General features: G+C 71.0%; 50 protein-coding genes, 2 tRNA genes and 2 pseudogenes (2 of these 54 only partly in view). 16 read left to right on the plus strand and 38 right to left on the minus strand.

Translation table 11 applies throughout. The annotated features are described in order from the left end of the window. Positions 1-197 carry the 3' portion of a VOC family protein gene (locus AB0N03_RS07535; RefSeq protein WP_364366895.1) on the plus strand. The gene continues 193 nt to the left of window position 1, outside the view, so the window shows 197 of its 390 coding nt (coding positions 194-390); the start codon falls outside the window, past its left edge; it ends in the stop codon at positions 195-197. A 57-nt stretch (positions 198-254) separates the two neighbouring features. On the opposite strand, the gene AB0N03_RS07540 is transcribed toward AB0N03_RS07535, so the two are convergent. The 12 genes from AB0N03_RS07540 to AB0N03_RS07595 all read right to left on the minus strand — a co-directional run bounded on the left by AB0N03_RS07540 (position 255) and on the right by AB0N03_RS07595 (position 14359). Next, positions 255-4133, minus strand: a complete 3879-nt coding sequence (locus AB0N03_RS07540) for a carbohydrate-binding protein (protein ID WP_364366897.1) — start codon at positions 4131-4133, stop codon at positions 255-257. Positions 4134-4235: 102 nt separating this feature from the next. Then, positions 4236-5240: a sugar phosphate isomerase/epimerase family protein gene (locus tag AB0N03_RS07545; RefSeq protein WP_364366900.1), complete on the minus strand. Its 1005-nt coding sequence runs from the start codon at positions 5238-5240 to the stop codon at positions 4236-4238. A gap of 21 nt (positions 5241-5261) precedes the next feature. After that, positions 5262-6629, minus strand: coding sequence for a nucleotide pyrophosphatase/phosphodiesterase family protein (locus AB0N03_RS07550; RefSeq protein WP_364366903.1), 1368 nt, complete (start codon positions 6627-6629; stop codon positions 5262-5264). Beyond that, positions 6626-7753: a metabolite traffic protein EboE gene (eboE, locus tag AB0N03_RS07555; RefSeq protein WP_364366905.1), complete on the minus strand. Its 1128-nt coding sequence runs from the start codon at positions 7751-7753 to the stop codon at positions 6626-6628. Before eboE ends, AB0N03_RS07550 begins: the two co-directional genes overlap by 4 nt. Then, on the minus strand, positions 7750-8601 hold the full coding sequence (locus tag AB0N03_RS07560; protein ID WP_364366907.1) for a TatD family hydrolase: 852 nt from the start codon (positions 8599-8601) through the stop codon (positions 7750-7752). The genes eboE and AB0N03_RS07560 overlap by 4 nt, the downstream gene beginning before the upstream one ends. Then, a complete protein-coding gene (locus AB0N03_RS07565; protein ID WP_364366909.1) occupies positions 8601-9146 on the minus strand; it encodes an EboA domain-containing protein in 546 nt (181 codons plus the stop codon). The genes AB0N03_RS07560 and AB0N03_RS07565 overlap by 1 nt, the downstream gene beginning before the upstream one ends. After that, positions 9143-9964 carry a sugar phosphate isomerase/epimerase family protein gene (locus AB0N03_RS07570; protein ID WP_364366912.1) on the minus strand — a complete coding sequence of 274 codons (822 nt, stop codon included), beginning with the start codon at positions 9962-9964 and terminating at the stop codon, positions 9143-9145. Before AB0N03_RS07570 ends, AB0N03_RS07565 begins: the two co-directional genes overlap by 4 nt. Then, positions 9961-10788: an SCO3242 family prenyltransferase gene (locus AB0N03_RS07575; protein ID WP_364367163.1), complete on the minus strand. Its 828-nt coding sequence runs from the start codon at positions 10786-10788 to the stop codon at positions 9961-9963. The genes AB0N03_RS07570 and AB0N03_RS07575 overlap by 4 nt, the downstream gene beginning before the upstream one ends. Beyond that, on the minus strand, positions 10785-11906 hold the full coding sequence (locus AB0N03_RS07580) for an inositol-3-phosphate synthase (RefSeq protein ID WP_364366915.1): 1122 nt from the start codon (positions 11904-11906) through the stop codon (positions 10785-10787). The genes AB0N03_RS07575 and AB0N03_RS07580 overlap by 4 nt, the downstream gene beginning before the upstream one ends. 22 nt (positions 11907-11928) lie before the next feature. Beyond that, on the minus strand, positions 11929-12063 hold the full coding sequence (locus AB0N03_RS07585) for a hypothetical protein (protein ID WP_364366918.1): 135 nt from the start codon (positions 12061-12063) through the stop codon (positions 11929-11931). A gap of 260 nt (positions 12064-12323) precedes the next feature. Continuing rightward, on the minus strand, positions 12324-13595 hold the full coding sequence (locus AB0N03_RS07590) for an ROK family transcriptional regulator (protein ID WP_364366921.1): 1272 nt from the start codon (positions 13593-13595) through the stop codon (positions 12324-12326). A gap of 314 nt (positions 13596-13909) precedes the next feature. Further along, entirely contained in the window at positions 13910-14359 is a 450-nt protein-coding gene (locus AB0N03_RS07595) for a MarR family transcriptional regulator (protein ID WP_364366924.1), read from the minus strand. A 140-nt stretch (positions 14360-14499) separates the two neighbouring features. On the opposite strand from AB0N03_RS07595, the pseudogene AB0N03_RS07600 reads away from it, so the two are divergent. Together AB0N03_RS07600 and AB0N03_RS07605 are read left to right on the plus strand one after the other, a co-directional pair. Continuing rightward, positions 14500-15746: pseudogene (locus AB0N03_RS07600) on the plus strand (MFS transporter). Between the two features lie 23 nt (positions 15747-15769). Beyond that, complete coding sequence (locus tag AB0N03_RS07605; RefSeq protein WP_364366927.1) at positions 15770-16603, plus strand: aldo/keto reductase; 834 nt, start codon at positions 15770-15772, stop codon at positions 16601-16603. 65 nt (positions 16604-16668) lie between these two features. Here AB0N03_RS07605 and AB0N03_RS07610 read toward each other — a convergent pair whose 3' ends face one another. From AB0N03_RS07610 to AB0N03_RS07620, 3 genes are all read right to left on the minus strand, one after another. Then, the gene (locus AB0N03_RS07610; RefSeq protein ID WP_364366930.1) at positions 16669-17508 is read right to left on the minus strand and encodes an SAM-dependent methyltransferase; all 840 of its coding nucleotides are present in this window, start codon (positions 17506-17508) and stop codon (positions 16669-16671) included. Positions 17509-17644: 136 nt separating this feature from the next. After that, positions 17645-18739, minus strand: a complete 1095-nt coding sequence (locus AB0N03_RS07615; RefSeq protein ID WP_364366932.1) for a hypothetical protein — start codon at positions 18737-18739, stop codon at positions 17645-17647. Between the two features lie 149 nt (positions 18740-18888). Next, complete coding sequence (locus AB0N03_RS07620; protein WP_364366935.1) at positions 18889-19317, minus strand: helix-turn-helix domain-containing protein; 429 nt, start codon at positions 19315-19317, stop codon at positions 18889-18891. A 157-nt stretch (positions 19318-19474) separates the two neighbouring features. On the opposite strand from AB0N03_RS07620, the gene AB0N03_RS07625 reads away from it, so the two are divergent. Beyond that, a complete protein-coding gene (locus tag AB0N03_RS07625; RefSeq protein ID WP_364366938.1) occupies positions 19475-19891 on the plus strand; it encodes a hypothetical protein in 417 nt (138 codons plus the stop codon). Positions 19892-19945: 54 nt separating this feature from the next. Here AB0N03_RS07625 and AB0N03_RS07630 read toward each other — a convergent pair whose 3' ends face one another. The 3 genes from AB0N03_RS07630 to AB0N03_RS07640 all read right to left on the minus strand — a co-directional run bounded on the left by AB0N03_RS07630 (position 19946) and on the right by AB0N03_RS07640 (position 22472). Continuing rightward, a complete protein-coding gene (locus AB0N03_RS07630; protein WP_364366941.1) occupies positions 19946-20107 on the minus strand; it encodes a hypothetical protein in 162 nt (53 codons plus the stop codon). 124 nt (positions 20108-20231) lie between these two features. Then, the gene (locus tag AB0N03_RS07635; RefSeq protein WP_364366943.1) at positions 20232-20774 is read right to left on the minus strand and encodes a type 1 glutamine amidotransferase domain-containing protein; all 543 of its coding nucleotides are present in this window, start codon (positions 20772-20774) and stop codon (positions 20232-20234) included. Positions 20775-20855: 81 nt separating this feature from the next. After that, positions 20856-22472 carry a SpoIIE family protein phosphatase gene (locus tag AB0N03_RS07640; protein WP_364366946.1) on the minus strand — a complete coding sequence of 539 codons (1617 nt, stop codon included), beginning with the start codon at positions 22470-22472 and terminating at the stop codon, positions 20856-20858. Between the two features lie 138 nt (positions 22473-22610). Between AB0N03_RS07640 and AB0N03_RS07645 the strand changes: the two genes are divergently transcribed. After that, complete coding sequence (locus tag AB0N03_RS07645) at positions 22611-27272, plus strand: HAMP domain-containing protein (RefSeq protein ID WP_364367165.1); 4662 nt, start codon at positions 22611-22613, stop codon at positions 27270-27272. On the opposite strand, the gene AB0N03_RS07650 is transcribed toward AB0N03_RS07645, so the two are convergent. Further along, a tRNA-Gly gene (locus tag AB0N03_RS07650) sits at positions 27227-27297 on the minus strand. The two genes, AB0N03_RS07645 and AB0N03_RS07650, sit on opposite strands and share 46 nt — an antisense overlap. 78 nt (positions 27298-27375) lie before the next feature. Here AB0N03_RS07650 and AB0N03_RS07655 point away from each other — a divergent pair. Beyond that, positions 27376-27449 (plus strand) — tRNA-Pro (locus AB0N03_RS07655). Positions 27450-27611: 162 nt separating this feature from the next. On the opposite strand, the gene AB0N03_RS07660 is transcribed toward AB0N03_RS07655, so the two are convergent. The 4 genes from AB0N03_RS07660 to AB0N03_RS07675 form a co-directional block, all read right to left on the minus strand. After that, a complete protein-coding gene (locus tag AB0N03_RS07660; RefSeq protein ID WP_364366949.1) occupies positions 27612-28130 on the minus strand; it encodes a hypothetical protein in 519 nt (172 codons plus the stop codon). 122 nt (positions 28131-28252) lie between these two features. After that, positions 28253-28456: an alpha/beta fold hydrolase gene (locus tag AB0N03_RS07665; protein WP_364366952.1), complete on the minus strand. Its 204-nt coding sequence runs from the start codon at positions 28454-28456 to the stop codon at positions 28253-28255. Then, positions 28387-28536 (minus strand): hypothetical protein, encoded by a 150-nt coding sequence (locus tag AB0N03_RS07670; RefSeq protein WP_364367182.1) that lies wholly within the window; start codon positions 28534-28536, stop codon positions 28387-28389. Before AB0N03_RS07670 ends, AB0N03_RS07665 begins: the two co-directional genes overlap by 70 nt. Further along, on the minus strand, positions 28533-29312 hold the full coding sequence (locus AB0N03_RS07675) for an NAD(P)H-binding protein (protein ID WP_364366955.1): 780 nt from the start codon (positions 29310-29312) through the stop codon (positions 28533-28535). Before AB0N03_RS07675 ends, AB0N03_RS07670 begins: the two co-directional genes overlap by 4 nt. A 67-nt stretch (positions 29313-29379) precedes the next feature. On the opposite strand from AB0N03_RS07675, the gene AB0N03_RS07680 reads away from it, so the two are divergent. Next, positions 29380-29751, plus strand: a complete 372-nt coding sequence (locus tag AB0N03_RS07680) for a helix-turn-helix domain-containing protein (protein WP_364366958.1) — start codon at positions 29380-29382, stop codon at positions 29749-29751. A gap of 91 nt (positions 29752-29842) precedes the next feature. Here the strand turns inward: AB0N03_RS07680 and AB0N03_RS07685 are convergent, their stop codons facing one another. From AB0N03_RS07685 to AB0N03_RS07695, 3 genes are all read right to left on the minus strand, one after another. After that, a complete protein-coding gene (locus AB0N03_RS07685) occupies positions 29843-31405 on the minus strand; it encodes a carbohydrate-binding protein (RefSeq protein ID WP_364366961.1) in 1563 nt (520 codons plus the stop codon). Positions 31406-31782: 377 nt separating this feature from the next. After that, positions 31783-32235 (minus strand): nuclear transport factor 2 family protein, encoded by a 453-nt coding sequence (locus AB0N03_RS07690; protein WP_364366964.1) that lies wholly within the window; start codon positions 32233-32235, stop codon positions 31783-31785. Between the two features lie 5 nt (positions 32236-32240). Beyond that, on the minus strand, positions 32241-33116 hold the full coding sequence (locus AB0N03_RS07695) for an LLM class F420-dependent oxidoreductase (RefSeq protein WP_364366966.1): 876 nt from the start codon (positions 33114-33116) through the stop codon (positions 32241-32243). Positions 33117-33263: 147 nt separating this feature from the next. Between AB0N03_RS07695 and AB0N03_RS07700 the strand changes: the two genes are divergently transcribed. Beyond that, entirely contained in the window at positions 33264-34085 is an 822-nt protein-coding gene (locus tag AB0N03_RS07700; protein ID WP_364366969.1) for a hypothetical protein, read from the plus strand. Between the two features lie 87 nt (positions 34086-34172). On the opposite strand, the gene AB0N03_RS07705 is transcribed toward AB0N03_RS07700, so the two are convergent. After that, a complete protein-coding gene (locus AB0N03_RS07705; RefSeq protein WP_364366971.1) occupies positions 34173-34982 on the minus strand; it encodes a DNA-formamidopyrimidine glycosylase family protein in 810 nt (269 codons plus the stop codon). Continuing rightward, entirely contained in the window at positions 34982-35455 is a 474-nt protein-coding gene (locus AB0N03_RS07710; RefSeq protein WP_364366974.1) for a ribose-5-phosphate isomerase, read from the minus strand. Before AB0N03_RS07710 ends, AB0N03_RS07705 begins: the two co-directional genes overlap by 1 nt. Before the next feature lie 51 nt (positions 35456-35506). Here AB0N03_RS07710 and AB0N03_RS07715 point away from each other — a divergent pair, with 51 nt between their 5' ends. Next, positions 35507-36223 carry a 2-phosphosulfolactate phosphatase gene (locus AB0N03_RS07715; protein WP_364367167.1) on the plus strand — a complete coding sequence of 239 codons (717 nt, stop codon included), beginning with the start codon at positions 35507-35509 and terminating at the stop codon, positions 36221-36223. Further along, a complete protein-coding gene (locus AB0N03_RS07720) occupies positions 36220-37029 on the plus strand; it encodes an MBL fold metallo-hydrolase (protein WP_364366977.1) in 810 nt (269 codons plus the stop codon). Before AB0N03_RS07715 ends, AB0N03_RS07720 begins: the two co-directional genes overlap by 4 nt. Here AB0N03_RS07720 and AB0N03_RS07725 read toward each other — a convergent pair. Further along, positions 37026-37646, minus strand: a complete 621-nt coding sequence (locus AB0N03_RS07725; protein WP_364366980.1) for a DsbA family protein — start codon at positions 37644-37646, stop codon at positions 37026-37028. The two genes, AB0N03_RS07720 and AB0N03_RS07725, sit on opposite strands and share 4 nt — an antisense overlap. Before the next feature lie 160 nt (positions 37647-37806). Here AB0N03_RS07725 and pepN point away from each other — a divergent pair, with 160 nt between their 5' ends. Both pepN and AB0N03_RS07735 read left to right on the plus strand, forming a co-directional pair. Then, a complete protein-coding gene (gene pepN / locus AB0N03_RS07730) occupies positions 37807-40374 on the plus strand; it encodes an aminopeptidase N (RefSeq protein ID WP_364367170.1) in 2568 nt (855 codons plus the stop codon). Between the two features lie 459 nt (positions 40375-40833). Continuing rightward, a pseudogene (locus AB0N03_RS07735) lies at positions 40834-41944 on the plus strand (ISAs1 family transposase). Positions 41945-42144: 200 nt separating this feature from the next. Here the strand turns inward: AB0N03_RS07735 and AB0N03_RS07740 are convergent. Together AB0N03_RS07740 and AB0N03_RS07745 are read right to left on the minus strand one after the other, a co-directional pair. After that, complete coding sequence (locus tag AB0N03_RS07740; RefSeq protein WP_364366982.1) at positions 42145-42633, minus strand: DUF5130 family protein; 489 nt, start codon at positions 42631-42633, stop codon at positions 42145-42147. Beyond that, the gene (locus tag AB0N03_RS07745) at positions 42620-42874 is read right to left on the minus strand and encodes a hypothetical protein (RefSeq protein WP_364366985.1); all 255 of its coding nucleotides are present in this window, start codon (positions 42872-42874) and stop codon (positions 42620-42622) included. Before AB0N03_RS07745 ends, AB0N03_RS07740 begins: the two co-directional genes overlap by 14 nt. Before the next feature lie 278 nt (positions 42875-43152). Between AB0N03_RS07745 and AB0N03_RS07750 the strand changes: the two genes are divergently transcribed. Then, positions 43153-43506 carry a hypothetical protein gene (locus AB0N03_RS07750; RefSeq protein WP_364366988.1) on the plus strand — a complete coding sequence of 118 codons (354 nt, stop codon included), beginning with the start codon at positions 43153-43155 and terminating at the stop codon, positions 43504-43506. 118 nt (positions 43507-43624) lie between these two features. Here the strand turns inward: AB0N03_RS07750 and AB0N03_RS07755 are convergent, their stop codons facing one another. After that, the gene (locus AB0N03_RS07755) at positions 43625-44122 is read right to left on the minus strand and encodes an HNH endonuclease (RefSeq protein WP_364366990.1); all 498 of its coding nucleotides are present in this window, start codon (positions 44120-44122) and stop codon (positions 43625-43627) included. A 358-nt stretch (positions 44123-44480) separates the two neighbouring features. On the opposite strand from AB0N03_RS07755, the gene AB0N03_RS07760 reads away from it, so the two are divergent. From AB0N03_RS07760 to AB0N03_RS07770, 3 genes are all read left to right on the plus strand, one after another. Next, positions 44481-45470, plus strand: a complete 990-nt coding sequence (locus AB0N03_RS07760; RefSeq protein WP_364366993.1) for a mechanosensitive ion channel family protein — start codon at positions 44481-44483, stop codon at positions 45468-45470. Positions 45471-45593: 123 nt separating this feature from the next. Continuing rightward, positions 45594-45995: a globin gene (locus tag AB0N03_RS07765; RefSeq protein WP_257920085.1), complete on the plus strand. Its 402-nt coding sequence runs from the start codon at positions 45594-45596 to the stop codon at positions 45993-45995. After that, the gene (locus AB0N03_RS07770) at positions 45995-47545 is read left to right on the plus strand and encodes a glycoside hydrolase family 13 protein (protein WP_364366996.1); all 1551 of its coding nucleotides are present in this window, start codon (positions 45995-45997) and stop codon (positions 47543-47545) included. The genes AB0N03_RS07765 and AB0N03_RS07770 overlap by 1 nt, the downstream gene beginning before the upstream one ends. Here AB0N03_RS07770 and AB0N03_RS07775 read toward each other — a convergent pair. The 6 genes from AB0N03_RS07775 to AB0N03_RS07800 all read right to left on the minus strand — a co-directional run. Beyond that, complete coding sequence (locus AB0N03_RS07775) at positions 47542-47982, minus strand: hypothetical protein (protein ID WP_364366999.1); 441 nt, start codon at positions 47980-47982, stop codon at positions 47542-47544. The genes AB0N03_RS07770 and AB0N03_RS07775 overlap by 4 nt on opposite strands. Positions 47983-48034: 52 nt before the next feature. Beyond that, positions 48035-48283 (minus strand): hypothetical protein, encoded by a 249-nt coding sequence (locus AB0N03_RS07780; protein WP_364367001.1) that lies wholly within the window; start codon positions 48281-48283, stop codon positions 48035-48037. Between the two features lie 52 nt (positions 48284-48335). Continuing rightward, positions 48336-48971 (minus strand): hypothetical protein, encoded by a 636-nt coding sequence (locus AB0N03_RS07785; RefSeq protein ID WP_364367003.1) that lies wholly within the window; start codon positions 48969-48971, stop codon positions 48336-48338. Next, a complete protein-coding gene (locus tag AB0N03_RS07790) occupies positions 48964-49383 on the minus strand; it encodes a thioesterase family protein (RefSeq protein WP_364367005.1) in 420 nt (139 codons plus the stop codon). Before AB0N03_RS07790 ends, AB0N03_RS07785 begins: the two co-directional genes overlap by 8 nt. Then, positions 49380-54365 carry an NAD-glutamate dehydrogenase gene (locus AB0N03_RS07795; protein WP_364367007.1) on the minus strand — a complete coding sequence of 1662 codons (4986 nt, stop codon included), beginning with the start codon at positions 54363-54365 and terminating at the stop codon, positions 49380-49382. Before AB0N03_RS07795 ends, AB0N03_RS07790 begins: the two co-directional genes overlap by 4 nt. A gap of 624 nt (positions 54366-54989) precedes the next feature. Then, positions 54990-56406, minus strand: partial view of a hypothetical protein gene (locus tag AB0N03_RS07800; protein ID WP_364367009.1) — the 3' portion only. 1028 nt of this gene lie beyond the right edge of the window; 1417 of the gene's 2445 nt are visible here — the last part of the coding sequence; its start codon lies beyond the right edge, outside the window — the gene reads right to left on this strand; the stop codon is at positions 54990-54992.

Consider the following 56406-nt stretch of genomic DNA (forward strand, 5'->3'; position numbering starts at 1 on the left):
GCTTCTACGTCGACGATGTCGAAGCCGCGGTCGCCGAGCTGCGAGCGCGCGGAGTCGTCTTCGAGGACTACGCGGGCGCGGTGAACGGGATCATGGACATCCGCGGCAATTACCCGAGCAAGGGCCGCGGCGAACGCGCCGCCTGGTTCCGCGACAGCGAGGGCAACATGCTCGGCCTCGCCGAAGTGACCCCCTGAAACGCCGTGAAGGCCTCCTTACCGGCCATAAGAGCCGGTAAGGAGGCCTTCACGGACTTACGACACCGTCAGCGTGTCGATGTCGAACAGGGAACCCGCGCCGCCCCGGAAGACCAGGTGGAGCGGGCCCGAGCCGGGTGACACGGTCGTCGAGACCGTCTGGAACGTCTCCCAGCTACCGGTGTTCGGCACGGTGACCGTGCCCAGCAGGGCACCGGTCGCCGAGCCGTCGCGGATTTCGATCGTGCCGCCCGCGCCCGCCGAGGACACGACCGCGCTGAACCGCGTGATGCCCGCCGTGCTCACCGACGCGAACCCGGCCCAGTCACCGTTCTCGATGTAGCCCAGGGTGTTGCCTCCGCTCGCCGGGGCGTGCGGCGCGATCTGCACGCCCGACCCCGACGTGAACGACTCACCCTCCACTGTGGACGACGAAGAGACGCCGCAGTCCGCCTCGACGACCCCGGCGGCGTACCGGATCCCGCCGAGCAGCTCGGTCCGGAACGCGGTGTCCGAGTACGACTCGATCGTGTGGCCGAGGCCGGTGTAGAACGCCCGGCCGCTCCCCTGCGGGTGGCACCACGTGATCGGGTGGTCGGCGCCCATCTCGCCGCCGGTGTAGCTGGACTCGTCCAGCGTCTGCAGCACGTGCACCTGCCCCCGCGGGTTCGTCCGGTAGTTGTACAGCTCGTCGGTCCGGGTCCAGACCGCCGGCAGGTGCGCGGTCGCCGGGTGGGTGCCGTCCTCCGTCACGAACCGGGCCGGCTGGATCGCCGGGTGGCTCTTGAACCAGGCACCGACCAGCTGCCCGTACCACGGCCAGTCGTACTCGGTGTCCGCCGCGGCGTGGACGCCGAGGTAGCCGCCACCGCTCTCCACATAGGACTCGAACGCGGCCTGCTGGGTGGCGTCCAGGACGTCACCGGTGGTCGAGAGGAACACGACCGCCCGGTACTTGGCCAGCTCCGAAGGCGTGAACACCGACGCGTCCTCGGTCGCCGTCACCCCGAACCCCTGAGCCGTGCCCAGCTCCCGGATCGCCTGGATCCCGGCCGGGATCGCGTCGTGCCGGAAGCCGGCCGTCTTGGAGAACACCAGCACGTCGTACGCGGGATCGACCTGGGTCGGCATGCCGCTCAGGCTAAACGTGTCGATGTCGAAGAGGGAACCGGAAGCGCCGCGGAACACGAGGAACACCGGCCCGGACCCGCTCGACACCGTCGTCGTGACGGTCTGGAAGACCTCCCAGTCGCCGGTCGAAGGCACCGCCACGCTGCCCAGCAGCGTCCCGGTGGCCGAGCCGGCGCGCACCTCGATCGTGCCGCCCGCACCGGCCGACGACACCCGCGCGGTGAAGGTCCGTGCGCCCGCTGTGCTCACCGACGCGTACCCGGCCCAGTCACCGTTCTCGATGTAGCCCAGGGTGTTGCCTCCGCTCGCCGAGGCGTGCGGCGCGACCTGGACGCCCGAGCCGGACGTGAACGACTCGCCTTCGACCGCGCCCGCCTGGGTGGCGGTGGTGAAGGTGAACGCGTCGAGGTCGAACAGGTTGCCCTGCCCGGTGACGCCCTTGAACACGAGGTACAGCGTCGTCGCGGCGGCCGGCCGGTTCGTCAGGTTCGCTGTGACGTCCTGGAAGTTCTCCCAGTCCCCGGTGCTCGCGACGGCCACGGAACCGAGCAACGTTCCGGTCGGCGACCCCGCGCGCACCTCCAGGGTCCCACCCGGGCCGGCCGACGACACCCGTGCGCTGATCGACGTCGCGTTGCCCAGTGCGTACGGCGTGAACGAGATCCAGTCGCCGTCGTCGGTGTACCCGACCGTCCGGCCGCCCTCGGCCGAGCCGTGGTCGGCGAGCTGGATCCCCGACTGCGCCGAGAAGTGCTCGCCCTGGCGGTGCCGCGGCTGGAGCTTGCGGACGCTGTGCGACGTCAGCCCGCCGTTGTCGGTGTACTGCGCGTCGAAGACGCCGAAGATGTTCGCCGCGGCGTCGTGCTCACCGTCGACCGGGACGGCGATCGAGCCGCTGCACCCGGTCGCCTGGGTGATCTGGTGCTGGTGGCTGTCGTGGCCGAGCAGGTAGGTGACCTTGACCTTCGAGCAGTCCAGCGGCCCGTCCTCGGGATCGCTGCCGGTCACCTGGAACGGCACGGTGTCCCCGAAGGAGAACAGCTGACCGTCGATCGGGGTGCCGAGCGTGACCGAAGGCGCGGTGTTGCCGACCGTGACGACCAAGCTCGCCGTGCCGGTCAGGCCCTCCGGATCGGACACCGTGAGGGTCGGCGAGTAGGTGCCGTTGGTGGTGTAGGTGTGCGCCGGGTTCGCCGCCGTCGACGTCTGCCCGTCGCCGAAGTCCCAGCGGTAGCTCAGCGCCCCGCCTTCGGGATCACTGCTGCCCGCGGACGAGAAGTTCACGGTCAGCGGGTTCGGGCCGGACGTCTTGTCGGACGCGGCTTTCGCGACCGGGTTGCGGTTGGTGCCCGCGAGGTACTCGATCCGGTAGAGCGCCTGGTTGTCGTCGCCGGTGCCGTAGTCGAGGACGTACAGGGCGCCGTCCGGGCCGAACGCCATGTCCATGACCTGCGTGCCCGTCCACGGGAAGTTGTCGATCGTCCCGCGGGTGCCGTCGGCGTTGACGGTCACCGCCTTGATCCACTTGCGCCCGTACTCACCCGCGAAGAACTTGCCGTCGAGGGACTGCGGGAACTTGACCGTGGACGTCGAAGCGGCGTCGTACCGGTAGACCGGCCCGCCCATCGGCGACTCCGAGCCGCTGCCGAACTCCGGCGGCGAACCCTCGTCGCCCGCGTACTTGATCCACGCGGCCTTCGGCACGGGCAGCTTGGCGAGCCCGGTGTTGCGGAACGAGGAGTTCGTCGGCCCGCCCGCGCAGTCGTACTTCGCCCCGGACGGCCCGCTCGGGAACGTGAAGCGGTTGTACGACTCGGTCGTCGTGTTCGAGCCGGTGCAGTACGGCCAGCCGAAGTTGCCGGCGCCGGTGATCCGGTCGAACTCGACCTGGCCCTGCGGCCCGCGGTTCGGGTCCGTGGTGCCGGCGTCCGGGCCGTAGTCGCCGAGGTAGACGACGCCGGTCGGTTTGTCGACACTCATCCGGAACGGGTTGCGGAAGCCCATCGCGTAGATCTCCGGCCGGGTGCTCGCGGTGCCCGGCGCGAAGAGGTTGCCCGACGGGACGGTGTAGGTCCCGTCGGCCTGCGGGTGGATCCGCAGCAGCTTGCCGCGCAGGTCGTTCGTGTTGCCGGACGAGCGCTGCGCGTCGAACTGCGGGTTGCGCGTGGTCCGTTCGTCGATCGGCGAGTAGCTGTCCGAGGAGAACGGGTTGGTGTCGTCGCCGGTGGTCAGGTAGAGGTTGCCGGCGGCGTCGAAGTCGATGTCGCCGCCGACGTGGCAACACTGCCCGCGGTCGTTGGCGACCTTCAGGACGACCTTCTCGCTGGCGAGGTCGAGGGTGTTGTCGGTCTTCAGCACGAACCGCGAGAGGTGCAGCTCGCCCTTGAACGGCGCGAAGTCGGCTTCGGTGCCGTCGGTCGGCGCATCACCGTCCGGTGTGGACAGTCGCGGTGAGAAGTACAGCCAGACGTAGCGGTTGGTGGCGAAGCCGGGGTCGGCGGCGACGCCCTGGAGGCCTTCTTCGTCGTGGGTGTAGACGTTCAGCTTGGCCGCGACGGAGGTCGCGCCGGCCGCGGTGGTGACGCGGACGGTGCCGTCGCGGGAGGTGTGCACGACCGAGCGGTCCGGGAGCACGGCGAGCGACATCGCCTCGCCGAGCTCGGCCGCGCCGGTGGCGAGGGCGACCTGCTGGTAGTCCGCGGGCGGGATGTCCGCGCGGGCCGGGGTGTCGACGGTGAGCAGGAGGCCGGCGCTCAAGAGTGCGGCGCCGAACAGCCTCGCCCACTTCGGTGGGGACGGAGACATGCTGGTTCCTTCCTGGATTTGAGCGTGCTTCGCCCCGGAATGGGCCGAAGCCGTTTCGTTCACCTTCCGACGGGGCTGGCGGTCACCCGTTGAACAGAAGCGTTATTTCTTCGAGGAGAAGGCGGCGTCGAACGCCGCGGTGGGTGGGGTGAAGTTGAGCTTGCGGACGAACTCCAGCGCTTCCGGTGCGCCGATGAGCCGGTCCATGCCCGCGTCCTCCCACTCGATGGAGATCGGGCCGTCGTAACCGATGGCGTTCAGCATGCGGAAGACGTCCTCCCACGGGACGTCGCCGTGGCCGGTGGACACGAAGTCCCAGCCGCGGCGGGGATCCGCCCAGGGCAGGTGGGAGCCGAGCCGGCCGTTGCGGCCGTTGAGCTGCTTGCGGGCCTCCTTGCAGTCGACGTGGTAGATGCGGTCCTTGAAGTCCCACAGGAACCCGGCCGGGTCGAGGTCCTGCCAGACGAAGTGCGACGGGTCGAAGTTCAGCCCGAACGCCTCGCGGTGCCCGATCGCTTCCAGCGTCCGGACCGTGCTCCAGTAGTCGTACGCGATCTCACTCGGGTGCACCTCGTGGGCGAAGCGGACGCCGACCTCGTCGAATACGTCCAGGATCGGGTTCCACCGTGCGGCGAAGTCGGCGTACCCGCGCTCGATCATCGACGGCGGCACCGGCGGGAACATCGCCACCGTGTGCCAGATCGACGAGCCGGTGAAACCGACCACAGTGGACACGCCGAGCTTCGCCGCGGCGCGGGCGGTGGTCTTCATCTCCTCCGCCGCCCGCTGCCGGACGCCCTCGGCCTCGCCGTCGCCCCAGATCCGGGCGGGCAGGATGGCCTCGTGCCGCTCGTCGATCGGGTGGTCGCAGACGGCCTGGCCGAGCAGGTGGTTCGAGATCGCCCACACCTTGAGGTCGTACTTGGCCAGCGTCTCCAGCTTCGCCTGGACATAGCCGTCTTCCGCCAGCGCGCGGTCCACTTCGAAGTGGTCGCCCCAGCAGGCGATCTCGAGGCCTTCGTAGCCCCAGCCGCTCGCCAGCTCGCACACCTCCTCGAACGGCAGATCGGCCCACTGCCCGGTGAACAGGGTCAACGGTCGTGCCATGTCCTGACCTCCTGGTGCGTCCTACTCAGTTCGGATAGCCGCTAGCAACAAGTCCTTGACTTCGGTGGCGTGGACCTTCTCGCGCGCGAGCGAGGGGTCCGAGCACAGCAGCACCGGCCCGTCCTCGGGCGAGTCGGGCAGCCGCCCGTGGCTGCCGCGCACCGGCGCCGGGTCGAGCGGGACGACCTGCATCGAGTACCGCAGGCCGAGCTTCTTGCGGGCCAGCGCGGACGCCGCCTTCAGCTTCACCGCCGGGTCGTTCGGGTCGAAGAACAGCTCGGCCGGGTCGTAGCCGGGCTTGCGGTGGATCTCGACGGTCTTCGCGAAGTCCGGCGCGCGGTCGTCGCTCAGCCAGTAGTAGTAGGTGAACCAGGCGTCCGGCTCGGCGATCGCGACCAGCTCGCCCGCCCGCTCGTGGTTGATCCCCATTCCTTCCTGGGCCGATCGGTCGAGCACGACGTCCACTCCGGACAGTCCGGCGACGATGTCCCGCACCCGCGGGATGTCGGCGGGGTCGGCGACGTAGACGTGCGCGGCCTGGTGGTCGGCGACCGCGAACGCCCTCGACGTCCACGGGTCCAGGTACTCCATGCCCGCCTGGACGTACACGTTGAGCAGGCCCTCACGGCGCAGCGCCCGGTTGACGTCGACCGGGCGGCTCGCGTTCGTGATGCCGTACTCCGAGAGCGCGACGACGGTGTGCCCGCCCGCGGCCGCGAAGTCCAGCAACGGCTGCAAAGCCGCGTCGATCTCGCGCGCGGAGGCCGCGGCCTGGGGCGCGTCCGGGCCGAAGCGCTGGAGGTCGTAGTCCAGGTGCGGGATGTAGACGAGCGTGGTGTCCGGCTTGTCCTCCGTCATGATCTTCTGGGCGGCGGCGATGATCCACTTCGACGACGTGATCGCGGCCGTCGGTCCCCAGTAGGTGAAGAGCGGGAACTCGCCCAGCGCGCCGACCAGCCGGTCGTGCAGTTGGGGCGGGTGGGTGTAGGCGTCCGGGGACTTCTTGCCGTCGGCGTGGTAGATCGGCCGCGGGGTCACCGTCAGGTCGACGTCCATGCCCATCGCATACCACCAGCAGACGTTGGCGACCTTGTGCCCGGCCTGCGCGCGGCGGGCGGCGTCCCAGAACTTGTCGCCCTGCACCAGCTTGTTGTGCTGGCGCCAGAGGAAGATCTCGCCGAGGTCGCGGAAGTACCAGCCGTTGCCGACGATCCCGTGCTCGGCCGGCTGCAACCCGGTGAGGAACGTCGACTGCACCGAGCACGTCACGGCCGGGAACACCGTGTCGAGCTGCGCGGTGAAGCCGGGTTCGGCCATCTTGCGCAGGTTCGGCATGTGCGGGAGCAGCCGCGGCGTCAGGCCGACGACGTCGATGACCAGCAAACTCATTCCGAAACCTCTTTCAAGCCCAGTTCGACAAGGGAACGCCGGGTCCAGTCCAGCTCGGCCGCGATGCCCGCGACCAGCCCGGCGTCGTCGGCGGGTGCGTCCGGGAGCACCTGCCAGGTGTAGGTCTCGACCTCGACGTGGTCGGTGCGCGCCGTCGCGCCGCCGAACAGCTCGGCCAGGGTTCCGGACAGCACCGGCCGGGTCGACGTCAGCGGCGGGGCCGGGTCGGCGTGCAGCGGCACGTGGAAGTGCACGCGCCACGGCGCCTCGCCCGGGAGGCCACCGGCCAGTGCCTCGTCGAGGTCGTCGGCGCCCGGTGGGGCGCCTTCGTTGCTCTGGTGCAGGAACCGGGGTTCCACAAAGGATTCCAGCGCCTTCCGCGTCTCCGGATCGGCCGGGTTCGCGGCCTCCAGCGCGGCCGACGCCTGGAGCTTGACGACGTCGAGCCCGGCGGCCGCCAATCGCCCCAGCGCGGCCGCCGGGTCCTCGAACCCGACCGCGAGGTGGCACGTGTCGAGGCAGACGCCCAGCCAGTCCTTGTCCACTTCGGACAGCAGCGACGCGGCCTGCGCAGTCGTCTCGATGACGCAGCCGGGCTCCGGCTCGAACGCCACGCGCACCGGACGCTCCTGCTTCGCCAGCCCCTCGGCGAGCAGCTCGAGCCGGCCACGGTCGTCCTGCCACTCCGTGCGCCAGCCGAGCGGCAACGTCGAGACGCTGCCGCGCACGGCGTCCTCCGGCATCAGCTCGGCGAGCAGCCGGGCGAGGTCCAGGGTGTACCGCGTCCGTTCCGGCGTGGACCAGTCCGGCCGGTACACCTTGTGCTTCACAACCGGGTCGTGGAAGCCCTGGTACGGGAACCCGTTGAGGGTGACGACTTCCAGGCCGCGCGCGGCCAGTTCGCCGCGAAGCCGGGAGACCGCCCCCGGGTCGGCGGTCAGCTCGGTCGCCACCGGCCGGGCCAGCCACAGGCCGAGCCCGAGGCGGCCGGTTCCCAGGCGTTCCCGGATCGGCTCGCCGAAGCGGGCCAGCTGGGCGAGCACGCCGTCGAGGTCCTCGGCCTGGTGCACGTTGGTGCAGTAGGCGAGGTGGACGAGCGTGCCGTCGCGATGCCGGAACCTCACTTGCGCGCACCCCGCAGGATCGAGTTGCCCGCGAACTCGGCTTCCGCCGCTTCGCCTTCCAGGTCCAGCCGCCCGCTCTGGCCGTAAAACTCGACGGGGTTGCGCCACAGCACCTGGTCGACGTCGTCCTCGGTGAACCCGGCGGCGAGCATCGCGTCGCCGGTCTTGCGGGTCTTGAGCGGGTCGCTCTTGCCCCAGTCCGCGGCGGAGTTCACGAGGACGCGATCGGTGCCGTACTCGCGCAGGATCGCGACCATCCGCTCTTCGTCCATCTTCGTGTCCGGGTAGATCGAGAAGCCCATCCAGGAGCCCGACTCCTTGACCATCGCGACGGTCACCTCGTTGAGGTGGTCGAGCACGACCCGCTCGGGCGCGATCCCCGACTCCCGGACGACGGCGATGCTGCGCTCGGTCCCGGCCGCCTTGTCGCGGTGCGGGGTGTGCACCATCGCCGGGAGGTCGTGGTCGATCGCCAGGGCGAGCTGCGCGGCGAACGCCTTGTCCTCCTCGGCGGTCATCGAGTCGTAGCCGATCTCGCCGACCGCGACGACGCCGTCCTTCTCCAGGTAGCGCGGCAGCAGGTCGAGCACCGGCGCGCACCGGGGATCGTTGGCCTCCTTCGGGTTCAGCGCGATCGTGCAGTGGTGGGCGATGCCGAACTGGCTCGCGCGGAACGGTTCCCAGCCGACCAGCGCGTCGAAGTAGTCGGTGAAGCTGCCGACGTTCGTGCGGGGCTGGCCCAGCCAGAACGCCGGCTCGACGAGCGCGCGGACCCCGGCGGCGTGCATGGCCGCGTAGTCGTCGGTGGTGCGGGAGCTCATGTGGATGTGCGGGTCGAAGATGCGCATCAGGCGTCCTGTTCGGTCAGCAGCGGGAGGAGGTCGGCGGGCACGTCGCGGCCCGCGGCGGTGCGCTCGGCGGCGAACGACCGCATCATGCGCAGCAGCTCCTCGTCGGTCCGGCGGTCCAGCCCGGCGACTTCGGCCAGCGGGATGCCCATGAAGACGCACTTGAGGACGCCGTGGCGGTAGGCCGAGTCGTCCAGGTGTTCCGCGGCGTACTCCCCCATCGCCGCGGTGACGAGCCGGGTGTCATTCGTGCGCAGGGCGTCCGCGACCAGGTCGAGCCCGGCGTCCCCGATGTCCACGACGGACAGTCCACGAAGGACGGCCCGCTTCTCGGCGGCGTCGCCGTAGCGGTAGAGGTCCGGCAGCTCGGCGGCCGCACCGGGCGCGGCTTCGAGGAGCCGGACCCGGGCGACGTCGTCGACCGTCCAGCCCGGCTTGTCCGACGGGCCCCGGCCGACCCGGCGGCCGACAGCGGGGAACAGCGTGCGCAACGCCGTCGCGTCGTCGGCGACCTTGGTCAGAGCTTCATCGAGCCACGCATTCATGCGGTCACCGCCTTGCGCAGGAACTCCAGCGACTCGCGGGCGATCCGCGGGGCCGCGTGGCTGTCCCGCGGCAGTTCCACCGCGACCAGCCCGGGGTAGGGCGACAACGCGTCCAGCACCGGCGGGAAGTCGATCTCGCCGCGGCCGAACTCGAGGTGCTCGTGGGTGCCGCGGCGCATGTCGTCGATCTGGACGTTGACCAGCCGCGGCAGGGCTCGCCGGACGCAGTCGGGCACGGACGCGGGCTCGTTGCACCGGCAGTGCCCGATGTCCAGCGTCAGCCCGAACCGCTCCGGGTCGCCGAGCCGGCGGGCCAGCTCGAAGTAGCCGTCGAGGTCCTCGACGAGCATCCCGGGTTCCGGCTCGAACCCGAGCTTCACGTCGTGCTCGTCGGCCGCCTTGAGCACGTCGGTGCAGCCGGCGACCAGGTGGTCCCAGGCGTCCTCTGCGGACAGATCGGCCGGCTTGTTCCCGCTCCAGAAGGACACCGCCTCCGCGCCAAGGTCCGCGGCGATCTCCACGGCCCGGGCCAGGAACTCGATCCGGGCCGCGCGGCCGGGATCGAGGAACGTCGGCGAGTGCTTGCGCCACGGGTCCAGCAGGAACCGGGCCCCGGTCTCGACGACGACGGCCAGCCCGAGCCGGTCCAGCTCGGCGGCCAGCGAGGCGACGCGGCGGGCGAGGTCCGGCCCGAACGGGTCGAGGTGCTGGTGGTCGAGCGTCAGTGCGACGCCGTCGTAGCCCAGGTCCGAAAGGACGCGCAGGGCGTCGCCGAGGCGGTGGTTGGCGAAGCCGTTGGTGCCGTACCCGAACCTCATGTCGGCGACACCTTCCGGCTCAGCGCCCGCGCGATCGGGAACGCGGCGGCGACGGCCAGCGCCGAGCGCCACGCCCCGGTCCGGGCGATCAGCCCGGCCTGCAGCGGGATCATCCCGTGGATGCCCGCGCCGACCGCGCGCCGGATCTTCGGGGCGGCCGGATCGCGGACGGCGTCGTACTGTGCCCGCCCGGTCGTCGCCACGTACGTCCCGAGCAGCGCCGAGGCGAGCGGACCGACGCGGCCGGCGGCGACGCGCACCCCGGCCGTCGCGGCCAGGGTCGCCGCCGGCAGGGCGGGCTTGGCCCCGGTCACCTCCGACCTTGACAACGTCGTCACGGCGAAGGTGTGCGCCCCGACCGTCAGCGCGGCCGGCACCGCCGCCCGGGCACCGCCCCCGCCGAGCAGCACGTCCAGGGCCCGGGCCGCGGCCATCGCGGCCGGCCCGAACACGGTCTCCTTGAGCACGAAGTCGTACGCCCAGACCGTCGCGGCCAGCGGCAGGGCGACGCGCAGCGCCCGCTTCCCGCCGGCCGCCGCGGCGATGCCCAGCCCGCCCGCGGTCAGCCCGGTCGCCACGCCGAGCGCGGTACCCGGCTTGATCCGGCCCGACGGGATCGGCCGCTCGGGGCGTTCCATCGCGTCGAGGTGGCGGTCGGCGTAGTCGTTGAGCGCCATGCCCGCCCAGTAGATGCAGACGGACGCGCCGGTCAGGGCCAGCGTGCGGCGGCCGAACGGCCAGCCCGAGGCGGCGGCCCCGGCCACGGCGTCGCCGGGCACGGTCAGCGCCGCGGGTGCGCGGACGAGTTCGACGAACGCCTTCACCGGTTCGCCCACTCGCGCAGGGCCGCGTACTGCGACGCGAGGTCGTGCGGCCCGTCGCCGACGGGATCCTTGAAGAAGAACCCGAACTCGGCCACCGGGCCGGCGACGCCGTCGCGGCACGCCTTGCCGGTCAGCCGGGCCAGGTCGAGCACCAGCGGCGCGGCGAGCGCGGAGTCGCAGCCCTGCCAGGTGAGCTGCAGCGTCATGCGCGTGCCGAGGAAGCCCTCGAAGAGCACGTGGTCCCAGGCGGTCTTCCAGTCGCCGAGCGCCGGGACGTAGTCGATGTGCACCTCGCCGTCGACGTCCCGGCCGAGGTTCTGCGAAAGCACCTGCTGCTTCGACGCGTTCTTGCTCGACGCCGCGCCGGGGTCGGCGAGCGTGGCGCCGTCGCCGCCGCCGAGCAGGTTCGTGCCCGACCACGAGAGGACGTTCAGCGCGCGCTGGGCGAACATCGGCGCGAGCACCGACCGCAGCAGCGTCTCGCCGGTCTTGCCGTCGCGGCCCGCGTACGGCACCCCCGCCGTGCGGGCGAGTTCGTCGAGCGCGGGCAGCCGCGCGCCGGTGGACGGGGTGAAGTCGACAAAGCCACACCCCGCGCGGAACGCGGCGTAGGCGTAGACCGCGCTCGCCGGGAGGACGTCCTCCCCCGCGTCCAGCGCGGCTTCGAGAGCGGCCAGGGAAGCGTGCGCCGGGTGCGGGGCGCACGGCGGCTCGGTGGAAGAGACGTTGAGGACGACGACGTGGTCCAGACCCTCGCGGAACGCCGTCAGGTCGGCGACGATCCGGTCGATCGCCGCGCGCCCGCCACCGTCCGGCGCCGGCCGCAGCCGGGCTTCGGCCGCTTCCAGCTCGGCGCTGACCGGGCCGGGCAGGGTCGGCGGCAGCACGCCCGCCGCGACCAGGTGCTCGGCCCGCTTGAGCAGCGGCGTGTCGACGACGTCGTGGCCCCCGAAGACGAGGTCGCCCAGCCCGGGCAACCGCGGTCCGGCGAAGTCCGGCAGTTCGGTCACGCACCCCGTGCGCGCGGCCAGACCCGCCCGCATCGCGGCGGCGCCGGCGATGGCCGTCGTGGCCACCGATCCGCGGGCACCGATCAGCCAGACACCGATCTTCCCCATGATTTCCTCCAGTTCGGCAAATTCAGCCCGCGCCGGTCGCCCCCGACGGGACGCGGGTCAGGACGCTGCTCGCCGCGGCGCGCTCGCCGACCGCGGCGAGCGCGGTCCCCCCGGGCGCACAGAGGTCCACCCGGACTACATCGCCGTAGTCGATCAAGTGTTTCCGCGCTCCTTCGTGACGACGGCGGAGCGCCGGGTCGCCGTGGCCGGAGTTTCCCGGCCCGCCGGGTCTTCGAGCCCCTCCACCTGCGGCGGCTCGGCCGTCCGGGCCAGACCAGTCTGCCCCGCGAATCCGGTGGCGGCACGTCCCATCTTGCGGATTCCGGGACGGCCGGCGGGCGCTTCGCCGGATCCCGGCGACCGACGACGGGCAGGCTCCGGGACGCTCCTGGCCGGTACCGGTCAACTCCACGCGTGTCATCCGCTGTCCCTTTCCGGCCGCACCGGCACCAGCGCCGGGTCGTCGAACACCGCTTGCAGCGCGACGTGCGCGCCGCCGCGCGAAGCCGCGGAAAACCCGAGCCAGGACAGCTCGACGCGGCAGCCCCCGATGTGCGGGGCGATCACCCGGGCTTCCAGCTCGGCCAGCATCGGGCCCAGCAGGTACGGGCCCAGCTGGGCGAAGTAACCCCCGAGCAGCACCACCCGCGGGTTGAAGACGTTGACCAGCACGGCCGCCCCGACGCCGAGGCCGGTGCCGACCTGGGCGAGCGCGTCGAGCGTGCGCTTGTCCTTCAGCTCGGCGCGGCGGCGGATCATGTCGAGCCGCTGTTCGAGGTCGAGTGCCGGGTCGTGCACCGGGTCGCTCGGCGACGCGGCGAGCCGCAGCATCCCGGCCAGCCCGACGAGGGTCTCCCAGCAGCCGCGGCGCCCGCAGCCGCAGACGCGGCCCGCCGGGTCGAGCTGGATGTGCCCGACCTCGCCGGAAAAGCCCTCCGCGCCGCCGAGCAGCCGTCCCCCGGAGATCACGCCGCCGCCGACGCCGATTTCGCCGGTCAGGTACACGAGGTCGGCGGTCCCGGCGACGCTGCCCATGGCGTACTCGCCGAGCGCGCCCAAGTTCGCGTCGTTGGCCGTGCGGATGGGGAACGACGGCGGCCCGAGGCGCCGGGTCAGCCGTTCGGTGATGCCGCGGACCACCGCGACGTCGGTCCAGTGCAGGTTCGGCGCGAAGGCGACCGTGCCGCTCGCGACGTCGACGAGCGCCGGGATGCCGACGGTCACGCCGGCCGGCACGACCCCGAGGCGCCGGCACTCCCGCAGCGCCCGTGCGGTCAGCTCCGCGCCGGCGTCGAGGACCTTCGCCACGGGAAGCGCCTGGACGTCGAGGGCCACGCGCTGTTCGAAGAGCACCGTGCCGGTGAGGTCGAGGGCGAGCGCGGTCAGGTAGTCGACGTTGATCTCGACGCCGATACCGCCGACGTCACGGCCGTCCAGCTCGACGATCGTGCCCGGGCGCCCGACCGCGCCGGCGCGTTCCCGCTCGCCTTCGCGCGCGAGCCCGCGCTCGACCAGTTCCGAGACGAGGCTCGAAACGGTTCCCTTGTTCAGCCCGGTGTCCGCGGCGATCGCCGCCCGCGAACGGGGTCCCGCGTCCCGCAGGTGCCGCAGCACCAGCGCGAGGTTGCTCCGGCGGACGGCGGCCTGGTCGGCCGGGCGCACCGGTCTGAGCGAGAAGGAGGAGTCCACGCCGACACCACCCCGGTTCGTCTGGTGGTTCAACAAATTAGGTGCGGCGAAACGATCGGGTCAACGAGGGACCGTGGCGCCTTTCGTGGACAAAAGCCACAGAAATCGGTCTGACCAGCGAAACTATCGCACGACGGCAGCAAAAGGGTCCCACGGATGGAGCAGGGGTTAGGATGCGCGGCCGCCGCAATCCCCCCGCCGAACGGGACCGCCGTTGGTCGTGTACCGCTGATCGGGACGGTGCCGTGTTTTGGTCCGGACGGCTCGAAAGTGTCGCGGCCGCACCGAAACTTTCCGCAAGCGAGCTGGGTCGGTCAGCGGGTGAAGGTGAGCGTGCCGAGCGCGGCGACCAGCGGCGCCAGCTCCGGCAGCGCTCCCGCTTCGGCGAGCGCCTCGGCCAACGCCGTGTCGTGGGTCGGGCGAGCCTCCGTCAGCAGGGCCCGGCCCGCCGGCGTCACCTCCGTGTAGATGCCGCGGCGGTCGTCGGCGCAGAGGTAGCGGGCCAGCAGCCCGCGGCTCTCCAGCCGCGTGACCAGCCGGGTGGTCGCCGACTGGCTGAGCACCACGGCGTTCGCGAGCTGGTTCATCCGGAGGTGGAAGCCGTCCTGGCGGCCCAGCGCGTCGAGCACGCTGTACTCGCTCACCGACAGCTCGTGGTCGCGCTCGAGCGCGCGCTGCAGCCTGTCCTCGATCCGCGCGTGCAGCGCGGCCAGCGTGCGCCAGCCCTGAGCGCGGGCTTCGACGGCGTCGTCGTCCAGTGACACGGTTCACCTCTCCCCGGCTTGCGCGTACTCCCTTGCACGCCGCATCATCAAGCCTGTGCAATATACGGCGTGTGCAACTATCTCGGACGCTCGTAGTTGCTCACGCTCATAACCACTCTACCTCCGGAAGAAGGAAGTCCATGCCCGCCGCTCTGCTCGCCCTCGCGATCAGCGCTTTCGGGATCGGCACCACCGAGTTCGTGATCATGGGCCTGCTGCCCGACGTCGCGGCCGATTTCGGCGTCTCGATCCCGTCCGCAGGCCTGCTCATCTCCGGCTACGCGCTCGGCGTCGTCGTCGGTGCCCCCGTGCTCACCGCGCTCGCTTCGCGGGTCCCACGCAAGACCGTGCTGGTCGCCCTGATGGGCCTGTTCATCGCCGGCAACGTCCTTTCGGCGCTGGCCCCGAGCTACGGCCTGCTGATGACCGGCCGGGTCGTCGCGGCCCTGTCGCACGGCGCGTTCTTCGGCGTCGGCTCGGTCGTCGCCGCCTCGCTGGTCGCCCCGGCCAACCAGGCCAGTGCGATCGCGCTGATGTTCACCGGGCTGACCGTGGCCAACGTGCTCGGCGTGCCGGCCGGCACCGCGCTCGGCCAGGCCTTCGGCTGGCGCTCGACGTTCTGGGTGGTCAGCGTGCTGGGCGTCGCCGGCGCGATCGGCATTCTCGCGCTCGTGCCGCACCAGCCGAAGAGGGACGACGTCGGCCTGCGCGGCGAACTGGCCGTGTTCCGCCGTCCGCAGGTCTGGCTCGCGCTGGCCATGACGGCGCTCGGTTTCGCCGGCGTCTTCGCGTCGTTCACCTACATCGCGCCGATGATGACCGAGGTCGCCGGCTTCTCCAGCGGTGCCGTCACCTGGCTGCTCGTGCTCTTCGGCGCCGGGCTGCTCGCCGGCAACCTGCTCGGCGGCAAGGCCGCGGACCGCAAGCTGATGCCCAGCCTGTACGTCATCCTCGCCGCGCTGGCGATCGTGCTGGTGGCGTTCGGCTTCACCGCGCACGCGAAGGTGCCGGCCGCGATCACGATCGCGTTGTTCGGCGCGGCCGGGTTCGCGCGAGTCTTTCCGGGCCTTCGTCCCGGGCCGGGGGCTCCGCCACCCGGAGCCCCCACAAGAAGGTGGTCCCGCCGCTGCAGGCCCGCGTGATGGCCAAGGCCGAGGGCGCCCCGGCGCTGGCCTCGGCGGCGAACATCGCCGCGTTCAACCTCGGCAACGCCGGCGGCGCGTGGCTGGGTGGCCAGGCCATCGAAGCCGGCCTCGGCTACACCGCCCCCAACTGGATCGGCGCCGTGCTCGCCGCGGCGGGCCTCGCCGTGGCGCTCGTCTCCGGCCTGCTCGACCGCAAGGCCCCGGCTCGTTTCGCAGCCGCGGAACGGGTACCCGCCCGATGAACCACCCACCGAAAGGAACCCTTGTGACCAGCGTGCCCGTGATCGAACTCAACAACGGCGTGCGGATGCCCCAACTGGGCTACGGCGTGTTCCAGGTCCCGGACAACGAGACCGCCACCGCCGTGAAGGCCGCGCTCGAAGCGGGCTACCGCAGCATCGACACCGCCACCGTCTACGGCAACGAAAAGGGCGTCGGCCAGGCCATCGCCGAGTCCGGCATCGCCCGCGACGAGCTCTTCGTCACCACGAAGCTGTGGAACTCCGCCCAGGGCTACGACTCGACGCTCAGGGCGTTCGACTCGAGCATGGAGAAGCTCGGCCTGGAGCAGCTCGACCTGTACCTGATCCACTGGCCCACGCCCGAGCGCGACAAGTACCTCGACACGTGGAAGGCGTTCGAGAAGCTGCACGCCGACGGCCGGGTCCGCGCGATCGGCGTGTCCAACTTCCAGCCCGCGCACCTCGAGCGCCTGCTCGACGCCGCTGACGTCGCCCCGGCGGTCAACCAGGTCGAGCTCCACCCCTACCTGCAGCAGCAGGAGCTCCGCGAGTTCGACGCGAAGCACGGGATCGCGACCGAGGCGTGGAGCCCGCTGGCCAAGGGCGGCTCGCTGCTGGGCGACCCGATCATCGCGGAGCTGGCGGTGAAGCACGGCCGCACGCCGGCGCAGATCGTGCTGCGCTGGCACCTGCAGCTGGGCAACGTGGTGATCCCGAAGTCCGTGACGCCGTCGCGGATCGAGGAGAACTTCGACCTGTTCGGGTTCACCCTCGCGGAGGAGGAACTGGAGTCGCTGACGCCGCTGGACCGCGGCGAGCGCACCGGCCCGGACCCGGACACCTTCAACGCCGCCTGACCCCGTCGTGAGTGGTTAGGGCGGTTAGAACCGCCCTAACCACTCACGACGAGCCGCGGCAGCCCTCACTGCTTGCGGGCGACTCCGCCCAGGGTGAGGAAGTTCAGCTCGCTCAGCGGGTGGATCCGGGGGCCGTCCGGCCACCATTCGTGCAGGTAGACCAGCCCCGGCCGGAGCAGCTCCGTGCCGTCGAAGAACGACGTGATCTGCTCCCGGGTGCGGTGCACGCTGCCCAGCCCGGTGCCCTGGAAGCTCGTCTCGAGCAGCCGCGCCAGCTCCTGGCGGGGCGAGTCCTCTTCCGGGTCGAAGTTGTGCGTGAGCAGCAGGTACGAGCCGGGCGCGAGCGCCGCCACGTACTCGGCGACGATCGACTTCGCGCGCTCGTAGTCGTCGATGTGGTGGACGATCGACGTCAGGATCAGCGCCACCGGCCGGGTGAAGTCGAGGTAGTCCTTGACGACGTCGTCGGCCAGCGTCTCGGCCGGGCGGGTCAGGTCGGCGCCCGTCACGTGGGTCAGGTAGTTCTCTTCGAGCAGCGCCCGGCCGTGCACCTGCACGACCGGGTCGTTGTCGACGTACACGACCTGCGCGTCCGGGTTGTACCGCTGGGCCACCTGGTGGGTGTTCTCCGCCGTCGGCATGCCCGAGCCCAGGTCCAGGAACTGGTCGATGCCGCGCTTCCCGGCGAGGAACCGGACCGCGCGCACCAGCCAGTCGCGGTGCTCCTTCGCCATCGTGCGCGCGCCGGGTGCGATCGCCAGCAGGCGCCGCATCGCTTCGCGGTCGACCTCGTAGTGGTCGTGGCCGCCCAGCAGTGCGTCCGACAGCCGGGCCAGGCTCGCCTTGGAGAAATCGAGGGAAGCGGAGCCGCCCTCGGTTCCGGACCGCAGGTCGCCAGGCGTCATCGACTGTTCTCCCTCGTCTGTGGCGCCGGCCCCTGCCCGGGCCCGGCCACCTGTGTCCGGCAACGGACAGTGCTCAGACTACGACATGCCGTTCACCAAGTGAACCGGGCCGAAGGGCCTTGCCTGCCAGGGACAACTACCCGATCGTCCATTCGCGCCAGATGTGCCCGCCGTCCGTGGTCCGATACACCGCGGAGCCGCCGTCGGCGTCCGGCTGGCCGTCGACGACCACCCCGATGCCGCGGCCCGGGAAGTCCAGATCGGTGAGGCTGAGCCCGCGGTCGGACAGCACGCTCGTCGTCCAGGTGCGGCCGCCGTCGGCCGTGCTGTGCAGGAACCCGGTGCCGCCGCCCTCCGCCGCGACCGTCGCGGACGACGGCGACGCGGCGGCGAAGCCCTGCGTGATCCCGGCGAACGGCGCCGCGTCCGCACCGCTGAACGTCCCCCCGAGCTTCGGCGCGTGCCGCAGCTGCCGTTCGGTCGAACCGGGCTGCGGCGAGCCCGGGCTGCTGCCGCACAACGCCACGACCTGCCGGTCGCGCACCCCGGCGAGCGAGGCGACCGACCCGGCCGGGCACGGCGGTTCGGCCGGCGTGAAGCGGACGCCGTCGCGCGAGGTCCAGTACTTCTCCGTGCCGTAGTCCGCGCCGAGCGCGACCTGCAGGCCGCCGCCGACGGCCAGGTCGCCGTAGGTGATCCCGCCACCGGCCGCGAAGCCGGGCGCCGGGACCAGCACCGCCGAGCCGGCGGCGCCCGAGTACAGCCGCGTCGAGCCGTGCCCCTCGCCGAAGCTGGTGAGGACGGCGAAGACCCGGCCGGCGGTTTCGGTGATCTTCGAGAGGTAGTACGGCTCCCGCGCGCCGGCCAGGCCAAGCGGGTGCCAGCTCGCGCCGCCATCGCGCGTCGTGCGCACGTGGACGCCGTCGCTGACGTAGGCGACGCGGTCGTCGACGAACGTCAGCGCGACGTGGTTGTGGTTGTCCGGCAACGACATCGGCGGCGCGCCGAGGCGCCGCCAGTGCGTCCCGCCGTCGGACGTGCCGAGCAGCGCCGGGCACCACGACTTCGCGCACGGCGAGTACCCCAGGACGTATCCGGTGTCCGGCCCGGTCCAGCTCGTCGAAGCGGGCTGGAACCCCTTCGGGACCACGGTTTCCGCCGTCGCGGGCGAGCCGGACACGGCCAGGAGGGTGAGGACGGACGCGAGCAGCGCCGGGATTCTCATGATCACACGGACGTGCCGCGCGGGCCGGGGTTGCCCGGCCGCGCGAGGTTCGCACCGCACGGCTCAGTGGACGACGCGAACAGCACCAGCCGGAAGTCGACCTGGGCGATCAGGCCGGTGACCCGAGCGGCGGCCGGCCGAGCGGTAGCCGGTGCTCACGTCAGGCCCTCGGTGAACGAGGCCACGAAGCGCAGCAGATCCGCACCGGCGGCGAGGTCGCCGAGCACGATGATCTTCACGGTGGCGCGCTCCTCGTCGTAGATGGTCTCGACGCGCAGGGGCCGCTCGCCCCCGTCCCGCGGCCCGTTCACCGAGGCGACGACCACGGTGGCGATCCGGTCGGCCGTCGCCCGGTCGACCCCGCCGATCTCGGCGACGCCCGAAAGTTCGGCCACAGGCCGGTCCGGCCGGGGTTCCGTCACCGACAGGCCGGTGAATGCCTCGAGATCGTCGGCGGCGATCCGGTACTGCTTGCCGATCCGGACCGCCTTCAGCCGCCCGTCCCGCACGTAGTTCCGGACCGTCCGGACGTGCAGCCCGAGCTTCGCGGCGACCTGTTCGACGGAGAAGACTTCCCGCGCCATAACCCTCCTCGCGTTCCGCAAATTACCCTATCACGCCCATTATGAGGGAAGTTTGAGGAACTCGCGGTTCACCCACCCGGGTCGCGGGTATTCCCCGGTGCTGGTCCCGCACGCCCAGATACGTCCACATCGGACAGTCGAAAGGACGGCGACGTCGATGCCGTATCCCCCGCCCCCGGAGCCCTACGAACCGCCGTACGAACCGGCCCCGGCCGAAGAAGTCGTGGAGCGCACCCACCCGCGCATCCGGATCGTGCGCACGGTCAACGCCCTCATCCACCTCGTGTGCGGGGTCTTCGCCCTGGTGCTCGCCGCGCACATCCTGCTGGTGTTCGGTGAGGCGAACGCGGCGAACGGCTTCGCGCACCTCATCTCCGAGTGGTCGTCCGGCGTCTCCCTCGGCCTGCGCAACCTCTTCACCCCGGACTCCGAGAAGTTCCGGGTGTTCTGCAACGACGGCCTGGCCGCGGTCATCTGGCTGGTCATCGGCGCCGTGCTGACCGATGTCATCACGCGCATCGGCGCGCCCGGCCCGAGGCGGGTCTGGTACCGCCGCCGCAGCTACTACGGCTGATACACCGGAGAAGCCGCCCCGGTCACGACCGGGGCGGCTTCTCCGTGCGCTGGGTCAGCTCTGCGGCTGTTCGGCGACCGGTTTGACGGGCTCCGGCGCCGGCTGCGCCGGGACTTCGGCGGCGTCGGCCGGCCGGGGAGCGGGAACGCCCTGGGCGGCGACCACGTCGAAGTGCTCCCGGCACCAGCGGCCGTAGCGGCGTGCCTGCACTGTCATTGCGTCCACCTCCTCTCCACGGGCGATCCTGGTCACACCCTCAGCGTCCTCCGCCGGGGCGCCGAAAGCCAACAGATTTAAGCGGGACTTAAGGACACGGCCGGGTGAACGTCCACAAAGGACTTCAGCCCGCGAACTCCCGCACGACCGCCCGGCAGAACGCCGGCAGGTCGTCCGGATTGCGGCTCGAGACCAAGCCGTTGTCGACTACTACTTCTTCGTCGACGACGGTGGCGCCGGCGTTACGCAGGTCGGTCCGGATGCTCGGGTACGAAGTCAGCGTGCGGCCACGTACGACATCCGCTTCGACGAGCGTCCACGGACCGTGGCAGATCACCCCGACCGGCTTGCCGGCGCGGACGAAATCGCCGACGAACTTGACCGCTTCGCCGTTCGTCCGCAGGTTGTCGGGGTTCATCGTGCCGCCCGGCAGCAGCAGCGCGTCGAAGTCGCCGACCTCGACGTCGGCCACCTTGCGGTCGACCGCGAACCGGTCGCCCTTGTCGATGTCGCCGTTCATCGCCTGGATCTCGCCGGTGTCCAGGGACACCAGCTCCACCGTCGCGCCCTCGTCGAGGACGGCCTGGCGCGGCTTCTCCAGCTCGACCTGTTCGACGCCGTCCGCGGCCAGGATCGCGACGCGGCGGCCTTGCAGTGCGTTCGCCATGGGATTCCTCCGTCGGGATCAATGCACGAAGGAATTACCCGCTGCTGAACTGGCCAAACGCGGTCCACACAGGACAGACAATCAGTCCGAGCACTCGATGGCCAGTACGGCGATGTCGTCGTGGGCGGAGCTGCCGAGCCAGTCGCGCACGGCCTGCCGCAGCCGCCGCACGACCTCGCGGGCGGGCTGGCCCGCCGCGGTCGCCAGCACCGCGCGCAGCCGGTCGTCGCCGAACAGCTCCGTCTGGTCGTGCCGGTTGCGGGCCTCGGTGATGCCGTCGGTGTAGAGCAGGCAGACGTCGCCGCGCTCCAGCCGCACCTCCGCCTCGGCGAACCGGGCCTGCGGCGAGATCCCGACCAGCGTCCCCGGAACGGTGACCTCCTCGACCACGCCACCCCGGCGGACGATCAGCGGTGCCGGGTGCCCGCCGGAGGCCAGCGTCAGGCCGACGCCGCCGTCCGACGGCCGGGCCGTGCCGAGCACCAGCGTGGCGAACCGGCTGCTGCCGCCGGCGATGAGCAGCTCGTTGAGCAGCCGCAGCAGCGTCCGGCCGTCGCGCTCGACCATGGCGAGCGCGGTCAACGCGTGCCGGACCCGCCCGGTCAGCGCCGCGGCCTCGGCGCCCTTGCCGCAGATGTCGCCGAGCACCAGGAACGCGCTGCCGTCGTCGTGGGCGAGGACGTCGAAGAAGTCGCCGCCGACCGCGAGGACCCCGGCGGCCGGCTCGTACCAGGTCTCGAACCGGGCGCCGTCCAGCTCGGGCGGGTCGACCGGGCGCAGCGTGGTCTCCAGGCCGCGCGTGGCCTCTTCCTGGCGGGCGTAGCGCTGCGCGTTGGCCAGCGCCGTCCCGGCCGCCTTGGCGAACTCGACGACCGCGCGGACCTGCTCGGCGCCGAACTCCGGGTCCGCCTTGCGGCCCAGGAGCAGGACGCCGGTGACGCCGGCGCCGCTGTTCGGGCCCAGCGACACCACCGCCACCTCGGCGTGCCCGGCGAACCGGTCGGCGACGATCGACGGGAGGGTGGCGACCTCGGGCGCGGGCACCGGGGCCGGCCGCGGCTTGCCGGTGGCCGCGAACGTCGCCGCCAGCACCGGCGCGACCTGCGCCGGGACGCGGCGGATCCGGCCGTGGCCGTGCGCCGACGGACGCTCGCAGCTCCACCACTCCCACCGGCCGCGGGTGGTGGGCAGCAGGACGAAGACGGTCTCGGCCAGCGCGGAGGAGGCCAGCTCGGCGATCACCCGCGCGGTGCCGTGCCGCCCGCGCGCGGCGGCCAGCCGCGGCCCGGCTTCGGCGAGGAAGTCGCCGACGTGCCGCTGCGGGACGTCTTCCGCGGGCACCGTCCAGGCGTGCCAGCCGCCGGGCAGGGCTCGGACCCGGGCCGGACGACGATTACCCGCCACTTCGACGTGCCCGACCAGAGTTTTTCCGGGGGTCCGGGTGGCGGAGCCCCCGGCTTGGGGCGAAGCCCCGGATGTCGCAGTCTCGGCGATCGCGTGCAGCCGCGGCTCGGCGCCGCCGGTCAGCGTCCGCGCGGCCGGGTTCGCCCAGCGCAGCACCCCGTCGGCGTCCTGGAGGAACACCGCGTCGCGCACGTCTTCGAGGACGGCCCGTCCGAAGGCGTCGAAGCCCGGCGGCGCGTCCTCAGCGGTCATCGGCGGCAGGGCCGTCGAGGCCGGAGCCGGACGTGACACCATGCACGGACCTCCTGCCTCCGGACTGCTATCGCACGGTTACCGCGTGAGCGGGCGGACTGGCTCGAAGTGTAGGGCGAATCATGACACGCTGGGTCGAGGACCATGGCTGGCGCATGCGTGGTGGAGAGGTCGGCACACATGACAACGGAATCCCAGAGCGAGGCGGCGGCGCTGGAGCGGCTGCTCGTGGCGGTGCGGGATCTCGGGGACGGCAACTTCCGCCGGCGGCTCGTACCGCACGGCGACGGCATCTCGGCGCAGCTCGCGGTCGCGTTCAACGACATCGCCGAACGCAACCAGCGACTGGTCAGCGAGCTGCTGCGGGTACGCGCGGCCGTCGGCCAGGACGGCAGGCTGAGCGAGCGGCTGGAGGCCGAAGTCGGGCCCGGCGGCTGGAGCACCGCCGTCGACAGCGTCAACGGCCTGGTCGAGGACCTCACGCGGCCGACGATCGAGCTGGACCGGGTGCTCGGCGCGGTCGCCGAGGGCGACCTCTCCCAGCCGATGACCTTGACCCTGGCCGGCCGGCCGCTGCAGGGCGCGTACGCGACGCTGGCCAAGACGGTCAACGGCCTCATCGCGCAGCTGTCCCGCTTCGCCGCCGAGGTGACGAGGCTCTCGGGCGAGATCGCGGGTGAGGGACGTCTCGGCGGCCAGGCGGTCGTCCCGGGCGTGTCCGGCACCTGGCGCGACGTGACCGACTCCGTCAACTTCATGGCCGACAACCTCACCGAGCAAGTCCGCAACATCGCCCAGGTCACCACGGCCGTCGCGCGCGGCGACCTGACCCAGAAGATCAACGTCGACGCCCGCGGCGAGATCCTCGAGCTCAAGAACACCATCAACACCATGGTCGACCAGCTCTCGTCGTTCGCCGACGAGGTCACCCGCGTCTCCCGCGAGGTCGGCAGCGACGGCAAGCTCGGCGGCCAGGCCCAGGTGGCCGGCGTCGCCGGGACGTGGCGCGACCTCACCGACTCCGTCAACCAGATGGCGGACAACCTCACCGACCAGGTCCGCGGGATCTCGCTGGTGGCGACCGCGGTGGCCAACGGCGACCTGACGAAGAAGATCGACGTCGACGCCCGCGGCGAGATCCTGCAGCTGAAGAACACGCTCAACACGATGGTCGACCAGCTCTCGGCGTTCGCCGGCGAGGTCACCCGCGTGGCGCGGGAGGTCGGCAGCGAGGGCAAGCTCGGCGGCCAGGCCGAGGTGGCCGGCGCGGCCGGGACGTGGCGCAGCCTCACCGACTCGGTCAACGGCATGGCCGACAACCTCACCGACCAGGTCCGCAACATCTCCCACGTGACCACGGCCGTGGCGAAGGGCGACCTGACCCAGAAGATCACCGTCGACGCCCGGGGCGAGATCCTCGAGCTCAAGACGACCATGAACACGATGGTGGACCAGCTGTCCGCCTTCGCCGACGAAGTCACCCGCGTCGCCCGCGAGGTCGGCACCGAGGGTCAGCTGGGCGGGCAGGCGCAGGTCCCGGGCGTCGCCGGCACCTGGCGCGACCTCACCGGGTCGGTGAACTTCATGGCGAACAACCTGACCACCCAGGTCCGCAACATCGCCCAGGTCGCCACGGCCGTCGCGCGCGGCGACCTGACCCAGAAGATCGCGGTGGACGCCCGGGGCGAGATCCTCGAACTCAAGACGACGCTCAACACGATGGTCGACCAGCTCTCGGCGTTCGCGGACGAAGTCACCCGCGTCGCCCGCGAGGTCGGTACCGAAGGCAAGCTCGGCGGCCAGGCCACCGTGCCCGGCGTCGCCGGGACCTGGAAGGACCTCACCGACAACGTCAACTTCATGGCGAACAACCTGACCGACCAGGTCCGGAACATCGCCACGGTGACCTCGGCGGTCGCGAAGGGCGACCTGACCCAGAAGATCTCGGTCGACGCGCGGGGCGAGATCCTCGAACTCAAGACGACGCTGAACACGATGGTGGACCAGCTGTCCGCGTTCGCGGACGAAGTCACCCGGGTGGCGCGCGAAGTCGGCACCGAGGGCAAGCTCGGCGGCCAGGCCACCGTCCGCGGCGTCGCGGGCACGTGGAAGGACCTGACCGACAACGTCAACGTCATGGCCACCAACCTGACCGACCAGGTGCGCAGCATCGCCACCGTGGCGGCCGGCGTGGCCAACGGCGACCTGTCGAAGAAGATCTCCATCGACGCCCAGGGCGAGGTCGCGGCGCTGGCCGAGACGCTCAACGGCATGGTCGAGACCCTGCGCGCGTTCGCCGACGAGGTCACCCGCGTCTCCCGCGAGGTCGGCACCGAAGGCATCCTCGGCGGCCAGGCGCGCGTGCCCGGCGTGGCCGGGACCTGGAAGGACCTGACCGAGAACGTCAACTTCATGGCGCACAACCTGACCAGCCAGGTGCGCAACATCTCCCAGGTGACCACCGCGGTCGCGAAGGGCGACCTGACGAAGAAGATCGACGTCGACGCTCGCGGCGAGATCCTGGAACTCAAGACCACGATGAACACGATGGTCGACCAGCTCTCGGCGTTCGCCTCCGAGGTCACGCGCGTGGCGCGCGAGGTCGGCACCGAAGGCAAGCTGGGCGGCCAGGCCGAGGTCGACGGCGTGTCCGGTACCTGGCAGCGGCTCACCGAGAGCGTGAACCAGCTGGCCGGGAACCTGACCACGCAGGTCCGCGCGATCGCCCAGGTGGCGACGGCGGTGACCGCGGGCGACCTGACCCGGCACATCGCGGTCGACGCGTCCGGCGAGGTCGCGGACCTCAAGGACAACATCAACCAGATGATCGCGAACCTCAAGGAGACGACGAGGACCAACCGCGAGCAGGACTGGCTGAAGACGAACCTCGCGCAGCTGTCGGGCCGGATGCAGGGGCACCGCGACCTGGCGTCGGTCGCGGCGCTGATCCTCTCCGAGCTGGCCCCGCTGGTGCGGGCGCAGCAGGGCGCGTTCTTCCTGGCCCGCGACGACGACCGCGACGGCACGGTGCTGGAGTGCATCGCCGCTTACGGCCTCGCCCAGTCGCGCGCCGGCCTGCGGTTCGCGATCGGCGAGTCGCTGATCGGGCAGGCCGCCATCGACCACCGCACGATCCTCGTCCAGGACGCGCCGCCGGAGTACGCGCTGGTGTCGTCCGGGCTCGGCTCGGCGTCGCCGGTCAACCTGATCGTGCTGCCGGTGCTGTTCCAGGGCGAGGTGCTCGGGGTGCTGGAGCTGGCCTCGGTCAACGAGTTCAGCACGGTCCACCAGGACCTGCTGGAGCAGCTGCGGCACACGATCGGCGTCAACGTCAACACGATCCTGTCGAACTCGCGGACTGAAGCGCTGCTCACCGAGTCGCAGCGGCTGGCCCAGGAGCTGCGGGCGCGGTCGGAGCAGCTGCAGGCCCAGCAGGGCGAGCTGCGGCGGTCCAACACCGAGCTGGCCGAGAAGGCGGCGCTGCTGGCCCAGCAGAACCGCGACATCGAGGTCAAGAACAGCGAGATCGAGCAGGCGCGCCAGGAGCTGGAGGAGCGCGCCGGGCAGCTGACGGTGGCGTCGCAGTACAAGACCGAGTTCATGGCGAACATGTCGCACGAGCTGCGGACGCCGTTGAACAGCGCGTTGATCCTGGCGAAGCTGCTGTCGGAGAACCCCGAGGGCAACCTGACGGAGAAGCAGATCCAGTTCGCCAGGACGATCTACGCGGCGGGCTCCGACCTGCAACAGCTGATCAACGACATATTGGATCTGGCCAAGGTCGAAGCGGGCCGGCTCGACATGCAGATGACCGACATCACGCTGCCGGAGCTGGTGGACTACGTCGAGTCCCTGTGCCGGCCGCTGACGGCGGACAAGGGCCTGGAGTTCGCGGTCCACATCGACCCGCCGGTCCCGGGCAGCGTCCACACCGACGAGCACCGGCTCCAGCAGATCCTCCGGAACCTGCTGTCGAACGCGGCGAAGTTCACCGACGAGGGCGGCGTCCGCCTCCACATCCGGGCGGCGGACCCGGCGGAGGTGGAGCAGGAGGCGCTCCGGAACGCGCCGGGCATCATCGCGTTCGCCGTCGAGGACACGGGGATAGGGATCCCGGAGGAGAAGCTGGCGGTGATCTTCGAGGCGTTCCGCCAGGCAGACGGCACGACGAGCCGCAAGTACGGCGGAACGGGCCTCGGGCTGAACATCAGCCAGCAGCTGACGGAGCTGCTGGGCGGCGAGCTGCGCGTGATCAGCGAACCGGGTGCCGGTTCGACCTTCACGCTGTACCTCCCGGTGGCGGCGGCCAACCTGGTCGACCCGGCGGTGACGGCGCTGTCCTCACCCCGCCTGCCGGCGGTCCCGAGCACGGTCCTGGTGGCGGCCCCGGACATCACCCCGAAGCGCTTCCACGGCGAGAAGGTCCTGATCGTCGACGACGACTTGCGGAACGTGTTCGCTCTGGCCGCGGTCCTGGAGCAGGCCGGCCTGGATGTGGTCTACGCGGAGACGGGCGTGGACGGGATCCGGGCCCTGGAGCGCCACGAGGACACAGCGCTGGTGCTGATGGACGTGATGATGCCGGAGCTGGACGGCAACGCGACGATCGCGGCGATCCGGGCGGAGGCGGCCAACGCGGACCTGCCGGTGATCGCGGTGACGGCCAAGGCGACGGCGGAGGACCGCGCCAGGACCCTGGCCAGCGGCGCCGACGACTACATCACGAAGCCGGTGGACACGGACAAGCTGCTGGACGTGATCGCGGCATCCCTGGAAGCGGACGCCGCATCATTCGGAGCGGGTGACGGGAATCGAACCCGCGTAGCTAGTTTGGAAGACTAGGGCTCTACCATTGAGCTACACCCGCGTGCCCCCGAGGTACCCGGGTGCGAGGCCAGCTTAGCGTGACCCGCTAGGCTGACCTCACACCCCCCTGGGGGTGTCACGGGATGTGGCGCAGCTTGGTAGCGCATCCGCTTTGGGAGCGGAGGGTCGCAGGTTCAAATCCTGTCATCCCGACGAGACGGTCGAGGCTACGCTTCGCGTACGCCTCTCACCTCTCGTTGTGTTACCCGGGGGCCGAGCCCCCGGACCCCCACGGTGCCTTCTGCCGCCGGTTTTGGGGTCTTCCGTTCCTCTGCCCTGCCGCCGGTTTGGTGCTCGCCTGTTGCGCTTGCTTGGTTATGTGATGGCGAGCGAATGCACCTTGGTGTTCCAGCTTCCGCCGGCGAAGCAGGTCCTCATGTCGGGACAGTTGCTCGCCTTGGTGGCGTGGTTGCCGTGGAATCCGGGCTGGTCGAAGACCGTGACCACGCAGTAGGAGTACGCCCTGATGACGAACGAGGTGATGTCGCCGTCCACCTTGGCGCCGGTGGAGAAGAAGTCCTTGGTCAGGTCGCCGGAGGAAGCCTCATTGGGTGTGAGGTTGTCGTCGCAGTAGTCCCGGCCGTAGGCGCTGTAGTAGTTCTTGTACCCGCCCGTGTAGTTGACGTCGTCGAACACGGTGAGCAGCGGGGCGACGGCCGCGGCCGTCTGGTAGGACTCCAGCGCCTGCTCGGACGCGAAGCACGTCGCCGGGCCGCCCTCCAATGCCTGGACGCAGTAGTCCCCGTGCGACTCCGCGCTCGCTGATGCCGGTTGCCCGCCGAAAACCACGGCGAGCAGTACCGCGAATACCGCGACAACCCCATGTCTGCGCATGATGTCCCCTTCCATTCGGTGTGCTGATGTCGACCGATGGTGTTCCACGGCTCGTTGAGAAAACTGGACGGAACCTTGAACGCGCTGGTCGGAGGCATGGTGTCCAGGTCGACGTCGGCCGGCTACGACGAAGCCGCCGGTACCTGCGCCAGCCACGTCATCGGCTTCAGGACCGCCTCCGTGAACGCCAGCCTCTGGACTCGCGAAGGGTGCCGCGACGCCCAGTCCGCCGCCAGCGCTCCTCCCCAGTCGTGACCTACCAGGACGACGTCGTCCAGGTCCGGGGCCAGCCGGCGGCCGGCACCGATGGCAGCACGTTGCGCCAAAGGTACGACGACGTCGGGTTGCCGTGCAGGAACACCACCGGCACGCCGGTTCCGGACTCCACATAGGACAAAGTCTTCACTTGAACGCCACCGAGTTCCGCGCTGCCCAGTCAGCGAAGAAAACCGGTGGTCGGCCCAATACCCGTGACGCGTCCTGGCTCACCCGCTGCTCCGCCGGCGACGGCGAGCCCAGGATGTCCAAGGTCGCATTCGCCACCCCGGGGGGCATGAAGCCCGTCATGGCGGAGAAAGCTTCCTCCCGCGTCTGCGGGACGAACCGCACCGGCTCCCCCAATGCCTCTCCGATCGCCGCCGCTTGGTCGCGAGGAGAAATCAAGGCAGGTCCGGTCAGCTCGTACGTCCGGCCCGCGTGCGAGGAGTCCACGAGAGCAGCCGCTGCTACCGCGGCGATGTCCGCCGGGTCGATCACCGGCAGTGCCACCTCGCCGAACGGCGCGGCCAGCGTCCGCGTAGAACGCACGCTTTCCGCCCACTGGAAGGCGTTGGACGCGAAACCGCCCGGGCGCAGCACCGTCCACTCCAGACCCGAGCCGCGCACGGCTTCTTCGAAGACGGCCGGATGACGGCCGGTTCCGACCCCCTGCGACGACAACAACACGACCCGTGCCCCGGCGGCCTGCGCCAGCACCGGTTCCAACGGACCCCGGAAGTCCGGCGGCAGCAACAGAAACACCGCCGACGCGCCCTCGAACGCCGGACGCAAGGACGCCGCGTCCGACAAGTCACCCGGCGCCGGGCCCCGGCGGGACACGGCCCGCACTTCTTCACCCGCCGCCGTCAAAGCCTCTACCAACGGTCGTCCGACGTTTCCCGTCGCTCCAGTCACTACGATCATGCGAGCGACGCTACATTCAGATGTATAGTAGGTACCTAGAGGAAAGTAATGGAGGGAGGCGCCGAAAGTGACCGAGACCACACCCGAACTCGCCTGCCCGATCGCCCCCGTCGTCGACATCGTCTTCAGCCGCTGGACGACGCCGATCCTGTGGGCGCTCAACGAATACGGCCGCCAGCGGTTCGTCGAACTGCAGCGCCGCATCAGCACCATCACCCCGAAGGTGCTCACGCAGCGGCTGCGGCAGCTGGAACGCGACGGCCTGATCACCAGGACCTACCACGCCGAAGTCCCGCCGCGGGTGGAGTACGAGATCAGCGAGCTGGGCCGCAGCCTCGGCCCGATGTTCGCCACGCTCGCCGACTGGTCGGGCAACCTCGCCAAGGTCGACGAAGCCCGGCAGGCCTACGACAAGCGTTCCCGCAGTTCGGCGAGGTAGGCCTCCGCTTCCGCCCGCTCCTCGGGCGAGCCGCCCTCGCGAGCCAGGGCCCCGGAGAGGATCTTCAACGCCTGCATGCCATACGAGAAGACTAGGGCGAAACGTCCAGATAGTCCAGATTCGCTGGGCCGTCGACGGTCGTCGCGGTCAGGCGAACCGTGTGCGGGCCCGCGGTCAGAGCCACCGGCCGCGACACCGTGCTCCACGTCGTCCAGGCGCCGGTCGCCGGGAACGGCACGCCCGTGGCCATCACCGTGCCGTCGACCGCGATGTCCACCGGACGCGCCGCCGCCGTGCCGTTCGCGTAGCCGAACGTCAGCGCCGACGCCGGCCCGTTCACCTGCCACTCGACGTAGCTGCCGGCCGCGTTGGCGCCGTTCGCGAAGCCGGTCCCCGAGAAGCCCGCGTGGTTCGAGTCGATCGTGCCGCCCGCCGACAGCGAAGCCGACTCGGCTTCATGACGAGAGGCCCCGGAAGACAGGCGGTACAGCACCGTCGCGTGCGAGGGCACCGACGCGCTGATCGTCCCCGAAGTGCTCCGGACCGCCTTGCTCCACAGATCTTTCAGCGTGTACGACGGCGCGCCGCCGATGCCGGTCGCGGACGCGGTCGTGCCGATCGTCGCCGTGGACGCCGTTTCGTTGGACAGCGCCACCGCGCGATCACCGTTGGCCAGGACCTTGCTGTAGACGACCAGGCCGCCGGTCGAACCGAGCACGGTCGCCTGCTTGCCCAGCGGGTCCTGATCGAGCGCGATCACGTCGGCGTTCTTCAGGATGGAGAAGCTGTCGTCGGACACCTTCCGCAGGTCGCTGCCGATGAGCAGCGGCGCCGCCATCATGGCCCAGAGGCTGAAGTGCGTGCGGTACTCGGTGGCGGTCATGCCGCCGTTGCCGACCTCCAGCATGTCCGGGTCGTTCCAGTGGCCGGGCCCGGCGTACTGCGCGAGGCCGCGGTTGGCCTGCGCCTTGCCGATCATGCTCGACCACTTGTCGGAGATGTCGCCGGTGGTGCGCCACAGGTTCCCGACCGGCGCGGCCCAGGTCCACGGCTTGTTCTGGCCCCACTCGCAGATCGAGTACGCGATCGGGCGGCCGGACTTCGCGAGCGCGTCCCGCATCGCCTTGTAGCGCTGCTGCGCGTCGACGCCCTGGTTGTTGCAGTTGTCGTACTTCAGGTAGTCGACGCCCCAGCTCGCGAAGAGGTTCGCGTCGGCCTGCTCGTGGCCGAGGCCGCCGGGGAAGCCCGCGGTGTTGCAGGTTTTCGTGCCGGCGCTGGTGTAGATGCCGAACTTCAGGCCCTTCGAATGCACGTAGTCTGCGAGCGCTTTGATGCCACCGGGGAAACGCGCGGGATCCGGCACCAAGTTGCCCGCCGAGTTCCGCGAAGGCAGCGCCCAGCAGTCGTCGATGTTGACGTAGGTGTAGCCGACGTCTTTGAGTCCCTTGCTGACGAAGAGGTCGGCGATACCTCTGATCATTGTTTCGTTGAAGTCGGCCTTACACTGCGTGGAGTTCCAGTTGTTGAACCCCATCGGCGGCGTGCGCAGGAGCCCGTTCTCCAGGGCCGAAGCCGGAGTCTGACTCAGGACGGTGCCGCTGGCCGCGAGCGCGAACGCGGCGGCCGCGGCCGCCGTGCGCCGGAGGAAGGACATGCTTGCTCCCTGGTGGAGACATCGGAGGTCTACCCCAGTTAGTAAAGGATCCTGCCTAACCGAGCGTCAAGAGATCATGTATCAGATATGAAATTAGGTTGCCGCTGGCCGGGACGCTCTCCATCACCCTGGCTCGCTCCACCACGATCGTTCACGGCGTCGGGCGACAGGGCCCCGGCAAAGTCGCGTTTGCCGGGCGGGACGTCATGAAAGGGTCGTTCATAACGTCCGGCGACAGGAAAGGGTCGTTCATGACGTCGCGGCGGCTCCGGCCGGCCGCCCAGACCCGACTTGCCGAAGCCGGGCGACAGTGTTCTCGGCCGGATCTGCCCGCAATGCCGGTGGTCAGCGCATTGCCGGACCACCGGCGGCAAGCACTACTCCTCCGTCGTCACCTGCCGGGCCGTCGCCATCGCGCGTTCGGTCTCCCAGAACGCCCGCATCGACGTGATCAGCCCGTCCTCGCCGACGCGGTAGACGAACACGCCGTCGGTGTCGACGCGGTAGCCGCCCGGCAGGTACGTCGTGATCGTGCCGACGTTGGCACACTCGTCGCCCGCCGCGTGCGAATCGCGGATGGTGAACTCGAAGCGCTCCACGTTGCCGATCGTCTTGTCCCAGAACGCGCTGATCCCCTCGCGGCCATGGTGCCCCTTGCCCTCCTCGTCGAAGAACGACGGCCCGACCGGGTCCTCCACCACCCCGTCCGGCGCGAACAGGTCCAGCCACGCCTCCTTGTCCCCCGCCGTGACCGCGGTCATCGACGCGAACGCCGCGCGCCGCGCCGGCGGCTGTTCCGCCGACGTGTCCCAGCTGACCTGCACGCCCATGGCAGTCACTCCTCGAACTTCGCGATGATCTCGGCCCCGAACTTGTGGATCGCTTCGAGCTTCGGCCCGACCGGCGCGTCGAACCCGACGCCGTCGAACACCCACGGCATGGTGATGATGTCGGTGACGCCGGCCTCGGCCTGCTCGCGGTAGCCGTCGAGACCGAACTTGTCGATGCAGACCGCCTGGTACTCGAACGGGTCGTCGGCGCGGCCGCGTTCGGCCAGCAGCTCCTTCAGCCGGGCGATGGTCTCGCGCAGCTCTTCGAGCTTCATCATCGCCGACGACCAGCCGTCGGCGACCCGGGCCGCGCGCCGCAGCGCGACGTCGGTGTGGCCGCCGATGTAGAACGGCACCCGCGACGGCGGCGCCGGGCTCATCTGGATCTTGTCGAAGTCGTAGAACTCGCCGTGGTACTCGACCATCCCGCCGTCGAGGATCAGCCGGAGGACGTCGATGGCCTCGTCGACGCGCTTGCCGCGCCGCTCGAACGGCACGCCGCAGTACTCGAACTCCTGCGGCAGCCAGCCGACGCCGAGCCCGAGGCCGAACCGGCCGCCGGTGAGCACCGACGCCGAGCCGACCTGGCGCGCCAGCAGCACCGGGTTGCGCGAGCCGAGCTTCAGCACCGACGTGTAGAACTCGATGCGGCTGGTGACCGCGCCCATGGCCGCGGTCGCGACCAGCGGGTCCACCCACGGGGTGTCGGCGGTCCAGAACCGGCTGCCGTCGGGCGTGTACGGATAGTCTGTGGACACCGTCTCGGCGTAGAAGAGCGAGTCCGGCAGGGCGATGGAGGCGAAGCCCGCCTCCTCGGCGGCCTGGGCGAGTTCGCCCAGCTGATCAAGCGGGTTCATCGCGATCGACAGGGTGAACTTCATACCGCGGAACTATAACGTGTTCTATTTTCTTCGGCCAGTCCGCGCGGTGTGCCGGATCACGTCCCGGGAACCCTCCGCGTAGCGTCCGCGTTGTCCGGATCAAAGGTGACTTCCGGTCACCGGGCACCGAGCTTCTGGGAGTGGTCCATGGGCACCGCGATCTTCCTGATCGTGCTCGTCGTCGTGATCGTCGGTGGCGGCCTCTATTTCTCGCGGCAGCGCGCCGCGGCCCGGCAGCGGGAGCTCGACGACGCCAAGGCCGACGCCCGGCGCCTCGTCGAGCGGCTCGGCGGCCAGGTCCTCAACCTCAACGGCAACGACACCGCATCGATGCAGGCGATGGCGGACGCCGCCGAGCGCTACAACGCGGCCGGCTCGCAGATGGAGCAGGCCCGCACGATCGAACAGGCCCGGCTGGTCAAGGACACCGCCGTCGAGGGCCTCTACTACGTCCGCGCCGCGCGCGTCGCGATGGGCATGGACCCCGGCCCGCAGCTGCCGGAGGAGACCGAGCGCGAGCGCGCCGGCAAGGTCACCGAGCGCCGCGACGTCGACGTCGAGGGCCAGCACTACGCGGCCTCGCCCGACGCGGGCCAGGACACGCCGTACTACTACCCCGGCGGCCGCGTGGCCGGGCGGCCGGTGCCGCAGGGCTGGTACAGCGAGCCGTGGTGGAAGCCCGCGCTCGTCGCCGGCGCCTGGGGCCTCGGGTCGATGTTCCTGTTCAGCGCGATGTTCTCCGGCATGGGCGGCATCGCCAGCGCCGGGGCGTGGGAGTCCGGCTACGACGCGGGCCAGCAGGACGCGCTCGAGTCCGGTGACGCGGGCGGCGGCGACGGTGGTGACGGCGGCGGCGACATGGGCGGCGACGGTGGCGGCGACATGGGCGGCGGCGACTGGGGCGGCGGCGGCTTCGATGGTGGTGGCTTCGACGGTGGTGGCTTCGACGGCGGCGGCTTCGACTTCTAGCGTCCCAAGGCGGCCTTGGTTGCGTCTGACGCACCGAAGGCCGCCTTGGGTGCGTTGAACGCACCGAAGGCCACATTGGGGCGCTGGTCAGGCCGGCTGGCAGGTGGGGCACCAGTAGAGGTTGCGGCCCACCAGGTCCGAGTTCGCCACCGGCGTCCCGCACACCAGGCACGGTTCGCCGGCCCGCCGGTAGACGTACACCTCGCCGCCGTGGCGGTCCACCCGGGCCGCGCGGCCCATCGCCTCCGGCAGGTGCTCGGGACGGACCGTGTCGATCCGGCCGGCGCGGACGCCGTCGCGCATCAACGCCACCAGGTCGGCCCACAGCGCGTCCCACAACGTCCGGTCCACCGAACGGCCCGGGGTCAGCGGCGCGACGCCGTGGCGGAACAGCACCTCGGCGCGGTAGACGTTCCCGACGCCCGCCAGCACCGCCTGGTCCATCAGCAGCGCCGCGATCGACGTCTTCGACCGCGAGACGCGCGCCCAGGCCTGCTCGGGTTTCGCGTCGCGGCGCAACGGGTCCGGGCCGAGGCGCGCCTTGATCGCGTCCACCTGGTCCGGGGAAAGCAGCTCGCACCGGGTCGGCCCGCGCAGGTCCGTCCAGTGGGTCTGCCCGGCCAGCCGCAGCCGGACCTGCCCGACAGGCTCCGGCGCGGGCAGCGGGGACTCGCCGAACGTGCCGTAGAGCCCCAGGTGGATGTGCACGATCCCGGGTGGACCGTAGTCGTGGAAGAGGTGCTTGCCGTACGCCTGCGCGCCGACGAACACCTGACCGTCCAAACGGGACGCCTCGGTGGCGAACCGGCCCTGCGGGCTGCTCACCTCGACCGGGGCGCCGGCGTACCGGCGCTTGTGCAGCCGCGCGAGCCGGTGGAGCGTGTGCCCCTCGGGCATCAGGCCCCCGGCAGGGCCGGCGGGGTGCCGGTGCGCTCGTAGTCCAGCAGCTGCTGCACGCGGCGCGCGTGCCGCTCCTCCGGCGAGACCTCCGTCGCCAGGAAGGCTTCGACGATCTCGATGGCCTGCTCGGCGGTGTGCATCCGGGCGCCGACGCCGATCAGCTGGGCGTGGTTGTGCTCCCGGCAGAGCTGGGCCGTCTCGACGCTCCACGCGAGGCCGGCCCGCGCGCCGGGGACCTTGTTCGCCGCGATCTGCTCGCCGTTGCCGGAGCCGCCGACGACGATGCCGCGGCTGCCCTCGTCGGCCACCACGCGCAACGCCGTCTCGACGCAGAACGCCGGGTAGTCGTCGGCCGCGTCGTAGACCCGCGGACCGATGTCGGTGACCTCGTGGCCCTGCTTCTCCAAGTGAGCCACCAGGTGGTTCTTCAGCTCGAAGCCGGCATGGTCGGATCCCAAGTAGACACGCACGGCTGGAAGTCTGCCATCACGGCCGCTTTCGGGCATGCTCCGGGGGTGGGGATCTGGGAGCAGACAGGGTACGACGTCCGGCTCGACTGGGGCGCCGAAGGCGTGGCCGCCCTCGGCCGGGAATGCGCCGTGCTGGTCGTCGTCGACGTCCTTTCCTTCAGCACCACCACGGATCTCGTGGTCGGCCGCGGCGGCCGCGTGCTGCCGGTCCGCTGGCGCGACGAACGAGGCATGACGCGGGCGCGGGCCGCCGGCGCCGTCATCGCGGGCGAAGGCGCGTTCACCCTCAGGCCGTCTTCTGTGACGGAAATCCCGCCGGGGACGCTGCTCGCGCTCCCCTCGCCCAACGGCGCGACGCTGTGCGACGCGGCCGCGGCGACCGGCGCGCGGGTGCTGGCCGGCTGCCTGCGCAACGCCTCCGCCGTCGCCGCGAAGGCCCTGGGGCTGGGCGGGCCGGTTGGGCTGATCGCCGCCGGGGAACGCTGGGGCGTGGACATCTTCGGTGCAGGCGAGACGTTCGGCCCGCTGCGGCCGTGCGTCGAAGACCAGCTGGGCGCCGGCGCGATCGCCGCTGCGCTGGCCGGGCACGGTCTGTCGCTGTCCCCCGAAGCCGCGCTCGCCGCCCGATCGGTCGACGTCGCGGCACTGGCGAGCTGCGTGTCCGGCCGCGAGCTGACCGAGGCCGGCCACGGCGGCGACGTCGCGCTGGCCGCGCAGCTCGACGTGAGCGATGCTGCTCCCGTACTGAGCGAAGGAGTACTGGCATGAGCGGGCGCTGGATCGAGGTCGCCGACGGCGTGCACGCGCGGCGCTACGAGGAGCTGGACCTGACCGTCGGGCTGGTCGCAGGCGCCGAGCGCTGCCTGGTCGTCGACACCCGCGGCGACCTGGAGCAGGGCGCCGAGCTGGCGGCGGCGGTCCGCGAGCTGACCCCGCTGCCGTGGTCGGTCGTGTTCACGCACGCGCACTTCGACCACACCTGGGGCACCGAGCGGTTCACGCCCTGCGCCGTCTGGGCGCACGAAGGCTGCCGCGCCGAGCTGACCGAGTACGCGGAAGACGCCCGGGCCAAGTGGATCGCCTACTACCGCGAACAGGGCAAAGCGGAGACCGCCGACGCCATCGCGCGCACCACGTTCGTGGTGCCCGACCACCTGTTCACCGACCGCACCGAGCTCGACTTGGGCGGCCGGACGGCCGTCCTGCTGCACCCGGGCCGCGCCCACACCGACCACGACGTCGTCGTGCACGTGCCGGACGCGGACGTGCTCTTCGCGGGCGACATCGTCGAGAACGCCGAACACGGCTTCAGCGCGTTCTCCTTCGGCACCGAATCGGACCTGACCGCCTGGCCGGACACCCTCGACGCGCTCCTCGCGCTGAAGCCGCGGGTGATCGTGCCCGGGCACGGCGACCCCGTCGACGCCGACTTCGTCCGCTACCACCGCCACGGCCTGCACGAGCTGATCGCGCTCAAGGCGGGGGTCGGGCGCGGCGAAACGACCGAGGTGGCCGCCGTGGCAGCCTCCCGCTACCCCAGCGACGTCACCTTGGCCGCTCTGGCCACGCCTTAGTCGAAGTTCAGCTCACCGGACCGGGTGCGCTTGAGCTCGAAGAAGTCCGGGTAGCTCGACAGCGCGACGGCGCCGTCGAACACCTTCAGCGCGTCTTCGCCGCGCGGGATCGAGCTGAGCACCGGGCCGAAGAACGCGACGCCGTCGATGTGGATCGTCGGGGTGCCGACGTCCATGCCGACCGGGTCCATGCCCTCGTGGTGGCTCTTCTTCAGCGCCTCGTCGTACTCGGTGGAGTCCGCGGCGTCGTACAGCTCGGGCGGCGCGCCGATCGCGGCCAGGGCTTCCTTGATGACCGCGTCGCGGTCCTTGTTGCCCTGGTTGTGGTAGCGGGTGCCGAACTCCGTGTAGTAGTCGCGCAGCACCTCGTCGCCCTTGAGCTGCGCGAGCGCGACGGCCACGCGCACCGGGCCCCAGCCCTTCGCCAGCAGCTCCTTGTACTGCTCCGGCAGCTCGTCGCGGCCCTCGTTGAGCACCGACAGGCTCATGATCCGGAAGTTCAGGTCCAGGTTGCGGTGCTTCTCCACCTCGAGGATCCAGCGCGAGGTGATCCAGGCGAACGGGCAGATCGGGTCGAAGTAGAAGTCGACCTTCGTGGGCTGCTCGGCAGCGGTCATCAGTACTCCTGTGCGAAGTTCAGTCCGGTCCGGGGGCGGGCACACCCCCACACAGCGGGCCAACACCCGGGGACCCGGGCTTGTTCCCCATCGCCCGCCACCCCGTCCCCATGATTGGATGCGGGGAGTTGAAAACCGATACCAACGACCAGAGGTGCCTGTGCCCGCCCCCAACCTGACCCGCGACCAAGCCAAGCTGCGCGCGGACCTGCTCGACGTCACCGGTTACGACATCGAGCTGGATCTCACCGACGGCCACGGCGGCCCCGGCGAGAAGACCTTCGCGTCGAAGACGACCGTGCGGTTCTCCAGCGCGCGGGCCGGCGAACGGACGTGGGTCGACATCGTCGCCGACCGCGTGCACGCGGCCACCTTGAACGGCACGGACGTCGACATCAGCGCGTACGTCGAGGACAAGGGCATCGCGCTGGCCGGCCTGGCCGAGACGAACGAGCTCACCGTGACCGCCGACTGCCGGTACATGAACACCGGCGAGGGCCTGCACCGGTTCGTCGACCCGGTCGACGACACCGTCTACCTGTACACGCAGTTCGAGACGGCGGACGCCAAGCGGATGTTCGCCTGCTTCGACCAGCCGGACCTCAAGTCGGTCTACCGGCTCACGGTGATCACGCCGAAGGACTGGAAGGTCATCTCGAACACCGCGGCGGAGTCCGCGGAGGAGACGCCCGAAGGCGCCGTCCGCACGGTGTTCAAGGAGTCCGAGCGGCTCTCGACCTACCTGGTCGCGCTGATCGCCGGGCCGTACGCCGAGTGGCGCGACGAGTACACCGACGAGCACAAGACGATCCCGCTGGGCGTCTACTGCCGCGCGTCGCTGGCCGAGCACATGGACGCCGAGCGGCTCTTCACCGAGACCAAGCAGGGCTTCGGCTTCTACCACCGGAAGTTCGGTACGCCGTACCCGTTCTCCAAGTACGACCAGCTGTTCGTGCCGGAGTTCAACGCGGGCGCGATGGAGAACGCCGGCGCGGTGACGTTCCTCGAGGACTACGTCTTCCGCAGCCGCGTCACCCGCTACGCCTACGAGCGGCGCGCCGAGACGCTGCTGCACGAGATGGCGCACATGTGGTTCGGCGACCTGGTGACCATGCGCTGGTGGGACGACCTGTGGCTGAACGAGTCGTTCGCGACCTTCGCGAGCGTCCTCGCCCAGGCCGAGGCCACCGAGTACAAGAACGCGTGGACCAGCTTCGCGAACATCGAGAAGTCGTGGGCCTACCGCCAGGACCAGCTGCCCTCGACGCACCCGATCGCCGCCGACATCTTCGACCTGCACGCGGTCGAGGTGAACTTCGACGGCATCACCTACGCCAAGGGCGCGAGCGTGCTCAAGCAGCTCGTCGCCTACGTCGGGCTGGACCACTTCCTCGACGGCCTGAAGGTGTACTTCGGCAAGCACGCCTGGGGTAACGCGACGCTGGCCGACCTGCTGGGCGCGCTGGAAGAGGCGTCCGGGCGCGACCTGTCGTGGTGGAGCGCGCAGTGGCTGGAGACCACCGGGCTGAACTCGCTGAGCCCGCGCTACGAGGTCTGCGCGGACGGCACGTTCACCTCGTTCGCCGTCGTGCAGTCCGGCGCGAAGCCGGGCGCCGGTGAGCTGCGCACGCACCGCGTCGCCGTCGGGATCTACGACGAGGACGGCTCCGGCAAGATCGTCCGGACGCAGCGGGTGGAGCTGGACGTCGACGGCGCGCGCACCGAGGTGCCCGCCCTCGTCGGCCGGCCCGCGGGCCGGCTGGTGCTGGTCAACGACGACGACCTGACGTACTGCACGATGCGGCTCGACCCGGCGTCGCTGACGACGCTGATCGACCGGGTCGCCGACATCACCGAGCCGCTGCCGCGGACGCTGTGCTGGTCGGCGGCGTGGGAGATGACCCGCGAGGCCGAGCTGAAGGCCCGCGACTTCGTCACGCTGGTGCAGCGCGGCATCCACACCGAGACCGAGGTCGGCGTCGTCCAGCGGCTGCTGCTGCAGGCCCAGACCGCGCTGAACTCCTACGCGGAGCAGCAGTGGGCGGCTTCGACCGGCTGGCCGGCGTTCACGAAGCGGCTGCTGGAGCTGGCCCGCGGCGCGGACGGGGGCTCGGACCACCAGCTGGCGTTCGTCAACTCGCTGACGGGGTCGGTGCTGGACGCCTCGGCGTTGACGGTGCTGGCCGGCTGGCTGGACGGGTCGGCGCCGCTCGACGGCCTGTCGGTGGACACGGACCTGCGCTGGCGGCTGCTGCACGCGCTGGTGGCGCACGGCAAGGCGGACACGGCGGAGATCGACGCCGAGCTGGCCCGCGACAACACGGCGACGGGCCGCCGCCAGGCGGAGCGCGCGCGGGCGTTGCGCCCGACGGCGGAGGCCAAGGCCGACGCGTGGCAGCGCGCGGTGTACGACGACGAGCTGCCGAACGCGGTCAGCGACTCGCTCATCTCGGGCTTCTCCCACCCGGGCCAGAAGGCGCTGCTGGGTTCGTACGTCGCGCGGTACTTCGAGGTGATCGACGAGGTGTGGCAGCGGCGCTCGAGCGAGCGCGCGCAGCCGATCGCGATCGGGCTGTACCCGTCGTGGGCGGTGGCGCCGGAGACGGTGACGGCGTCGGACGGGTGGCTGGCCGGCGAGCACTCGCAGGCCTTGCGGCGGCTGGTTTCGGAGGGGCGCGCGGGGATCGTGCGGGCTTTGGCCGCGCGGGACTTCGACGCCCAGGCCTGAGCCGCACGGCCCCGGAAAGCGGCCCCCGCCCTCCCTGGGCAGGGTTTCGGCAAAGTCAGGGCCGCGCGGAGTCGGGTGTCGCGAATGAGTCATTGGGGGCGCCGGAGGTCCCGAATGAGTCATTCGCGACGTCGGGCGGGGTTCGCGACGTCATGAACGACTCTTTCCTGTCGCCGGACGTCATGAACGACCCTTTCATGACGTCCGCCCGGCGAACGCGACTTTGCCGAAGCCCCCGCCCTCCCAGGGCAGGGTTCCGGCAAAGTCTTTTGGCCTGGTTGCAGGGCGGGCACGACCCTCGTTGATCATGTGATTGTCTAGGTCCCATGATCGTGTGAGAGAGCCGTGCCCGCTGCGCAATCGTGCCTGATCCCTGTCGTACGTGATCGCCTGACCCCGGTCATCGATTCCCACACCAATCCATCCTGGGCCGCTGACCTGCGCACCCAGCTCGCCGACATACCCGACCCACGAGATCGCCGGGGCGTACGACATTCGATCGGGTCGATTCTGGCGCTCGCCGCCGCAGCCGTAGTAGCAGGAGCCCAGTCGTTCACCGCCATCGGCGAATGGGCCGCCGACGCACCACAGTCGGTGCTGGCCGCACTAGGCACCCGATTCGATCCCCGCCAAGCCCGGTATGCAGCACCCGATGAGGCCACCGTGCGACGGATGGCCGGCCGGGTCGACGGCGACATCCTCGACGACGTGATCAGCAGGTGGCTCGCCGAACACGACACCAGCACCACCGACCCGGCCCAGACCGCACCGGTAGCGATCGCGGTGGACGGCAAATCTTTGCGCGGCACCTTCGCCCGCACCGGAGGCGCCGGAGTGCACCTGCTCGCCGCGAACACCCACGAGACGGCAACAGTGCTCGGTCAACGCCAAGTCCCGGTCGGCAGCAGCGAAATCACCTGGTTCCAACCACTGCTGGACACGATCGACCTGGCCGGACGGGTAGTCACCGCCGACGCCCTGCACACCACCGCCGAACATGCCCGCTACCTGCACCAACGCGCGGACTACGTATTCACTCACCGTCAAAGAGAACCAGCACCGCCTCCACGGCCTGCTCGACACCCTGCCCTGGCACGAGATCCCCACCCACCACACCAGCGGCAGCGGGCACGGCCGCAGCGAACGCCGCACCGTCCAGCTCGCACCCCTGGGCGAGTTCCTCGGCTACCCGGCCATCGACTTCCCTCATGCCACGCACGCGTTCCTCATCGAGCGCTACATCACCCACCACACCAGCCAGAAACGCTCCGCCCACGCCGCGCTCGGCCTCACCAGCCTCACTGGCCGCTACGCTCATCCCGCCCATATCGGAGGCTACGTCCGCAGTCACTGGCACATCGAAAACAAACTCCACTGGGTCCGCGACGTCACCTATAAAGAAGACCAATCCCGGGCCCGCACCGGCACCGCACCCCGAGTCATGGCCAGCCTGCGCAACCTCGCCACCAGCGCACACCGACAAGCCGGGCACACCAACATCGCCCAAGCGCTCCGCCACACCGCCCGCAACGCCACCCGAGCTCTCACCCTGCTCGGAATACCCGCCTAAGCAGCACAAAGACTTTGCCGGAACCCCCGCCCTCCCTGGGGGCGTGCCCTTGTCCAGCGTATCGGGGGCGCCCGACGAAAGCCGGGTAGCGGCCACTTCGGCGGCTCGGTTGTCCACATCACGGCGATGGTGTGGACAACCGGCGCCGGACGTAAAGAGCCCGCACCTCGGCGAGGTGCGGGGCTCTTCGCGTGTCTGGGTCAGCGGGGCACGGGGCCCGCCTGGTCGGACAGCATGCGCAGCGCGTTCACCAGGCCGCTGACCAGCCCGCGCACGAGGTCGCCCTCCTTGAAGGACGCCACCATGCTCGCCACCGCCAGCTTGGCGCCGCGGTCCGGAAGGCGCACGTACGCCGCCTTGCCCGTCACGATCTCGATCAGCTTCTCGCCCGGGGAGACCGCGATCAGGACCGAGTTCGCCGGGTTCGACGTCGTCGCGTGCAGCTTCTCCGCCGCCGAACGGCTGTCGTGGCCCAGCTCGCCGAGGTACAAGCTGAAGTCGAGACCCGTCTCGCGGCTCGCGAACGTCAGCGCCTCGTCGAGGCGGGCCAGCTGGCGCGTGTTGAACGGGCTCGTCGGCGCGGCCGGCTCGTACATCTTCGCGGCCGACACGCGGCCGCTCGACGTGAGAGCCTCGCCGTAGCCCAGTTCGGACTCGTCGACGCGCTTCGTCAGCTCACCAGTTGCCACGAGCGCCTCCTGCCGCGGTCGGGGCGCCCTCGGGCGCGCTGTTCTCGGCGCCGGCGTGCCGGTGCCCGGCACCGACCCCTTCGGGGTTGGCGCTCCACCACATGGCCGGATAGTCCCAGGCCTGGCCGGACCGGTGCCGCGGGGCACCGCCGGACCTGCGCCGGAGCGTCAGCAGCCCGGCGAGGCCGTAGATGGCCAGCGGGATCACGGCGAAGACCACGATCGTCTCGACAACGTTCACGGCGCTGAGCGTATCGGATGACCTCCACGGCCACCGCGCGCGCCGCACTCGACCGTTCGTCGTAAGCCGAATGCCGTCCGCCGCTTGGCTCGCGGGCACTGGAACGTTGGGGCGAAGACCGTCGGGCCGAAAGGTTGCAACTCAACGTACAGGCGGCCGCACCCGCCGCTGTCGTCTTGTCGCGGCCTTGAAATCCTCGTAGCTTTTTCACCTGTACGGGCCTTGCGCCCCGCTCTCCAGCTTCAGCAGGTAACGCACCGGTCTCAGGAGGCCTTGCCATGAACAGCGTCCACACCCCCGCACAGGCGATCACCGAGACCATCTCGTCACTGAGCGAAATCGAATTCGTGCCCGGAACGCGTGTGACGGCGGGCACAAGGGTTACGCGGGGTACACGCGTCACTCGCGGTACACGTGTGACGGCGGGAACGCGCGTCACCATGGGCACCCGGGTGACGGCGGGGACGCGGGTCACGCGAGGCACCCGGGTCACCAGGGGCACCCGGGTCACGATGGGCACGCGCGTGACGGCCGGCACGCGCGTCACCTGCGGCACCCGCGTCACGCGGGGAACGCGGGTCACCATGGGGACCCGCGTCACCTGCCAGAGCGACTACGCGCTCGCTGCCTGACCCCGCCACTCCAGGGCCGCACGCACTACCTGTACACGCGCAAGCACCCGGCTCGCCCCGGCCGCCGCAAGGCAGCCGGGGCGCCGGCATGTCCGGGCTCCGTCAGCCCCGAAAACAGCTAGGCCGCGGAGCCGAGATACGGACGCCAAAGCGGGTCGGCCTCCTTGGAGTGCGCGAGCAGCCGCCAGTGCGGGCCGTGCGGGGCGCGCGGGACGACCCGCAGCCGCCAGCCGATCTCCGAGAGCAGCCGGTCCGCCTTGCGGTGGTTGCACTTGGCGCAGCAGGCGACGCAGTTCGTCCAGGCGTGGGGCCCGCCCCGGCTGCGCGGGATGACGTGGTCGATCGTCTCGGCCCGCCCCCCGCAGTAGGCGCAGCGGTACCGGTCGCGGTGCATCAGCCCGGCGCGGGTGAGCGGCACCTTCGCCCGGTAGGGCACGCGCACGTACGTGCTGAGCCGGATCACCGACGGCACGGGCAGCGACACCTTGGCCGAATGCAGCTCGGTGCCGCCCGGGTCGCCGTGCACCACCTCGGCCTTGCCGCACATCACGAGCACGACCGCGCGCCGTAGCGGCAACGCGGTCAGCGGCTCGAACGTGGCGTTGAGCAGGAGCACCCGGCGCCGGCCCCAGGCCGGAGCGGCCGGATCCCGGCCTCTACTACGCTGTCCGGGCGGGCGGGTAACTCCCCCTGGGCGGTTCCCCGGCCCGGCCGGGACGGGACCGCCGGATGCGGTACCCCCCGGATAGGCGCGCAGGACCACCTCTGGCGTCTCGGCGGCCATGGCTTGGCCGGAGACGCCGCGGGGGCTGGGTTGTCGGTCTGGCACTCGACCACCTCCAGGGGCGTAGGCATAGTCGACCACAGAACAGGCCCCCAGCGCACGTGTGTTACCTGACGTGTCACATCCGCGCGACCCGACATCCACTTACAGTTGGGCTCACCGACCTGATCGGAAGGATGATCGAACCCCCGTGTCCCCCCTGCTCACCGCCGGCCAGACGCCGTGCATCACCGACGCGTCCACCTTGTGCTTCCAAGTGTTCAAGGCCACCGGCAACGAGTGGCTGGCCGGCTCGACGAACTGGCTGCTGACCAAGCCGCTGAAGATCCTGATGATCATCGTGATCGCCTTCGTGGTGCGCCTGCTGATCAAGCGGATGATCAACCGGGTCACGACGCTTCCCCGCGGCAACGGGAAGCTCCCCGCCCTGCTGCGCCCCCTGCGCGAGCGCGCCCCCGAAGTGCTCGGGTCCGCCGTGATCGAACGGCGCCGCCAGCGCGCGCAGACCATCGGCTCGGTGCTGAAGTCGATGTCGACGTTCCTGGTCTACGGCCTCGCCTTCATCCTCGTGCTGGGCGAACTGGGCATCAACCTCGGCCCGATCATCGCCTCGGCCGGCATCATCGGCGTCGCGATCGGGTTCGGCGCGCAGAACCTGGTGAAGGACTTCCTCTCCGGCATCTTCATGATGGTCGAGGACCAGTACGGCGTGGGCGACGTCGTCGACGTCGGCGAGGCGACCGGCACAGTCGAGGCCGTCGGCCTGCGGATCACCACGCTGCGCGACCTCAAGGGCACCGTCTGGTACGTCCGCAACGGCGAGGTGCTGCGCGTCGGCAACTCGAGCCAGGGCTTCGCGGTCGCGGTCGTCGACGTCCCGCTCGGCTACACCGCCGACGTCGCGCGCGCGGCCACGGTGCTCGGCGATGCGGCCTCGACCGCGACGGAAAGCGACGCGCTGAAGGACAACATCCTCGAGCCCCCGGAGATGCTGGGTGTGGAGAGCGTCACCGCGGAAGGTCTCCAGCTGCGCCTGACCGTGAAGGTCCGGCCGGGCAAGCAGTGGGCGGTCCAGCGGGCCCTGCGGGCCCAGCTGCTGGCGGCCCTGGAAGAAGCCGGCTTCGACCCCCCGCTCGGCCGGCTGTACTCGAACGCCGCCGCCGCGATCGAGAAGAAGTAGCGCCCGCGGGCCGGGCCGTGGGGTACCTCACGACCCGGCCCGCGTGGTTACGCTGGGAAACGGGTTCGCGACCTTCCGGCGAGGGCGGGACCGGGCGTCGGGAACCCGCACCCGGAGGGCAAAATGGAAGGCGTGTCTGCAGTGAGCGAACCGGCGAACCTCTACGAAGCGGTGGGCGGCGAACCCACGTTCCGCCGCATCGTCGGGCGGTTCTACGAAGAAGTCGCGCGGGACGAGATCCTGCGCCCGCTCTACCCCGAGGAGGACCTCGGCCCGGCCGAGGAGCGCTTCCGGCTGTTCCTCATGCAGTACTGGGGCGGCCCGCACACCTATTCCGACCAGCGCGGGCACCCGCGGCTGCGGATGCGGCACGCGCCGTTCAAGATCGGGCCGATCGAGCGCGACGCCTGGCTGCGCTGCATCCGGATCGCGGTCGACGAGGAGAACCTCGAGGAGCCCTACCGGGGCCAGCTCTGGGCCTACCTGGAGATGGCGGCGCACAGCATGATGAACAGCTTCGTCTGATGAGACCCGACGCCTGGTGGCAGGACGCCGTCTTCTACCAGGTCTACGTGCGCTCGTTCGCCGATTCGGACGGCGACGGCGTCGGAGACCTGGAAGGCATCCACTCCCGGCTCGGTTACCTGGAGCTGCTGGGCGTCGACGCGCTGTGGCTGACCCCGTTCTACCGTTCGCCGATGGCCGACCACGGCTACGACATCGCCGACCCGCGTGACGTCGATCCGATGTTCGGCACCCTCGGCGACTTCGACGTCCTGCTGACCGAGGCGCACAAGCGCAACATCAAGGTCACCGTCGATGTCGTGCCCAACCACACCAGCAACCAGCACGCCTGGTTCAAGTCCGCGATGGCGGCCAAGCCGGGCAGCCCGGAGCGCGACCGCTACGTCTTCCGCGACGGCGTCGGGCCGACGGGCGAGGACCCGCCGAACAACTGGGTCAGCGCGTTCGGCGGCCCGGCGTGGACGCGGGTGCCGGACGGGCAGTGGTACCTGCACCTGTTCGCGCCGCAGCAGCCGGACCTCAACTGGACCAACCCCGAGGTCGCCGCCGACCTGGAACGCACCCTGCGCTTCTGGCTCGAACGCGGCGTCGACGGCTTCCGCATCGACGTCGCGCACGGCATGGCCAAGCCGCCCGGCCTGCCGGACATGGACCCGCGCGCCGACGCGCTCGGGCCGAGCCACTACTACGACCCGCGCTGGGACTACGACGGCGTCCACGAGATCCACCAGATGATCCGCAAGGTGCTCGACGAGTTCCCGGACGCGATGGCCGTCGGCGAGATCTGGGTGACCGACGAGGAGCGGCTGTCCCGGTACCTGCGGCCCGACGAGCTGCACCTGGCGTTCAACTTCCGCCTGGTCATGACCCACTTCGACGCGGACGCGATGCGCACGGCCATCCAACGTTCCCTGACGGTGCCGGCGAAGGTCGGCGCGCCCGCGACCTGGACGCTGGGCAACCACGACGTCTGGCGGCAGGTCAGCCGCTACGGCGGGGGCGCCGCGGGCGTCCGCCGCGCGCGGGCGATGGCGCTGGTCGAGCTGGCGCTGCCCGGCGCGGTCTACCTGTACAACGGCGAAGAGCTGGGCCTGGCCAACGTGGACATCCCGGTTTCGGAGATGGCCGACCCTCGTGCGAAGACCAGCGGGGCCGAGTTCGGGCGGGACGTCTCCCGGGTGCCGCTGCCGTGGGAAGGCGACCTGCCGCCGTTCGGGTTCTCCCGCAACCCGCGGACTTGGCTGCCGATGCCGGGCGAGTGGGCCGGGTTGACGGTCGAGAAGCAGATCGAGGACGCCGACTCGACGCTTTCGCTCTACCGGCAGGCGATCGAGCTGCGGAAGACCCATCCGGCGTTCGCCGGCGACGAGCTGGAGTGGTACGGCGCTCCGGCCGGCTGCTTCGCGTTCCGCCGCAAGAGCGGCGGGCTGGTGTGCGCGCTGAACACGTCCGCGAGCCCGATCGCGCTGCCGCCCGGTGAGCTGCTGCTGAGCAGCAGCCCGCTGGTGGACGGGAAGCTGCCGGCGGACGCGGCCGCTTGGCTGGTCTAGCGGGGAACCCAGCGGCCGGGCTCGACGACTTCGGCCGCCGTGGGCACGGAGGCGCGCGCGATCTGGTTGACGCGCTGGTGCGACAGCCCGAGCAGGTCGGCGATCGCGCGTTGCGGGATCTGCCCGTTGAGCGTGGCGACCAGGCGGGCGCGGACGCCCTCCCGCCACTCGGTCACCTCTTCGGCGATCCGGGCCGCCTCCTGGTACTGCCGGACGAGGTCGGTCGCGTCCGCGTCGTCGAACTCGTAGCGCCACCGGAGGTAGAACCGCTCGGGCGGGAGGCCGGTCTGGTTCGCGACGATCTTCCGCATGCCGGGATCGACGTCGCCGAACTCCTTGAACGCACCGGTGACGCCGTCGAGGTCGTCGGTCACCTTCGCGGTCCAGACGCCGGCTTCGCGGGTCACGGTCACGGTGAACGCCGGGAACTTGATCAACTGGCTCACCTTCCGGGAAGGCGCGGACTGTAACCAATCGGTCACGGGGCTGTCAACCGTTCTGGTCGCCCGAGCCGTCGTCGAAGGCGCCGCTCGCCAGCCACGCGACGAGGGCCGCGGCCTGGAGGTAGGGCGCCGCGTGGGCGGCCGCCCGGCCCGCCGCTCGCGTGCGGCCCCACCTCTCAGGACGCTCGGCGCGCTCCAGCGCCTGCTCCCCCGGCTGACGCTCGCGGCGCCAGGGAGTTTCCGAAGCGCGGACCTCCGCGAGGAAGTCCGCGGTCGGGTCCTCGTCCGGGGTCATGCCTCCAGCGTGCCACCGCTCGGCTCGAACGGGGGCAGCCGTAAGGAATCCGTCAGAACAGCAGCGGCAGCAACGCGTGCCGGCGCCGCACGATCGCGCCGTACCGCGCGTCGAGGCGCAGCCACGAGTCCGTCGCCGTCACGCGGACGACGTCACCCTCCACGTCCGAATCCACAAAACCCATGCCGGACATCGCGAACAGGCAACGCATCTGGATCTTGATCTCCACCGAGCCGCCGGTCACGGTCAACACCGCCTGGTCCATCAGCGACGCCGGCGGGTTGCCGTGCGGGCCGGCGTTGTCCCTGGCCAGGGTCACGCCGCGGTCGGCGAGGTCCGCGACGACGGCCGCCGGGAGCTCGTCGACCAGCTGCCAACGGCCGGGCGCGGGCAACTCGCCCTGCCACAGCAGGTCCCGGGCCGGGCCCGGATCCATCTTCGGGCCGCCCGCGACCGTCAGCGCCGCCAGCAGCTCGTTGCCGGACACCGTGACGTCGCCGGGGGTGACGTCGCCGGCCACCGCTCGGGTGGCCAGGCACTCGAACGGCGTCGCCGTCCAGGCCTCGACCACGCCGTCACCGCGCTGCCGCAGCCGGACGGCCGTCTGGCCGTCCAGCCGGACCGCGCGGGCGACGAACGCACCGAGGGTCTCCCGGTCCGCCGCGTCCGGCACGAACAACTCAGGCATCCGCGAACCCCTGCTTCAGAAACTCCGACTCGGGCGGGCTGAGCCTACGCGGCCGCAACGCGACCGTGTCGTACGGCGCCAGCACCGTCTCCGCCGTCACCGCGACCGGGTCGGACTCGGCCGGCCCGGTGTGGACGCGGTAGGCCAGCGTGAAGCTCGCCGCGCGCAGCTCCGTCAGGTCGATGCCGACGCGCAGCTCCTGCCCGGACACCACGATCGGTGCCTTGTAGGCCACCTCCAGCTTGACCACCACGATGCCCTTCGGCAGCTGGTCGAGCCCGGCCTCGACGGCCCCCTTGAACAGCAGCGGGATGCGCGCCTCTTCGAGCAGCGTCACCATCTTCGCGTGGTTGATGTGGCCGTAGACGTCCATGTCCGTCCAGCGCGGGCGGACGTGCGAAACGTAGGTCACCGCACCGTGCTCCGGATCTGCCGGGCCGCCACCGAAAGCGTCGCGAGGTCGAGCCGGCCGGACTTGTGGATCTCGTCCAGCGCGACGCGGGCCCGCTGCAGCCGGGACGCGTTCGTCTTCTCCCACTGGGCGATCTTGGCGTCCCCGGATGAGCCGGGATCGCTGTGCCGCAACGCGTCCAGCGTGATGGCCCGCAGCGAACCGTAGACGTCGTCGCGCAGCGAAAGCCGGGCGAGCGCGTGCCAGCGGTTGCCGCGTTCGAGCGCGCTGATCTCGGTCAGCATCTTGTCGACGTCCAGGTGCGCCGAGAGCGCGTAGTACAGCTCCGCCGTCTCCGCCGGGCTGTGCGGGGCGTCCACGCCGACCTGCTGCTCGGCGAGCTCGGCCACCTCGGTGACGTCGAGCAGCCCGTAGGTGTGGAGCAGCAGCGAGACGCGGCGGGCCAGGCCATCGGGCACGTTCGCGGCGATCAGCTCGTCCACGTGCTTCTGCACCGACTCCGCCTCGCGGCCGCGCAGCAGGTCGCCGATCTTCGGCACCAGGTCGCCGAGCACGCGGCCGAAGCGCTTGATCTCCGACAGCGGCGCCAGCGGCTGCGGCCGGTTGGTGAGGAACCAGCGCGCGGCCCGGTCGAGCAGCCGCCGCGTCTCCAGCACCATCGCGTCGGCGACGTCGGTGTGCACGACGTTGTCGAGCGCGTCGATCTCCGTCCACAGCGCCGGCAGGTCGAACACCCGCGTCACGACCGCGTACGCGCGCACCGCGTCGGTCGCGGTCGCGCTCATCTCCTCCATCAGCCGGTAGACGAAGGAGATGCCGCCGCCGTCGACCACCTCGTTGGCGATCATCGTGGTGATGATCTGGCGGCGCAGCGGGTGCTCGCCGATCGCGTCGGCGAACCGCTCGCGCAGCGGCTTCGGGAAGTACTCGGACAGCCGGCCGGCGAACACCTTCGAGTCGGGCAGGTCGCTGGCGAGCAGCTCGTCCTTCAGCTCCAGCTTGACGTGCGCGAGCAGGGTCGCGAGCTCCGGCGACGTGAGGCCCTTGCCCGCCTTCTCCAGCTCGCGGAACTCGGAGTTGCTCGGCAGCGCTTCGAGCTTCCGGTCGAAGGCGCCCGCGGACACCAGCGCCTGGACCTGGCGCGCGTGCACCGACACCATCGGCGCGGCGTGCGCCCGGCTGACGCCGAGGACGGCGTTCTGCCGGTAGTTGTCCGCCAGCACCAGCGCGCCGACCTCGTCGGTCATCTCCGCCAGCAGCTCGTTGCGCTGGGCCTCCTCGAGCTTCCCGGTCTGCACCAGGTGATCGAGCAGGATCTTGATGTTGACCTCGTGGTCGGAGCAGTCGACGCCGGCCGAGTTGTCCAGCGCGTCGGTGTTGATCTTGCCGCCGTTGCGGGCGAACTCGATGCGCCCCAGCTGGGTCAGGCCGAGGTTGCCGCCCTCGCCGAACACCTTGACGCGCAACTGCTTGCCGTCGACGCGGATGGCGTCGTTGGCTTTGTCGCCGGCGGCCGCGTGGGTTTCGCTCTCCGCCTTGACGTAGGTGCCGATGCCGCCGTTCCACAGCAGCTCGACCGGCGCCAGTAGGATCGCCTGGATCAGGTCCATCGGCGCGAGCGCCTTGACGTTCTCGTCGAGGCCGAGTGCCTCGCGGACCTGCGGGCTGACCGGGATCGACTTCGCCGTGCGCGGGTAGATCCCGCCGCCTTCGCTGATCAGCGACCGGTCGTAGTCGTCCCACGAGCTGCGCGGCAGGTCGAACAGCCGGCGGCGCTCGGCGAACGTCGCCGCCGCGTCCGGGTTCGGGTCGAGGAAGACGTGCATGTGGTTGAACGCGGCGACCAGCCGGATGTGCTCCGACAGCAGCATGCCGTTGCCGAAGACGTCACCCATCATGTCGCCGATGCCGACGACGGTGAAGTCCTCGGCCTGGGTGTCCTTGCCCAGCTCGCGGAAGTGCCGCTTGACGCTCTCCCAGGCACCCTTCGCCGTGATGCCCATGGCCTTGTGGTCGTAGCCGACCGAGCCGCCGGAGGCGAACGCGTCGCCCAGCCAGAAGCCGTACTGCCCCGAGACCTCGTTGGCGATGTCGGAGAACTTCGCGGTGCCCTTGTCGGCCGCGACGACCAGGTACGAGTCGTCGGCGTCGTGCCGGACGACGCCCGGCGCGGGCACGGTCTTGCCCTCGATCCGGTTGTCGGTCAGGTCGAGCAGGCCGGAGATGAACATGCGGTAGCAGGCGATGCCCTCGTTGAGCTGGGCGTCGCGGTCGATGCTGGCGTCACCGGTCGCGGACGGCGGGCGCTTCACGACGAAGCCGCCCTTCGCGCCGACCGGCACGATCACCGCGTTCTTCACCGCCTGCGCCTTGACCAGGCCGAGGATCTCGGTGCGGAAGTCCTCGCGGCGGTCCGACCAGCGCAGGCCACCGCGCGCGACCTCGCCGAAGCGCAGGTGCACGCCCTCGACGCGCGGCGAGTACACGAAGATCTCGAACCGCGGCCGCGGCTCGGGCAGGTCGGGCACGCCGGCCGGGTCGAGCTTGATCGCCAGGTAGGTCCGCGGGTTCCCGTCGGTGTCCGTGACGTGGTAGTTCGTCCGCAGCGTGGCGCGGATGACGGCCATCAGCCGGCGCAGGATGCGGTCTTCGTCGAGGCTGGTGACCTCGTCGATCATCGCGCTCAGCTCGCTGCCGAGCGCTTCGGTGGCGGCTTCGCGATCGGCGTCGCCCAGCTTCGGGTCGAAGCGGGCTTCGAACAGCCGCAGCAGCTTCGTCGCGACCTGGGTGTGGTTCAGCAGCGTGTTCTGGATGTAGTCCTGGGAGAACGCGCTGCCGGCTTGGCGCAGGTAGCGCGAGTACGCGCGCAGCACGGCGACCTGGCGCCAGGTCAGCCCGGCGCGCAGGACCAGGCCGTTGAGCCCGTCCACCTCGGCGTCGCCGCGCCAGGCAGCCTCGAAGGCGTCCTGGAAGCGGCCGCGCAGCTGGTCGACCGCGTGGTCGTCGCCCTCGTCGAGCATCTTCTGGGCGACGCGCAGGCCGAAGTCGTAGATCCAGCAGGCGCCGCCGTCCGCGCGGTGCAGCTCGTACGGCCGTTCGTCCACCACCTCGACACCCATGGCCTGCAGCACCGGAAGCACCTTCGAAAGGGTGACGCCTTCGCCGCGCAGGTAGAGCTTGAAGCGCCGTTCGCCCGGCTCGGCGTCCGACGGCCGGTAGAACGACAGCGCGAGATCTCCCTCGTCGGTCAGCGAGTCGAGGGAGCGGAGGTCGGCCAGCGCCTCTCCGGCCGAGAAGTCCTCCTTGTAGCCCTCCGGGAAGACGCTCGCGAAGCGCTGGCCCTGCTCGGTCGCCGACTCCTCCCCGAGGACGCCGACGGCCACGCCGCCGTCCGACCGCTCGCGGCGTTCGTCCAGGACCGCCTCGACCATCCGGTCGTCCCAGCTGCGGACGGCGTCGTTGAGCCGGTCCTGGATCTTCGCCGTGTCCGGTTCGAGCCGGCGCGCGGGGTCGGTGTGGACCATGAAGTGCACCTGCGCCAGGACGGTCTCGCCGATCCGGGCGCTGTACTCGAGCTGGGTGCCCTCGAGCTCTTCGAGCAGGACTTCCTGCATCGCCAGCCGCGACCGCGTCGTGTAGCGGTCCTGCGGGAGGTAGACGAGGCAGGAGTAGAAGCGGCCGTACGGGTCGCGGCGCAGGAACAGGCGCAGCCGGCGGCGGTCGGACAGCGTGATCGCGCCGGTGGTCGTCGAGTACAGCGAGTCGGTGTCGGCGGAGAACAGGTCGGCGCGCGGCCAGTTCTGCAGCACCTCGAGCATCCGCTGACCGGAGAAGGACTCCATCGGGAACCCGGCGCGGTGGATGACCTCGCGGACGCGGTTGCACACCACCGGGATGTCGAGGACGTTCTCGTGCAGCGCGGTGGTGGTGAACATGCCGAGGAAGCGGTGCTCGCCCGTGACGGTGCCTTCGCCGTCGAAGGTCTTCACGCCGACGTAGTACGGGTAGACCGGCCGGTGCACGGTCGAGGGCGCGCTCGCCTGGGTCAGCACCAGCAGCGTCGGCGAGAGGGCGGACGCGGCGGTGTCCGGGCCGGCGGTGAGGCCGCGGGCGGCCAGGCTGTCCTGGCGCAGCACGCCGAGCCCGGAGGCCAGCACGGCGCGCAAGGCCGGCTCGTCCGAGTCCGGGTGCGGGTTGTCGACGAGCTCGTAGCGGCGGTAGCCGAGGAAGGTGAAGTGGCCGTCGGCCAGCCAGCGCAGCAGGCGGGCGCCCTCGGCGACCTCGGCCTGCGGCAGGTGCGGCGGCTCGGTTTCCAGTTCGCTCGCGAGCTGGCAGGCCGTCTGGGCCATCTTCTCGGCGTCCTCGACGACCTCGCGGACGTCCCCGAGGACGCTGGAGAGGCGGTTGTCGAGCTCGCGGGCCCGGGTCGGGTCGGTGACGAAGTCGATCTCGATGTACATCCACGACTCGGCGGCCGAGTTCGCGGGCGGCTCGGCCGGGTCGGCGTCGGGGTGGACTTCCTGGAGCTCGCCGGTCAGGTCGCGGCTGACGACGACGATCGGGTGGACGATCCGCTGCACCTGCACGCCGTCGCGGGCGAACTCCGCCGCGATCGAGTCGACCAGGTACGGCATGTCGTCGGTGACGACCTGCACGACGGTGGCTTCGCGCGCCCAGCCGTCTTCGGCGACGGTCGGGTTGAGCAGCCGCACGGCCGGGCGGCCGGGCATCCGGGACTTGGCGAGCTGCAGGTGCGAGCGCACCGCGCCGACCAGGTTGACGGGCTCGTCGCCGACGATCTCTTCGGCCGGGATGTGCCGGTAGTAGAGCCGGACGAGCTCCCCGATCTCCGGCGCCAGGCCGGCGGCGGCGTCGATCAGGTCGTCCCTGATCTGCTCCGGGCTGGCCGGGGAACGCCGGCCGAATTCGGGTTCGGCGTCGGCTCCGGTTCCGGGTAGGGACGAGACTCCGGTCGAGCTCATTCGAGGCAACTCTCCAGTATTCGTGAGGTGGCACCGCGCCGGTTCGGCGTTGAACCCGGCCACCCCACACTAATGCGCCGCGGTCGGGGAACACATGAAGACCCGGGGGTTCCCCAGTGTCGGAAAACCCTTCCGGGCCAGCGGATTCGCGTGATCGGTCAAGCTACTGACGGGTTGCGTTCCGGGGTTCCGCGCGGCGCTGACCAGCCTGCCTCGGGGGGCGTTGCCCGACGTGGGGCCAACATGATCGGTTCAGCTGAGATGAGCCGGTGCCGTTCGGCGAACGTTGTCGGCCGGTCGGCGACGCCGGGGTGCGACGGACGCCACTGCGGCCGGCCCCCGGCAGGTCGGCGACGAATAGGGGTGTCTCGCCGACCGGGGCGGCCGGGTGGGCGGCGGGGTGGGCGGATCCGGCAGTTCGGCGACGGGCGCGGGTGGTTCGGCGCCGAGGTTCGCGGGAGTGAAACGGCGACGGCTCGCCGCGCCATGCGGCGCGAGCTGCCGAGCCGGCGCCGCACGAACTCGGCACTGAAGCGCCGGATCCCGGCCTGGGACGTCTTGAATGAGTCACTCAGGTCTTGGGAGGTCCTGAAGGACTCATTCAAGACACCAGCGGGGGTTCGGTCAGTCGCCCGTGCCGTGGCGGCGGGAGTCGCCGACCTCGGCTCCGTGCCCGTTGCGGCCGTGGCCGTTGCGGCGGCCCGTGTCCTTCGACCCCAGCTGCTTGACCAGCGCGGCCGCGCTCGCGGTGCCCGCCTGGTGCTCCGCCAGCGCGCGGGCCAGCAGGTCGGCGAGACCCGCGTCCGGTGGAGGCTCGTCCTCCGCGATGGCGCGCGCGTAGCTCTCCGGGAACGGAGCCGTCGCCGGCGTCCAGTGGCCGAAGTCCTCCATCGGCTCCAGCGACGGCGGCATCCTCAGCCGCGGCAGCCAAGGCTCGGCTTCGTCGCGGTAATCCGGCGCCGACGGCGGCTCGTCCTCCGGCCGCGGCGGCGGGGCCAGCTCCGGCTCCGGACGCCGCGGGGTTTCCTCGCCGGCCGCGGTTTCGCGCGGGCTGTCCGCGTCCTCCGCCCGGCGACGGCCCCCGCTCGCGCCGCCCGACGACGAGATCCCGAGCCGGTCCAGCACCGACCGGGCGGCCTCCGAACCGTGCTCGGCGTCGTGCCGGGTCGACGGCTGCGGTTCGCGCCGCGCCTCCGGCTCCCACGGCTCCCGCTCGGCGGCGGGCTCGGGCGCGAGCGGCAACGCCGGCGTGATGCGCGTGGGCGCCGACTCGCGTTCGGCGGCGGTCTCCCGCAGCCGTGATTCGGCGAGCGCCGCCCAGGAGAACTTGGTCTTCCCGTTCTCGGCGGCCGCGGGCCGCGGTTCCGGCTCGCTCCGGCGCTCGGCCGGCGGCTCGGTACGCCGCTCCGGCGCCGGCTCGGCCCGGAACTCCGGCTCGCGAGGGCGCTCGGCCGGGACTTCGGGTGCCGACCGCACTTCGACGGGTTCCGGCTGACGGCGGCGCCCCGGTGGCGGGGCGTCGGACCGCACCTCGATGGGTTCCGGCTGACGGCGGCGACCCGGCTGCGGGGCCTCGGACCGCACCTCGATCGGCTTCAGCCGGACCGGCGACGGCGGCCGCTCGACGACCACCGGCTCCATGACCACTGGCTCCGGGCGTACGCGAGGCTCCGCGGGCTCGTCCCGCACCGCCGGCATCACCGACGTCTCGGCCGCGTCGGCGGTCACGCGCGGCCGTTCGAACGACCACGCGGGTGCCGGCTGCCGCGGCTCGGGCTTCGGGGTCTCCTCGCGGCCGAACGACCAGGCCGGCGTCCGCGGCGAGGGCTCCGGAGCGACCGGCTCGACGGCGGCAACCGGAGCCGGGGCAGCGGGAACGGCCACCACCGCCGGGACGACCGGGACCGGCCGCGACGGCACCGCCTTCAGCACCTCGTCGAGGTCGACCGACGCGGGCTCCCCCGCGCCGAACTCGCCGGCCAGCACACTGCACGCCTGCCGCCGGGCCCGCGCGTGGAGCTGCTCGGCCGCCCGCGAGCGG

Source organism: Amycolatopsis sp. NPDC051061 (assembly GCF_040682935.1).
Classification (GTDB): domain Bacteria; phylum Actinomycetota; class Actinomycetes; order Mycobacteriales; family Pseudonocardiaceae; genus Amycolatopsis.

Bases quoted from the DNA above. Each gene is read 5' to 3' on its own strand.
- AB0N03_RS07540 (WP_364366897.1), bottom strand. From the start codon at position 4,133: ATGTCTCCGTCCCCACCGAAGTGGGCGAGGCTGTTCGGCGCCGCACTC.
- AB0N03_RS07545 (WP_364366900.1), bottom strand. From the start codon at position 5,240: ATGGCACGACCGTTGACCCTGTTCACCGGGCAGTGGGCCGATCTGCCG.
- AB0N03_RS07550 (WP_364366903.1), bottom strand. From the start codon at position 6,629: ATGAGTTTGCTGGTCATCGACGTCGTCGGCCTGACGCCGCGGCTGCTC.
- AB0N03_RS07560 (WP_364366907.1), bottom strand. From the start codon at position 8,601: ATGCGCATCTTCGACCCGCACATCCACATGAGCTCCCGCACCACCGAC.
- AB0N03_RS07565 (WP_364366909.1), bottom strand. From the start codon at position 9,146: ATGAATGCGTGGCTCGATGAAGCTCTGACCAAGGTCGCCGACGACGCG.
- AB0N03_RS07570 (WP_364366912.1), bottom strand. From the start codon at position 9,964: ATGAGGTTCGGGTACGGCACCAACGGCTTCGCCAACCACCGCCTCGGC.
- AB0N03_RS07580 (WP_364366915.1), bottom strand. From the start codon at position 11,906: ATGGGGAAGATCGGTGTCTGGCTGATCGGTGCCCGCGGATCGGTGGCC.
- AB0N03_RS07610 (WP_364366930.1), bottom strand. From the start codon at position 17,508: ATGACGCCTGGCGACCTGCGGTCCGGAACCGAGGGCGGCTCCGCTTCC.
- AB0N03_RS07620 (WP_364366935.1), bottom strand. From the start codon at position 19,317: ATGGCGCGGGAAGTCTTCTCCGTCGAACAGGTCGCCGCGAAGCTCGGG.
- AB0N03_RS07625 (WP_364366938.1), top strand. From the start codon at position 19,475: ATGCCGTATCCCCCGCCCCCGGAGCCCTACGAACCGCCGTACGAACCG.
- AB0N03_RS07630 (WP_364366941.1), bottom strand. From the start codon at position 20,107: ATGACAGTGCAGGCACGCCGCTACGGCCGCTGGTGCCGGGAGCACTTC.
- AB0N03_RS07635 (WP_364366943.1), bottom strand. From the start codon at position 20,774: ATGGCGAACGCACTGCAAGGCCGCCGCGTCGCGATCCTGGCCGCGGAC.
- AB0N03_RS07640 (WP_364366946.1), bottom strand. From the start codon at position 22,472: ATGGTGTCACGTCCGGCTCCGGCCTCGACGGCCCTGCCGCCGATGACC.
- AB0N03_RS07645 (WP_364367165.1), top strand. From the start codon at position 22,611: ATGACAACGGAATCCCAGAGCGAGGCGGCGGCGCTGGAGCGGCTGCTC.
- AB0N03_RS07660 (WP_364366949.1), bottom strand. From the start codon at position 28,130: ATGCGCAGACATGGGGTTGTCGCGGTATTCGCGGTACTGCTCGCCGTG.
- AB0N03_RS07675 (WP_364366955.1), bottom strand. From the start codon at position 29,312: ATGATCGTAGTGACTGGAGCGACGGGAAACGTCGGACGACCGTTGGTA.
- AB0N03_RS07685 (WP_364366961.1), bottom strand. From the start codon at position 31,405: ATGTCCTTCCTCCGGCGCACGGCGGCCGCGGCCGCCGCGTTCGCGCTC.
- AB0N03_RS07690 (WP_364366964.1), bottom strand. From the start codon at position 32,235: ATGGGCGTGCAGGTCAGCTGGGACACGTCGGCGGAACAGCCGCCGGCG.
- AB0N03_RS07695 (WP_364366966.1), bottom strand. From the start codon at position 33,116: ATGAAGTTCACCCTGTCGATCGCGATGAACCCGCTTGATCAGCTGGGC.
- AB0N03_RS07700 (WP_364366969.1), top strand. From the start codon at position 33,264: ATGGGCACCGCGATCTTCCTGATCGTGCTCGTCGTCGTGATCGTCGGT.
- AB0N03_RS07705 (WP_364366971.1), bottom strand. From the start codon at position 34,982: ATGCCCGAGGGGCACACGCTCCACCGGCTCGCGCGGCTGCACAAGCGC.
- AB0N03_RS07720 (WP_364366977.1), top strand. From the start codon at position 36,220: ATGAGCGGGCGCTGGATCGAGGTCGCCGACGGCGTGCACGCGCGGCGC.
- AB0N03_RS07725 (WP_364366980.1), bottom strand. From the start codon at position 37,646: ATGACCGCTGCCGAGCAGCCCACGAAGGTCGACTTCTACTTCGACCCG.
- AB0N03_RS07750 (WP_364366988.1), top strand. From the start codon at position 43,153: ATGAACAGCGTCCACACCCCCGCACAGGCGATCACCGAGACCATCTCG.
- AB0N03_RS07765 (WP_257920085.1), top strand. From the start codon at position 45,594: ATGGAAGGCGTGTCTGCAGTGAGCGAACCGGCGAACCTCTACGAAGCG.
- AB0N03_RS07770 (WP_364366996.1), top strand. From the start codon at position 45,995: ATGAGACCCGACGCCTGGTGGCAGGACGCCGTCTTCTACCAGGTCTAC.
- AB0N03_RS07780 (WP_364367001.1), bottom strand. From the start codon at position 48,283: ATGACCCCGGACGAGGACCCGACCGCGGACTTCCTCGCGGAGGTCCGC.
- AB0N03_RS07785 (WP_364367003.1), bottom strand. From the start codon at position 48,971: ATGCCTGAGTTGTTCGTGCCGGACGCGGCGGACCGGGAGACCCTCGGT.
- AB0N03_RS07795 (WP_364367007.1), bottom strand. From the start codon at position 54,365: ATGAGCTCGACCGGAGTCTCGTCCCTACCCGGAACCGGAGCCGACGCC.